Source organism: Neorhizobium sp. S3-V5DH (genome assembly GCF_004343065.1).
GTDB classification, from domain to species: domain Bacteria; phylum Pseudomonadota; class Alphaproteobacteria; order Rhizobiales; family Rhizobiaceae; genus Neorhizobium; species Neorhizobium huautlense.
In genome coordinates this window covers 1-54,394 of the sequence record NZ_SMCL01000028.1, presented here as the reverse complement: position 1 = coordinate 54,394, position 54,394 = coordinate 1, and the positions used below count along the sequence as shown (strand labels likewise).

The window sequence follows — 54,394 nt, the reverse complement described above, 5'->3', positions numbered from 1 at the left end:
AGCCTCAATCTCTCAAACCGCCCGGTGCGGACCCGCATGCCGGGTGGTGTGGCAGGGGTGCGATTGATTAAATCGCCCCCTATGCCGATTCAGGCTGCCGCTGCTGCGGTTACTTCTTCTTCTCTCTTCAGCCGGCCAGCATATTTCTGGGCGATGACGGCGCAGACCATCAGCTGGATCTGGTGGAAGAGCATCAGCGGCAAGACGATTGCGCCGATCGAAGAGGATTGGCTGGCGAAGATGGCGTTGGCCATAGGCACGCCGCTTGCCAGCGACTTCTTCGACCCGCAAAAGGTAATGGTAATCTCGTCCTCTTTCGAGAAACCGAGCGCCCGGCTGCCGAACATGGTGAGGCAGAGGACGATCGCGAGCAGTGCTACGTCGAGGAGGATGACGACGCCGATATCCGCTGCGGAGAAGGTATGCCAGAGACCTTCAACCACCGCTTCCGAGAAGGCGAGATAGACGACCATCAGGATCGAGCCGCGATCGACGGGCGCAAGTATCTTCTTTTTCGAGCGGATCCAGCCGCCGATCCAGGGCTGCAGGACCTGCCCAGCCACGAAAGGCGCGAGGAGCTGCAGCAGGATCTTTTCCAGCGCATCCATGGAGAAGCCGGCCTCGCCGGTGGTCGACAGCAGGATGCCCGCGAGCAGAGGCGTCAGGAACATGCCGAGAATATTGGAGCCGGAGGCCGCGCAGACCGCTGCCGGCACGTTGCCGCCCGCCATGGAGGTAAACGCGATCGAGGATTGGACGGTGGACGGCAGAACGCAGAGAAAGAGGATGCCCATGTAGAGCGGCGAGGGGAGGATGCTCTCCGGAATGAAGCCGATTGCCAATCCCAGCAGCGGGAAGATCGCGAATGTCGTCACGAGGATAGTCAGATGCAGGCGCCAGTGCAGGACACCGGCCACCACGACATCCCGCGACAACCGCGCGCCATGCAGAAAGAAAAGGAGGCCGATGGCGATATCGGTCGCGGTGCCGAACCAGTCCGCCGCCTCTCCCTGGATAGGGAGGACCGAAGCAAGGATGACGGTGCAGACGAGGAGGACCGTAAAGCGGTCCGGCAGAAAACGGGTCATGAGGCAGCATTCCTTGAGTGGACTTTGCAAATCGCTCATCATGAAGCACGATGCAAACACTAACAGTTATCACGAAGTGCGATTTAGATGCTCAACCTCCATCACCTCAACAGCTTCGTCATGCTGCAGCAGACCGGGAGCTTCACCGAGGCGGCGATCCGGCTGGGGATCGGGCAATCGACAGTGACGCAGCATATCCAGCGGCTTGAAAAATCGCTCGGGCGGCAGCTGGTTTTTCGCGACACGCATCAAGTGAGGCTGACGGCGGAGGGCGAGGCACTGCTCGGTTATGCCCGCGGCATGCTCGACCTCAATGGGCAGGTCGCATCGCTTTTCGGCGAAAGCCGGTTGCGGGGGCGGCTGAGGCTCGGGGTGTCGGAGGATGTGGTCGCAAACAGGCTCACCTCCATTCTGGAGGATTTCATCCGCCTCTATCCACTGGTCGACCTGGAACTGACGGTGGCGCTTTCGGCCGTGCTCTATCAGATGCAGGATGCCGGCGACCTCGACCTCGTGCTCGCCAAGCGGCATATCGGCGAAACGCATGGGCGGCTTCTCTATCGCGAGCCGCTCGTCTGGCTGGCGCGCGATCCCGAGCATGTGCTGTCGCGGGGAGACGCGCTGCCGCTGATCGCCTTTCCGCCGCCTTCCATCACCAGACGGGTGGCGCAGGAGGCTCTCGACCGGGAGAAGATGGCGTGGCGGATCGTCTGTACCTGCGGAAGTCTCAGCGGGCTGACGGCGGCGGCCCGGGCAGGCATGGGCGTTCTGGTGCAGCCGCGCAGCATGGCGCCTGCGGGCCTCAAGGAAGTGCCTGCCGACCGCCTGCCGGTCCTGGAGGACGTGGAGTTCGTTCTGGTTCCGCGGCGCGGCGCCGATGCCGCACTCACGGAAGCGCTGTCGGATCTCATTGCGGCGCGGATCGCGCCACAGGGGCAACCGTAGAGGGAGATCGGGATCAGCCCCGGCAGATTGACAGGAACTGGTCGATATCTTCCTCGGTGGTGGCGAAGGAGGTGACGAGGCGGATCAGCATTTCGCCCTCCCTGACTGGTTCCGGCATGTTCTTCGGTTCCGGCCAGTCGTAGAATTTTGCGCCTCTGGCCTGCGCCGCTTCGGCGGAAGCCTTGTTGAGCACGGCAAAGACCTCATTCGATGTGGTTTCCCAGGCAAGCCTGGTGCTGTTCAACGAACGGATGCCGGCGCGCAGCCGATCGGCCGTGGCATTGGCGTGGCTTGCCATGTTGAGCCAGAGATCATCCTGCAGATAGGCTTCGAACTGTGCCGAGATGAAGCGGGTCTTGGAGAAGAGTTGGGCGGCGCGCTTGCGGATGAAGGCGAAATCCTTCGCGAGATCAGGATTGAAGAAGATGATCGCTTCAGCGCACCAGCAGCCGTTCTTGGTGCCGCCGAAGGAGAGGAGGTCGACACCGCGCTTCCACGTCATTTCCGCCGGCGTTGCATCCAACGCAACAAGGGCGTTAGCAAAACGCGCGCCATCCATATGGACCGGCAGGCCGTTCGCCTTGGCGACGGCGGTGATGGCGTCGATCTCGCCCAGAGAATAAACGGTGCCGCTTTCGGTGGCCTGGGTAAGGGTGACGGCAGCGGCACGGCCGTGATGAACGGAGTCCTGCGGGAAGCCAGCAATGCGGGCCGCGAGCTTTTCAGGGTCGATCTTGCCGTTTTCGCCTTCGACCGGAACCATGCGCATGCCGCTGAAGAAATCCGGCGCGCCGCATTCGTCCTCGATCACATGCGCTTCCGAATGGGAAAAGACAACGCCCCCGACGCGGGCGATGCTGGCGAGCGCAAGGGAATTTGCCGCCGTGCCGGTCGAGACGAAATAAACGGAGACGTCCCTCTCGAAGATTTCGTTGAACCGGGCTTCCACGGCCTTGTCCAGATCGCTGGTGCCATAGGCCGCGGCAAAGCGTGTCGATTCCTTCGACAGGCGTTCATTGATGGCGGGATGGGCGCCGGCCCAGTTGTCGGAAGAAAAAAACATGGAGGAACCTTGAATGGTCTTTGAAAGGCGAGTGGAGCTTAAGCGTTTTGGTCCGGTAATCAACGGCCAAAGGCAAGGTCACACAGTGGACCTATGCGGAGGGCAATGAAATGAATCCTTCTTGTTATTCGGCGTAATTAAATTTCGTCGAATACGCGTTATCCCGCAATGTAGTGTCGTTTACGCCGCAGATTTTTCCAGACCGGCTCTTGTTAAGAACTCATATCTATGGCATAGAAACTGAAAATTAGGACAGAATGACTGACCTAATTTGCGGAAATTGACGGGCCTTCTGCCCCTCTTTTCCGCTGACGGGGACGCCGATCCGGGTTATGCTGCGGTTGCTAAGGCTGCAGCGGACGCTGGAGCGGCGCCATCGCATGAGTAGGGATGGCGGAAGCCCTGTCATCCAGACGAGACAATAAAGAGCCACTTTGCCCGCCGGTCGGCGGCCAACAGGAGGAATGACGATGACGAAGATGATCTCCGAGATATCAGGCGCCGAGCCCCAAGTCTCTGCCGAGACGAAAGCTCGCGCTCCGTTCGTCGCCTCCGGGATTCCGGCTGCCCAGGGGCTTTACGATCCGCGCAACGAGCACGATGCCTGCGGCGTCGGCTTCATCGCCCATATGAAGGGCAAGAAGTCGCACCAGATCGTCAAGGACGGTTTGTTCATCCTTGAGAACCTGACGCATCGCGGAGCCGTCGGCGCCGATCCGCTGATGGGTGACGGCGCGGGCATTCTCGTGCAGATTCCCGACCGCTTCTTCCGCGAGGAGATGGCGAAGCAGGGCGTCACCCTGCCGAAGGCCGGCGAATATGCGGTCGGCCATTTCTTCCTGCCGCGCAATGGCGAGCAGATCGAGCATTTCAAGAAGGTGATCGTCGAAACCATTGCGGAAGAAGGTCAGCAGTTCCTCGGCTTCCGCGAGGTGCCGGTCGACAATTCCTCGCTGTCAAAGGCGCCCGATATCGCCGCGACCGAACCCTATCATCTGCAGGTCTTCATCGGCGCCGGTCGGGATGCCGCGACGAACGCCGAATTCGAGCGCCAGCTCTTCCTCGTCCGCAAGGTCATCTCCAACCGCATCTACGACCAGTTCGGCGGCCAGGAGACCGGCTTCTATCCGGTCTCGCTGTCGTCCTCGACCATTGTCTACAAGGGCATGTTCCTGGCCTATCAGGTCGGCGCTTACTACAAGGACCTGTCGGATCCGCGGTTCGAGACGGCGGTGGCGCTCGTGCACCAGCGTTTCTCGACCAATACCTTCCCCTCCTGGAAGCTGGCGCATCCCTACCGCATGGTCGCCCATAACGGCGAAATCAACACGCTGCGGGGCAACGTCAACTGGATGGCGGCGCGTCAGGCATCTGTCTCCTCGCCGCTTTTCGGCGACGACATTTCAAAGCTCTGGCCGATCTCCTACGAGGGCCAGTCTGACACGGCCTGCTTCGACAACGCGCTCGAGTTCCTGACGCGTGGCGGCTATTCGCTGGCGCACGCGATGATGATGCTGATCCCGGAAGCCTGGGCCGGCAATCAGTCCATGTCGAAGGAGCGCAAGGCGTTCTATGAATATCATGCGGCCCTGATGGAGCCGTGGGACGGCCCTGCTGCCGTCTGTTTCACCGATGGCAAGCAGATCGGCGCGACGCTCGACCGCAACGGCCTGCGCCCGGCTCGTTACATGGTGACCGACGACGATCGCATCATTCTCGCCTCCGAAGCCGGCACGCTGCCGGTGCCGGAGGAAAGCATCGTCAAGAAGTGGCGTCTGCAGCCCGGCAAGATGCTGCTGATTGATATGGAGAAGGGCCAGATCATCTCCGACGACGAGCTGAAGCGGGAGCTTGCCACCAAGCACCCGTACAGCAAGTGGCTCGATCGCACCCAGCTCATCCTTGAAGACCTGAAGCCGGTGGAACCGCGGGCGCTGCGCCGCGATGTGTCGCTGCTCGACCGCCAGCAGGCCTTCGGCTACACCTCCGAGGACACCAAGATCCTGATGTCGCCGATGGCGACGACCGGCCAGGAAGCCGTGGGCTCGATGGGCACCGATACGCCGATCTCTGCCATGTCGGCGAAGTCGAAGCTGCTCTATACCTATTTCAAGCAGAACTTCGCGCAGGTCACCAACCCGCCGATCGACCCGATCCGCGAAGAACTCGTCATGAGCCTCGTGTCGTTTATCGGCCCGCGTCCGAACATTCTCGATCACGAGGGCGCGGCGAATGCCAAGCGCCTCGAAGTTCGCCAGCCGATCCTGACCAATGGCGACCTAGAAAAGATCCGCTCGATCGGCCACACGGAAGACCGGTTCGACACCAAGACGCTCGATTTCACCTATGACATCGAGCGCGGCGCCGAAGGCATGCCGGAAATGCTCGACCGGCTCTGCGAGCGCGCGGAAGCGGCGGTCAAGGGCGGCTACAACATCATCGTGCTTTCCGACCGCCAGATCGGCCCGGACCGCATCGCGATCCCGGCGCTTCTGGCGACGGCGGCCGTGCACCATCACCTGATCCGCAAAGGGCTGCGCACGTCTGTCGGCCTCGTGGTCGAAACCGGCGAGCCGCGCGAGATCCATCATTTCTGCTGTCTGGCCGGATACGGCGCGGAGGCGATCAACCCCTACCTCGCCTTCGACACGCTGACCGACATGCATATGCGCGGCGAATTCCCGAAGGAAGTGGATGCGAGCGAAATCGTCTATCGCTACATCAAGGCCGTGGGCAAGGGCATTCTCAAGGTCATGTCCAAGATGGGCATTTCGACCTACCAGTCCTATTGCGGCGCGCAGATTTTCGACGCCGTCGGCCTGTCGTCGGAACTGGTCGAGAAGTATTTCTTCGGCACTGCCACGACGATCGAAGGCATCGGCCTTGCCGAGATCGCGGAAGAAACCGTCGCACGCCATCATGCGGCTTTCGGCAAGGATCCGGTTCTTGCCTCGACGCTGGATATCGGCGGCGAATATGCCTATCGCATGCGCGGCGAGAGCCATGCCTGGACGCCTGATGCGATTGCCTCCCTGCAGCACGCGGTGCGCGGCAACAGCCAGGACCGCTACCGCGAATTTGCGGAGATGGTGAACGAGACCTCGTCCCGGATGAACACCATCCGCGGCCTGTTCAAGATCAAGACCGCTGACACGATCGGCCGCAAGCCGGTGTCGGTGGACGAGGTCGAGCCGGCCGTCGATATCGTCAAGCGCTTCTCGACGGGCGCCATGTCCTTCGGCTCCATCAGCCGCGAGGCGCATACGACGCTCGCCATCGCCATGAACCGGATCGGCGGGAAGTCGAACACCGGCGAGGGCGGCGAGGAAAGCGACCGCTACATGCCGTTGCCGGACGGTAGCCAGAATCCTGAGCGCTCGGCCATCAAGCAGATCGCTTCCGGCCGCTTCGGCGTGACTACCGAGTACCTGGTCAATGCCGATATGCTGCAAATCAAGGTGGCGCAGGGTGCAAAGCCCGGCGAAGGCGGCCAGCTGCCCGGCCACAAGGTTGACGCGACTGTCGCCAAGACCCGTCATTCGACGCCGGGCGTCGGCCTCATTTCGCCGCCGCCGCACCATGACATCTATTCGATCGAAGACCTGGCGCAGCTGATCTTCGACCTGAAGAACGTCAACCCGACTTCGGACATTTCCGTGAAGCTCGTCTCGGAAGTGGGCGTCGGCACGGTTGCGGCAGGTGTCGCCAAGGCGCGCGCCGACCATATCACGGTTGCGGGCTTCGACGGCGGCACGGGCGCTTCTCCGCTCACCTCGCTGAAGCACGCCGGCAGCCCCTGGGAAATCGGTCTTGCCGAAACCCAGCAGACGCTGGTGCTGAACGGACTTCGCTCGCGCATCGCGCTGCAGGTCGACGGCGGTCTGAAGACTGGCCGCGACGTGATCATCGGGGCGCTGCTCGGGGCCGACGAGTTCGGCTTCGCCACCGCACCACTGATCGCAGCCGGCTGCATCATGATGCGCAAGTGCCACCTGAACACCTGTCCGGTGGGCGTCGCGACGCAGGACCCGGTTCTGCGCAAGCGCTTCAAGGGCACGCCGGAGCACGTCATCAACTACTTCTTCTTCGTCGCCGAAGAAGTGCGCGAAATCCTTGCTTCGCTCGGCTTCACCAGGCTCGACGACATCATCGGCATGTCCGAGCTTCTGGAGAAGGACGAGATGATCGCCCACTGGAAGTCGAAGGGCCTCGATTTCTCGAAGATCTTCCACAAGGTGGAGGCTCCGAAGCAGGCGACCTACTGGACCGAGCGGCAGAAGCATCCGATCGACGACATTCTCGATCGCAAGCTGATCGAGAAGTCGCAGGCGGCACTCGACAGCAAGGAGCCAGTGGTCTTCGACGTGTCGATCAAGAACGTCGATCGCTCCGCCGGTGCGATGCTGTCGGGCGCGCTTGCCAAGCGCTGGGGGCACAAGGGGCTCAAGGACGACACGATCCATGTGACCTTGACGGGTACCGCGGGACAGTCGTTTGGCGCATTCCTCGCCCGTGGCATCACCTTCGATCTGGTGGGCGACGGCAACGACTATGTCGGCAAGGGGCTTTCGGGCGGCCGGATCATCGTGCGTCCGCCGGAAAACTCCAAGCTCGTGGCGGAGAACTCGATCATCGTGGGCAACACGGTGCTCTACGGCGCAATCAGCGGCGAATGCTACTTCCGCGGCGTCGCGGGCGAGCGCTTTGCCGTGCGCAACTCCGGAGCGATCGCCGTCGTCGAGGGCGTTGGCGACCACGGCTGCGAATACATGACCGGCGGCATCGTCGTCGTGCTCGGCGAGACGGGGCGCAACTTTGCGGCCGGCATGTCCGGCGGCGTGGCTTATGTGCTCGACGAAACGGGCGATTTCGCCAAGCGCTGCAACATGGCGATGGTCGAACTCGAGCCGGTTCCGGAAGAGGACGACATGCTGGAGAAGCTGCACCATCACGGCGGCGACCTCATGCATAAGGGACGTGTCGACGTTTCCGAGGACATGACGCGCCACGACGAGGAGCGCCTCTACCAGCTCATCTCCAACCACCTGCACTACACGGGCTCGACCCGCGCCAAGGAGATCCTTGATCGCTGGACCGAATACCGGCCGAAATTCCGCAAGGTCATGCCGGTCGAATACCGCCGTGCATTGGTCGAGATGGAGCGGATGCGGATGGGGATCGCGGCGGAGTGATCCGTTTTGCAGTCGTTCACCGGCTGATTTCGCTGATCGTTGCCATCGCCGTTCCGGCGGCGGCATTCATGGAGAGCGGCAACGTCGCATTGGAATTCATCGTGCTGGGGGCGGTTCTAGGCTTCGCTTACTGGTATTGGGGTCCTACGGGCACCCTGCTTTGAAAAGGGTAAAACATGGGCAAGGTAACGGGTTTCCTGGAAATCGACCGGCAGGTGGCGAAGTATCAGCCGGCGTCCGACCGCATCCGCCATTTCCGCGAGTTCACCATTCCGATGTCGGATGCGGAAGTCACCAAGCAGGCCGCGCGCTGCATGGACTGTGGCATTCCCTATTGCCATGGGCCGACCGGCTGTCCGGTTCACAACCAGATCCCGGACTGGAACGACCTCGTCTACAACAACAAGTGGGAAGAGGCGATCCGCAACCTCCATTCCACCAACAATTTCCCGGAATTCACCGGCCGCGTCTGCCCGGCGCCGTGCGAGGAAGCTTGCACGCTGAACCTTGAGGACGCGCCGGTCGCAATCAAGACCGTCGAACAGGCGCTTGCCGACAAGGCTTACGAACTCGGCTACATCGCACCGCAGCCGGCGACGGTCCATACGGGCAAGAAGGTGGCGATCATCGGCTCCGGTCCCGCCGGCATGGCAGCTGCCCAGCAGCTCGGTCGCGCCGGTCACGAAGTGCATGTCTACGAGCGCGAGTCGAAGCCCGGCGGCCTCCTGCGCTACGGCATCCCCGACTTCAAGATGGAGAAGAACTTCATCGACCGTCGTGTCGAGCAGATGAAGGGCGAAGGGGTGACCTTCCATACCGGCGTCAATATCGGCGTCGACCTGGCCGTCGAAAAGCTGATGGCGGAGCACGATGCCGTGCTCTATTGCGGCGGTTCGGAAACGCCGCGCCCGGCCGGCATTCCCGGCGCCGACCTGCATGGTGTCTACGATGCCATGCCCTATCTCGTGCAGCAGAACCGCCGCATCGGCCGTGAAAACATCGAGAGCGTCGCCTGGCCGTCCGATCCGATCCTCGCCGGCGCCAAGCATGTGGTCGTCGTCGGCGGTGGCGACACGGCGTCGGACTGCGTCGGCACGGCCTTCCGCCAGGGCGCCGTCAAGGTGACCCAGCTCGACATCCGCCCGCAGCCGCCGGAAAAGGAAGACAAGCTCGCCGTCTGGCCTTTCTGGGCGACGAAGATGCGCACGTCTTCTTCGCAGGCGGAGGGGGCGGTTCGTGAATTCCAAGTGGCGACGCTTGAATTCATCGGTGAGGACGGGCAGCTCACGGGCGTACGCTGCTGCGAAGTCGACGAACGCCGCAAGCCGATCGCCGGTACCGATTTCATCATCAAGGCGGACCTTGCCTTCATCGCAATCGGCTTCTCCGGCCCGCTCGCCGACGGCGTTCTTGCCGAACTCGACGGCAAGCTGACGCTGAATGTCGACCGCCGCGGCTCGACAAACGTCGTCGCCAACGATCGCGACTACAAGACCTCGGTCGACAAGTTCTGGACAGCAGGGGACGTGCGCCGCGGCCAGTCTCTGGTGGTCTGGGCGATCCGTGAAGGCCGCCAGGCGGCGCGGGCGATCGACGAGGCCCTGATGGGGAGCTCGGTCCTGCCGCGGTAAGCGGGGTCTCTTTGCAAGGCCGACGAATAATGTGAGGCATGCGGCATGCTCCCAATGATCTCCCCTCAAGGGGGAGATCGGAGTGCCGCGCCGTTTTCATCTCATCTCCAGCATCGCGCAGAGCGAGCCTCTTCGCTTGCGGCGAGGTTGGCGCTTATCGCTAACGTGTCGCCGCACCCGCGGCCGGAATCCGATAATCGTCTATCCTGCCCGCCGGCGGCGGGGCAAGTTCGCCTCGTTTGACCAGCTTGTCGCGCGGGGTTTCCACCATGACGGTCGGTAAGGGACCGGCGCCAAGCAGGTCCTTGCCGCCGTCGAGTTCAGGATCCGACAGGCTGATCGGATGTACCGGCACGGCCTGGCCCGGTGCGGCCGGAAGCGTGACGAGCGGCGGCAGATTGGTGCCGTCGAGCTTGACGAGATCGGGACTTGCCATCTCGCCCAGGTATCGGCGAACGAATTTTTCGACATAGAAGGCAAGCTTCTGCTTGCCGGCCTTGGTGAAGGTGATGCCGTCGGAACCGCGCAAGCGCACCTGCTGGCCGTTGACGTCCGAGCCGGTGATGACGAACTTCCCGTCTTCATCGACGAAGCCATCCCAGATATCGACGAATTCCCCGCCTGCCTTTTCCACCTGGTTGCGGTAGATGGCGTTCAGCGTCACCGCATCCGATGTCATCGACGGAGACTGGAAGGAAGGCAGCCCGACCCACAAGAGGGGGACTTTGCGGGCGGCGACAATGCCGGCAAGTCCGGCGACGCGCGCCTCGTATTCCTTGAACCAGGCGTCGGTGCGGAATTTTTCCTTTCCGCTGCCGATCGACATCTGCTGGCGGTCGTTGGCGCCGAGCATGACCACCACGACCGTCGGCTTCAGCTCGTCCAGCATGACGGGAAGCTGCCCCGGCCAGTCGAAATGGTCCTGGCGTACGAGACCCGAAGAACCGTCGCTGCGCTCGCTGATCACGACGCCCGGAGACATTGCAAAAGTGTTCTCGAGCTCGCTGCCCACGCCACCCGCCATGAAGTCGCCGACCACGAGGACCTGTTTGGCGTTTTCAAGCTTGGCTACCGGTTCCGGCGCAGGCGGCGTAATCGCTTGCTGCTGCGGGCGCGGCGGCGCCGCGCGGCCGGCAGTGCCTCGATTGCGCGGCCGCGGCCGCATTTCGATGACCGAGCCATCCCGTTGATAGCGTCGGCGCGGGCGAGGTTCGTAGGGTTCGTAACGCTCATAACGCTCGTAGCGGGGGCCGCCGAACAGCATGTCGAAGATATTCCGGCGAGGGGCCGGTTCCTGAGCCGTGGCCGTCCGTAGCTGGACCGGCAGCGCGATCACCAACGCCAGCAGAAACAGGAAGGCTCGAAGCCATGTCCTGTTTTGCCGGGATTCCTGCAAAGTCTTCACGCCTCTACCGCGCCTCATACGCTCTGGCATTCTCATCCGAAGGATGTGGGGCAAAACGCCGCCCTGTCAACGCAAAGCTTCGAGAAGCTGTCGTGACGGTTCGCCGTTCGGCTGCATGCCGAGACGCTTCTGAATGACGGAAATGGCAGCTTTCGAACCGGAGCCGAAATTGCCGTCGACTTCGCCCTCGTAATAGCCGAGTTCCTTCATGCGCGACTGGAGTTCGAATTTCTGCTTGATGTCGAGCGTGCCGTTCGGCCGCGGCCAGCTCTGCTGCACGCCGCCATGGCCGGCCAGTTCGTCGGCAAGCAGCCCAACTGCGAGCGCGTAGCTGTCGGCGGCGTTGTAGCGCTTCACCACGAAGAAATTCTTCAGCATCAGGAAGGCAGGGCCGTTCGCGCCTGCCATCAGCTTCAACGTCGCGCGATCGGTGCCGCGCGGAAAATTCTTGCCGTTCGGGCGCGCAAAGCCGAGCTTTGCCCATTCGGCGAGTGTCTTGGTCTGGCCCTCCAGACGGGCACCGTTGGCCGGAAGCACCGCCTCGTAACCCCAGGTCTTGCCGTTCTGCCAGCCGTTCTTGGCCAATAGATTGGCGGAGGTGGCCAGCGCATCGGGCACCGAATGCCAGATATCGCGCTTGCCGTTGCCGTCGGCATCGACTGCATAGAGCAGGTAGCTCGTCGGAATGAACTGGGTATGCCCCATGGCGCCGGCCCAGGATCCGGTCAGCTGTTTGGGCGCAACGTCGCCGGACTGCAGGATCTTCAGCGCCGCGATAAGCTGGGTGCGGGCAAATTTGGAGCGGTTGGGATCGCCCCAGGCGAGAGTTGCGAGCGCCTGCGGCACGTGATGCAGCCGATCCGGCTTTTCCAGGACCGCGCCGTAATTGGACTCCATGGACCAGATGGCGAGCAGGATGTGCTTGTCGACGCCGAAATGCCGCTCCAGAGCGTTCAGGGTGGAGCCGTATTTCGCCGCCATCTCGCGGCCGATGCGCACAGTGTACGGGTTTACACGGGAATCCAGATATTCCCAGATCACCGACTTGAATTCCGGCTGGTAGGCCGCCTTCTCGAGCACATCCCGGTCCGGCTCGGTAATGCCGGCAAAGGCCTTTTCATAGGTGGAACGGCTAATGCCGCTCTTGGCGGCGGTCTCGTAGAATTTTACGATCCAAGTCTTGAAAGCGGTGTCAGCCCGCGCATCTATCGGCATGCCTGCGGCAGCAAGACCGAGCAGCGGGATAAAAAATCCGCGCAGGAGGTTGGTGCGAAACGTTTTCATCGGCAGTCGAGTCCATTCTTCTAACCAAGCCTGACGGCGAGAGTGGCAAGCGGCTTAACGATGTAATAACAGAATAGGGTCAACAAATTCTTTACCATAGAAATCCGGCCAGCGGCAGTCTTTGCGAAACGGTAGTAATTCGCCGCTAGAGGCCGAGGGTCGCAGAATTCGCACAATGAAGTGCTTCAGGAGGCATGAGTGGCACAACAACAGAAGATCCGTAAGGCAGTCTTTCCGGTAGCAGGGCTTGGTACGCGCTTCCTGCCTGCGACCAAGGCAGTGCCGAAGGAAATGCTGACGGTGGTCGACAAGCCGGTCATCCAGTATGTCGTGGATGAGGCGGCGGAAGCAGGAATCGAGCATTTCGTCTTCGTGACAGGTCGCGGCAAGGGCGTGATCGAAGACTATTTCGACATCCAGTACGAACTGGAGCAGATGCTGCGCGAGCGCAACAAAAATGCGGAACTGACGCTGCTTGCCGGACTTCTGCCGAAAGCAGGCACCGCGAGCTTCACGCGCCAGCAGGTGCCGCTCGGACTCGGCCACGCAGTCTGGTGTGCCCGCGACATCGTCGGCAACGAACCCTTCGCCGTGCTTTTGCCCGACATGATCATGTCGGCCGAGAAGGGCTGCTTGAAGGGCATGGTCGATCTTTATGCCCAGACCGGCGGCAATGTGCTGGCCGTTCAGGAATGCGATCCGGAACAGGCGCATAAATACGGCATAGTCGGCGTCGGCGACGCCGTGGGCGAAGGCTTCAAGATCACCCAGATGGTCGAAAAGCCCGCCAAGGGGACCGCGCCGTCCAACCTCTACATCAACGGCCGCTACATCTTGCAGCCGGAAATCTTCAAGATCCTGGAAACGCAGGAGCGGGGTGCCGGCAACGAAATCCAGCTCACCGACGGCATGCTGGCGCTTGCCAAATCCCAGGAGTTTGCCGCCTATCCCTTCAAGGGCGACACGTTCGACTGCGGCGCCAAGGACGGCTTCATCCTGGCGAACCTTGCATTTGCGCTGCAGCGCGCCGACATCCGCCCGGCGATCGAGGGGCCGATGAAAGCGCTGCTCGCCTCGCTGAAATAGGAAAGGCTGCCGATCGACTTAACGGCCCTAAGAACCCCTGATGGGCAGATCATCAGGGGTGCTTTTCATCTTTTGTTCTCTACGATCCAGACAATCGCCGGAATACAGGCCAATACGATCGGCAAATATGGCAGGAAGACAAAAGGTTTCCTCAAGAGAGACCAAAGCACTGCGGATTTGCCGTACCAGCGGCCATATTCCTCCATCCACGCCCTTCTTATCTGATAAGGCCTGAGCGCTCCGTCTTCGATCTCTCCCCGGAAATAGCTCTCCAGAAGATCTATTCTATGGATGTAGCTGTATTGGAAGGATTTCCATATCCCTTCAAGGAACCAAAGGCACAGGGCGACCAGAGCTGTCGCCAACACCAGCCCGAGAGAGCCCTCCTTCAGCGCGATCCCCAGACCGCCCGCCAGAAGGGGTGCTGACCATGACTTGATCGTCAGTGCCCGGGTGTCGAACGTCTCGTACTGGTTTTGCAGCATGGTATATTCTGCAGCTAACTGATCTCGGAGTTCCGCCATAGTTCTTTGCTCGCTATAGGTGTATGGCGAATTCATCACACCCATCGGCGAAATGCAACAGAAAATTGCATGTATCCCTGCGCTCTTACATCTTGGGAATGTGCCACTGGTATTGGGTGGCTGCGACCTATCGCTTAACAGTGAGGCCGACGCCGGCGCGGACGATGCGATTGTCGGAGCTGCCGCCCTCGGCGCGTTCGTATTCCACGTCGCCAGTGAGATCGAGATAGCGGTTGATTGCCCAGCTGAGGCCGGCGCCTGCCACCCAGACGGTTTCGTCGCTCTGGCCGCTCGGAAAGTCTCGCAGCGTCGTGCTGCCGGTGAGGCGGGCCACCACATTGTCGCGCAGCTCATGGGCGACTGCAGCAGTCAGCTGATATTCGACCCAGCCGCTCTGGCCGGGTGCAGTCGAATCCTGAACCGTGGTGCGCAGGCCGAGATCGACATCAGTGCCGCGCTGCGGCGACCATATGGCGTTGCCGTTGAAGGTGATGGCATCGACCGACTTGAGGCGGCTGTCCTCGTAGTCGACAAGTTCGTAGCCGGCGCCGATTTCGCCCCGCAGCTTCTCGCCGAGATCGAATTCCACGCCGGTGCGCGCCGCATAGCTCTGCGAGGAGCGGGCATAACCTGAACTGTCTCGCTTCAGGTCGTAGAATGTGTGGCCCGTCGCTACTTCCACGAAGGGAATGAGCGCGGGCGAAAGCTCGTAGCCGAGCCGCAGCCTTCCGTCGATGCCGGTGCGGTTGCGGTCCTTCATGCTGATGGCCGTGCCGTCGGAGAGTTCGGCATCTGTGTAGATGGCACGGGAGAGGTCAACCGCTGCCGTGCCGCGGATCTTGCCGAAGTCGCGCTCGACGGACAGTCCGCCGTTCAGTTCATGGACGCCCGGCTGCGTCGCTGCGCCGCCGACGGCATTCGGATCGTAGTCGTCTTCCCGGCTGAAGCGATAGCCGCCGGTGATATGGGCTACCGTATCGTCCGCCAGATCGAGCCTGAGGTCCGCGTCGACCTGGGCCTCCGGCTGAACGTCGTCCTGGCCGCCATGAACGTTGCGTTCGAATATGCCTTCGCCGGTGACGGTCAGCGAATGGCGCGACCAGTCGGAGGACAGGGTGCCGCGGATCGCGGTGGAGAGATAGTCGCGGCGGGTGCTGGCGCCGTTCGATCGGGTCCGCTCGGTCTCTATGCTGTTGTTCACCGACGGGCGAAGAAGAAAACTCCCCAGCCGTATGCCGGTCGGGTCACCCGGTTCGCGCGGCTGCTCCTGGGCTTCGAGCGGTTCGGCGCCCGGATCAAGAGGCTGCTCGTAGGGTTGGTTCAGGTCCTCCTCGTAACGGGGCTCTTCATCCGGCCGGCCGGTGTTTGCCGGCAGCGAGCCGGTCGCCATGTTCGGATCCGCCTGGTCGGTGGCGGAAGCCGGATCGGAAGCATTGGCGCGCTGCTGTGCCGACGTTCCGGTTGCGGGGTGGGCCGCCGTGGCAGAGGACGCGGTGTTTGTCAGCGACGGCAGGGAGCCGTTGCGCGGCGGAAAAGGGCTGGCCGTCTGGGCGATGGCAGGCGAAGCAAGCGCCGAACAGGCCAGCAGCAGGCCGACCGCCGCGCGGCGCCGGTCACGCGTCCTGCCTGTCTTCGTGGTGATGGTCATGGGCCTGCCTGGGCGATCGAATGCTTACCCAAACGTAAAGCCATGTGGTTAATGTTTGGTTGCGGCAACGTGTCCGCCAGCGTACTTGGCCGCGGGATGCCGAACCTGATGGACTTGGCAGGCGAAAGGCGCTAAGGCTTCGCCATGATCAAGAGAGCTTTGCAACTGGTCGAAAACGACGTCGTAGATTCCGCATTGAGGACAATTTCCTTCGGGAAACAGGGGCTTAATGCGCTTGAGATCGCCCTGCAGAACGGCCTCGGCGACAGTTTCCGGAAAGCGGTGGAACTGATCGGCGAGATCGACGGCCGAGTGGTCGTGACTGGTGTCGGCAAGAGCGGACATATCGGCCGCAAGATTGCAGCCAGCCTCGCCTCCACCGGCACGCCCTCTTTTTTTGTACATCCGGTTGAAGCCAACCACGGCGATCTCGGGATGATCGCGCCCGGCGACGTGGTGCTCGCGCTGTCCTGGGGTGGCGAAACGGCTGAACTTCAGGGCATCGTTTCCTTTACCCGCCGCTTTTCCATCCCGCTGATCGCCTTGACCTCAGGCGCAATCTCGACGCTCGCTCGCGAAGCCGACATCGTTCTGCTGCTGCCGCGGGAACAGGAAGCCTGTCCGCATGGCCTGGCTCCCACCACGTCGACGCTGATGCAGCTTGCCATGGGCGACGCGTTGGCGGTGGCACTCCTGGAAGCGAGGGGCTTTTCCGCCACCGATTTCCGCGTCTACCATCCGGGCGGCAAGCTCGGAGCGATGCTGTCGCATGTCAGCGACCTCATGCATACCGGAGACCGTCTTCCGTTGGTCAAGAAGGGCGTTTCCATGCCCGAAGCGATCCAGGAACTGTCACGCAAGCGCTTCGGCTGCGTCGGCGTCGTCGATGAAAATGGATGCCTTTGTGGCGTCGTGACGGATGGCGATATCGCCAGACACCTGCATCTCAATCTCGGCGAGACGCTCGTCGACGACGTAATGACCGAAAATCCGAAGACGGTCGGCAGAGAGACGCTTGCCACGGCCGCCATGGCGATCCTCAACAAGCACAGTATCGGTGCGCTGCTCGTGGTCGATGACGAGCGCCGGCCGGTTGGTATTGTGCATTTCCACGATCTGTTGCGCGTCGGCGTCGCTTGACGCCGGGTTCGGCTCCCAGCGATTCTCGGGCGAGATGAACTACGCTACTTCGACCGTGAGGTCGCGTCCACTTGCCGCCACCACTTTCACCTGCGTGCCGGCGGGCAGATCAGGACCCATGACCGACCACCATGTATCGTCGAGCCGGATGCGGCCGCGGCCCTCAGTAATTGGCTCATGAAGGGTCGCCGTGCGCCCGACCAGGCTTTCGCCGCGGCGGTTGAGCATGGGTTCGTCACTCGTCTGGCTGCGCTTGGCATAGAATCGGCGGCCGGCAAGGGCGAAGGAGATCGACAGCAGCGCGAAGAGGACGAGCTGGAGCTGCCAGGTCCAGAAGCCGGAATCCCATAACAGCAGCGACAGCGTGCCGATGACGATGGCGGCGGCCCCGATCCAGATCAGGAATACGCCGGGAGCCGCAAGCTCTGCCGCCAGCAGAACGAGGCCGAGAATCCACCAGCTCCAGAGGCCGAGACCCTTTACCAGTTCTTGAAGCATGTCGTCAGGTCTCAGAAGGTGTCGAGGGCTGGGCGAAAGGGTTGGCGGGCGATGTCGTCAATTTAGGCCCTGTCGGCGTACGAGGAGGCGCGGGCGCGCGCGGCGGCGCCTGCGGCGCTGGTCCGTCACCGAAGACTTCCCGGGCGATGGCGCCGATGCCGCCGAGCGAACCGATCAGCGACGAGGCCTCCATCGGCATCAGCACGATCTTCGAGTTGGGGGCCTTGCCGATTTCAGCCAGGGCCTCTGTGTATTTCTGGGCGACGAAATAATTGATGGCCTGGACGTCACCAGCGGCGATCGCCTGAGAGACGGACTGGGTCGCCTTGGCTTCCGCTTCGGCAAGACGTTCGCGTGCCTCCGCTTCCCGGAAGGCCGCCTCGCGCTCGCCTTCCGCCTTTAGCACCGCCGCCTGCTTGGCGCCTTCCGCACGCAGGATCTGGGCGTTGCGCGAGCCTTCCGCCTCGAGGATCTGAGCCCGCTTTTCGCGTTCCGCCTTCATCTGGCGGGCCATGGATTCGACCAGGTCGGCCGGCGGCTGGATATCCTTGATCTCGACGCGGGTGACCTTGATGCCCCAGGGGCCGACCGCCTCGTCCACCACCCTCAGAAGCCGCTCGTTGATCACTTCGCGGTTGGAGAGCAGCTCGTCCAGATCCATCGAACCCATGACCGAGCGGATATTGGTCATCGTGAGATTCTGGATAGCGTTTTTGAGATCGGAGATCTGGTAGGCGGCCTGGGCCGGATTGAGGACCTGGTAAAAGGCGACGGCGTCTGCGGAGACGCTGGCATTGTCACGGGTGATGACTTCCTGCGTCGGAATATCCAGCACCTGCTCCATGACGTTCATGCGGGCGCCGATGCGATCTATGAACGGCGTAATCAGGTTGAGGCCCGGCTCCAGCGTGCGGGTATAACGGCCGAAACGCTCGACGGTATAGCGATAGCCCTGCGGCACGGTCTTGATCCCGGCAAAAAGGATCAGAATGATCAGCAATACGAAGCCGATCACCACAATATCGAACCCACCCAGCTCCATTTGACCCTCTTGTGCTTTCCCAGTCCGCCTGTTCGGACGCTGCCGATCCTATTCAACAGCTCACCTATTCACAAGCGGCGGCGATGGTTCTAGAACGCGCTCTGAAAATTCCGGTCGCAGCCTACCCGGTCAAAACAAGGACACCATAGATGAAGGTTATTGTCGTCTGCTCAGGCGGACTGGATTCCGTTTCTCTCGCCCACAGGATGGCGGCGGAGGAGCAGTTGTTGGGATTGATCTCCTTCGACTACGGCCAGCGCCACCGCAAGGAGCTCGACTTCGCAGCCGCCTGCGCCACGCGGCTCGGGGTCTTTCACGAGATCATCGACATGCGCGGGATCGGTGGCCGGCTTACCGGTTCGGCCTTGACCGATGACTTGGATGTGCCGGACGGGCATTATGCGGAAGAGACGATGCGGATTACCGTCGTGCCGAACCGCAATGCCATCATGCTGGCGGTCGCCTTCGGGGTTGCTGCGGCAAGACAGGCGGAGGCGGTGGCGATTGCGGTGCATGGGGGCGATCATTTCATCTATCCGGATTGCCGGCCGGGCTTCATCGATGCCTTTCAGGCGATGCAGGACCATGCGCTCGACGGTTACGCCTCGGTCAAGCTGCTTGCGCCTTATGTCCATGGCTCGAAGGCGGATATCGTCGCCGACGGCGCGCGACACGACACGCCGTTTGCCGAAACCTGGTCCTGCTATAAGGGCGGCGCGCGCCATTGCGGCCGCTGCGGCACCTGCGTCGAGCGGCGCGAGGCCTTTCACCTGGCCGGCATCACGGATCCCACCGAATACGAGGATCCGGATTTCTGGAGGGCAGCGACGGAAGGGTTCAGGGCGGAGGAAACCAGCTGAATGCCGGAAGTTATGGAAAGGCAGGGCCCTCCCATCTAAAACCGTCATTGGATCATCAGCGCCGATCGGTCTAGGTCTCGATGTCCTGCAGGAGGTGCCTCGATGAAGCTTCAATTGATCCGCAATGCGACGCTCAAGCTTACTTATGCGGATCGCACCATTCTGATCGATCCATATTTCGCGCCCCGGCACAGCCTGCCGTCCTATACCGGCAAGTCTCCCAACCCACTGACGGACTTGCCGCTTTCCACGGAGGAGATTTTGCACGGCGTCGAACTGGTGATCGTCTCGCATCTCCATTCTGACCACTTCGATTCGGTGGCCAAGCATCTTGTCCCGAAACACCTGCCGCTGATCTGTCGGCCGGGGGATGAGGCAGCGATCTCCGGCGAAGGTTTCGTCGATGTGACGCCGCTCAAGAATGAGATCGTCTGGCAAGGCATCACGATCACGCGCTGCGAGGGCAGCCACGGGCTTGGTCCGGTTCTGGAAAAGATGGGGTCGGTGATGGGACTGACGCTTGCCGCGCCCGGTGAGCCGGTAATTTATTGGGCGGGCGATACAGTCCTTTATCCACCGGTGCTGGAGACGGTGGAGCGTGTCGCGCCCGATGTCATCGTCAGCCATTCGTGCGGCGCTCGCTGGGACGGCGACCTTATCGTCATGGATGCGGCGGAAACCGTGGCGCTCTGCCAGTCGGCGCCGGAGGCGACCGTGATCGCCGTGCATATGGAGGCGCTCGATCACGCCACCGTTTCGCGCGCAAATCTGCGCCAGGCGGCTGATACGGCGGGAATCGGCCCGTCGCGCCTGCTGATCCCGGCCGACGGCGATATGATCGAGCTGCCGGTTCGCTGGAAGCGCTGACCCGGGACGGTATCAGGAGGATGGGATGCGGAGCCGGGTTACACCCAGCCCTGCAGTTCGCGGCGCACCACTTTTTCGAGCACCGTCATGCCGCCTTCGCTGTCGTTCAAACAGGGGATATGCACGAATTTTTCGCCCCCGTGATGATGGAAGATCTCGCCCGCTTCGCCGGCGATTTCTTCGAGCGTTTCGAGGCAATCGGATACGAAGCCGGGATTCATGACGGCGATGCGCTTGACGCCTTCTTCCGCCAGCTTCTCGACCGTCTTGTCCGTATAGGGCTGCAGCCATTCCTCCGGCCCAAAGCGGGACTGGAAGGTGATCATGAAATTCTTGTCGGTGAGCCCCAGCGCTTCCTTCAGCAGCCGCGCGGTCTTCTGGCAGTGACAGTAATAAGGATCGCCCGCCTTGAAATAGGATTGCGGGATGCCGTGGAACGAGGCGATCAGCATTTCCGGTTCCCAGTCGAGGGTCGCATAGGTCTGCCGAACGGAGTTCGCCAGCGCTTCGATATAGGCCGGATCGTCGTGATAGGGCGGGACGGTACGCACGGCCGGCTGCCAGCGCAGCTTCATCAGATGTTCGAAGGCCTTATCGTTGACTGTTGCGGTCGTGGAGGCTGCGTATTGCGGATAGAGCGGAAAAAGAACGATCTTTTCGCAGCCCTTTTCTTTCAAGGCATCAATACGCTCGGCAATTGAAGGTTTGCCGTAGCGCATGGCCCAATCCACCACGACATCAGGCAGATCCTTGAGCCGTTCGGCCATCAGCTCACCCTGGTTGCGGGTGTAGGTGCGCAGATAGCTCTCGTTCAGATCCTTGTTCCAGATTTCCTCATAGGCCTTGCCGACCTTCTGAGGCCGCTTGTTGAGCACGATGCCGTAGAGGATCGGGTACCAGTAGAGCCGTGACCATTCGATGACGCGCCGGTCGGAGAGGAATTCGGCGAGATAGCGCCGCATCGACCAGTAGTCCGTGCCGTCAGGCGTGCCGAGATTGACAAGCAGCACGCCGACCTTACCGAAACTCACTTTGGGATGATCAGGAGGCATGTGGGCGTATGATGATGACATGCGGATACTCTTGTTCCAATGGCTAGGCGCCGGTGAATTGCACGTTATCTAGAAACAAATGCCGGCCCGGAAAAGCCCGGACCGGCATTTTGACAAGAGACAAATTGTCCAGTCAGGAGGATGGCCTATTTCGCCGGCAGTTCCAATTCCTTGCCGACCTGGATGAGGTCCGGATTGGAGAGCGAATTGGCCTTGGAAATCTTCGTCCACTCTTCGCCATTGCCATAGGTGCTCTCGGCAATCTTCCAGAGCGAATCGCCCTTGACGACCGTGTATTTGGTCGGGCCTGCCGGCTGGGGAGCAGCCGGTGCCGCCGGAGCGGGTGTCGCCGGGGCTGCTGCTGTCTGAGCGGGAGCCGGGGCGGCGGGGGCCGCAGGTGCAGCTGGAGCGGCAGCAGAAGGAGCCGGTGCCGTCGGGGCTGCAGCGGTCGGCGCCGGCGGAGCGGCCGGAGCCGGCTTCGGCGGCGGCGTGTAGCTCGCCGGCGTCAGGTCGGTGATGCGGCCATCGGTGTAAGGCTTGTACGGGTTGTGGGCGCCGAGATAATCGGCCAGCGCCAGTTCCAGGTTCGGGCCGAAGTCATAGGCATTCTGGGCGCCGGTGGCGAAGACCTTGTAACCGTCACCGCCGCCGCGGACGTAGTTGTTGGTGACGACGCCATAGGTCTTGTTCGGATCGATCGGAACGAACTTGTCGCCTTCCTTGACCTGCACGTCGCTGACCTTGGATCCGGCCGGCTTGGACTTGTCGAAGGAATATTTGAGGCCGGAAACCTGCGGGAAGCGGCCGGCGCCGTCATCGATCTGGCTCACGCCGTTTTCCAGCGCGGCGACAACGTCGGAGCCTTTGAGCTGGAAGGTCGCGATCGTATTCTGGAAGGGAAGAACGGTCAGGACTTCACCCATGGTGATTTCGCCGGCGTCGATCGAGGCGCGTAAGCCCCCGCCATTGGCGATCGAGATGGTGATGCCCTGGTCCTTCACACGGTCGAGCTGGGCATCTGCCACGAGATTGCCCATGAAGCATTCCTTGGCACGGCAATTGCGGCGATCGCCGTCGATGACCGCTTCGGATGCTCCGACGACCTTCTTCTTGAGGTCCTCGATCGGTGCCTTCAACTCGTTGATCCGGTTGGTCATGGCCTGATCGGGCTGGAACTTGGAATCCATCAGGATGGGTTCGCCGCTCGCTTCCTTGACCATGCCATTGTCATCGAAGACGACCTTCAGGTCGCCGAGATACTTCGAATACTGGTAGGCCTGGACAACCGGAACCTTGTAGCCGGCGGGGTTGTCGGACCAGGTCGGATACGGACCCGCGGCGTCCTTGACGGTGTTGGAGAGCAGCGTGTGGGTGTGGCCGCCGACGACAACGTCGACATCCGGGATCTTGGCGATAGCTGCAAGATCGCGCGGATAGCCGACATGGGTCAGCGCGATGATCTTGTTGACGCCTTGGCCTTTCAAGGCCTGCACGGCTTCGGTGATCTTGGCGACGTCTTCGGCGATCTGGATATTCGGGCCCGGATTGGCAATTTCCGGCGTGTCGTTGGTGACGGCGCCGACGATGCCGACCTTCTGGCCGCCGACTTCGAGCACGATCGACGGCTTGATGCGGTCGCCGATCTTGGCAGCTGCAGTCGGCACGACATTGGCGGTGACGACCGGGAACTGGATCTTGTCTAGGAAGGTGGCGAGGACGTCGTCGCTGTCGTCGAATTCGTGGTTGCCGACGGTCATGGCGTCGAACTTCATGGCGTTCAACACTTCGGCTTCCGTCGCACCCTTGTAGGTGGTGTAGAAGAGCGAACCCTGGAAGTTGTCGCCGGCGTTCAGCAGGATGACATTCTTGTTCTCAGATTTCAGGCCATCGCGGGTCTGGTTGATCGCCGTCAACAGGCGGGCTGCGCCACCGAAGCATTCGTTCTTTCCGGCCTCTTCCGCCGAGCAGGTGGAATCGCTCTTGTTGATGGCTTCGATGCGCGAATGAAAGTCGTTGATGTGCAGGATATTGAGCTCGTAGTCGGCGAGCGCCGCGCCGGTTGAAAGGGCGATGACCGAAGCGGTCGTCAACCCAAATCTCAATGTCTTCATCATCTGATTTCTCTCTCCTATTTTTACCGGCCGGCTTCTCGCCGCCTCGCCCCGATTGTTCTAGCGTCCCACCGTGACAATCGTTGTGCAGCGCATGTTTTCATCAAGACCAAGCGGTTTCAAGGGAAATATGACAAGGTTGTGCGAGCGCGTGGTTCTTCCCAAACGCGAAAACCCCGCCGAGGCGGGGTTCCGGAAAACTAAAAATACCGACTCTTAGCTGCGGCGCGTCAACGAGAACTGGGCGCCGCTGTCCTGCGTGCAATTGAGCTGGCTCGGATTGACCAGCGCGCAATTGACGCGCGACTGGGTCTTTCTCACCAGCGACGTCATGTTGATCTCCACCAGCGTTGGCGACAGGCTGGTATAGGTGCCCGAGGCGAGCAACGTGTTGCTGTCACTGGAACGCGTGTTGAACGTGCCGGCCTGGAACGAGGAGACGATGCCGTTCGGATCGACCCAGGTGCCTTCGACGCCCTGAGGCTGAGCCGGCGCCGATACGCGGGTCGGCTGCGGAGAGGAAACGCAGGCGCTCAGGCTGGCAGCGGCGATGAGCACAAGGCTCGCTTTGATTTTCATGATCTGTCTCCCGCGACTCGGTCGTCCCATTCGGCAAAACATGCCGTTCGGAACCTATGTAACGCAAGATGTGGCGTTGAAAAGGCAGAAGTTTCGAGAGGCAAAAACCGCCTGTCGATAACAGGCGGTTTTGCACATGCGAGCGTCAGCGGACGAGGATGTTCCTGAACTGCCACGGATCCCTCTCGTCGAGGTCTTCCGGGAAGAGGCCCGGGCGGCCGTCGAGCGGGGTCCAGTCGGTGTAATGGCCTTCGACCGGGCCGAGATAGGGAAGCTGGACTTCCAGGCAACGCTTGTAGTCGATCTCGTCGGCTTCGACGATGCCGGCGCTCGGGTGTTCGAGCGCCCAGACCATGCCGGCAAGAACGGCCGAGGTGACCTGCAGCCCGGTGGCGTTCTGGTAAGGCGCGATGCGGCGGGTTTCTTCAAGCGACAGGCGCGAACCGTACCAGTAGGCATTCTTCTCGTGGCCGTAGAGCAGCACGCCGAGTTCATCGATGCCGTCCTCCAGCTCGTCCTCGTCGAGAACGTGGTGGACCGGCTGCGGATTGCCGCCATTGCCGAACATCTCGTGCAGCGACAGCACGGCGTCGTTGGCCGGGTGGTAGGCGTAGTGGCAGGTCGGGCGGAAGGTGACTTCGCCGTCCTTGTCGCGAACCGTAAAATAGTCGGCGATCGAGATCGATTCGTTATGGGTGACGAGGAAGCCGTATTGCGGGCCGGGCGTCGGGCACCAGGTGCGCACGCGGGTATTGGCGCCGGGCTGTTCGAGATAGATCGCCGCCTGGCAGCCCTTCTTGTGCCGCTTGGCGTTCTTCGGCATCCACTCTTCATGGGTGCCCCAGCCGAGCTCGGCCGGCTGCATGCCTTCGGAAATGAAGCCTTCGACCGACCAGGTATTCCAGAAAACGTTGAGCGGCTTCGGATGTTTCGTGCGCTGGGTGTCGCGTTCGGCGATATGGACGCCCTTGACGCCGAGCTTCTTCATCAGCTTTGCCCAGCCTTCGCGGTCATGCTGGCTCGGCTCGTCGAACTTCAAGCCGATGTCGTTGGCAAGGTTGACCAGCGCCTGCTTGACGAACCAGGAGACCATGCCCGGATTGGCGCCGCAGGTGGAAACGGCGGTTGCGCCGCCCGGGTTCTTTTCCTTTTCCTTGCGCACGGTTTCACGCAGGGCATAATTGGTGCGGTCGGCATTTTTCATGTTCTTGTCGAAATAGAAGCCAAGCCAAGGCTCGACGACCGTGTCGATGTAAAGAACGTTCAGCTTGCGGCAGAGCTTCATCAGGTCGAGCGAACCGGTGTCGACCGAAAGGTTGACGCAGAAGCCCTGGCCACCGCCCTTCGTCAGAAGCGGCTTCAGGAGATCCTTGTAGTTGTCTTTCGTCACATATTCCTTGATGTGACGGACGCCGTGCTTGGCCAGGATGCCCGTCTCGTCGTCGCGAGGATCGATGACAACCATCCGGCTCTTGTCGAACTTGAAGTGGCGTTCGATCAGCGGCAGCGTGCCGCGGCCGATCGAGCCGAAACCGATCATCACGATCGGACCGCTGATTTCGGCATAAACCGGATAGTTAGGCTCTGACATATCTTTCTCCTTCGGATCGGCAGCCGAACGGCCGCTGGCCCGCTTCTTCGGCAGTGGACGGATGACCTTTGCGCACGCGCAATTCGCGGCGCTCTAGATCATAAAACCGCGTCACAATAAAGAGGCTGCCGGCCTTTCCGGAAAAATCTGGGATTTATCCAACTGTCGCGGGATTGGTTGCCATTTTTCGCAGCATCGCGATTAGGCTGTCGCGTTTCCGGAGCAGACCCTTGTAGTCAGCCTGCTCCGGTGTCAGGGCTTCGAGCTGATCGGCGAACGACGAGGCAAGTTCCTTGCCGTTCGGCTGGCCCGCCAGCGCGGTGACCGGATCGAGATAGATACGGATGGTGAAGAGGATATCGCCCGATACGGGCATCTTCCGCAGCGTCTGGCGTTCGACGCGGACGAAGGCATCTCGCGGTTGCATCGGATCAGTTTCGTGGGCGGGTTGAGAGGCCGGTCGATAGAGGGCATAGCCCCAGTTCACCGACCAGTTCCAGCGCACGACGAAGCGATCCGGCGACAGGTTGTCGAACATGCGGTTGATGAGGCCGGCATTGCGGCTGCCGCCGGCAAAGTCCGGGACCGGCGCATGTATCTCGTCCATCACCTTGCCGAACTTGTCGGCGAGCGACCAGGAGGAGGGGAAGGCCAGGAAGGCGGCAGCGATGCGCCAGCCGTTATCGCCCTTGCGCATGATGACGAGATCGTCCTGTACCAGGAAGCCGGCCGAAAGAAGCGGCGGCGAGCGGTCGTCGGCAAGATCAACGGTGTGGCCGGCCATTTCCATGAGGCTGCCGGTCCGACGATAGATGGCCGGATGGTGGGCCGGGAGATATTCTGCAAGCGCGTCGATGATTTCCTGCTGGGCTTGCTCCGTGCCGGGCTCGGCGCGGAAAACCCGTTCCCCATGCTCCGCGAACAGCTTCTTCTTTTTCGAAAGATGATAGGCGAGATCTCCGTCTGGCTCGATCCAGCGCGCAGGATCGAGTTGCAGAAGCCCGATGGTGAAGGGCGTCGAGGAGCCGTCATAGGGCGTGTAGCTGAGGTTTTTTTCCATCATGCCGTTCGATTGTCGTTTCAGCATCGGTTTAAGCCATATTCACTCAGTTGTAAAAATTGCCCGCGGGGACTTGGAACAAGAAAGCGCAGCCCTACAAATTATACTGCAGTGCAGCATGCGGGGCGTAATTGGATGAGACTATCCAGCAGGGCGGTTTATATCGTCGCGGAAATGTTCAGGGCATGGGGGCCGCGCGAGGCAGCATTGAAGGCCTGGACACGGATATCGCCGCTGCAGGAGGAGGCCCAGAGAAGCCGCAGCGAGTGGCGCACGTGGCTCCTTTTCTGGGTGGTCTTTCTGATCGGTTGCACCATGGCGGTCATAGTGGCTTCCTCAAAGGAGCGCGGCGGCCCAGGGGCGGCTTTCCTTCCGATCCCCGAAATGCCGGAAAGTCTCTAGGAGCCCGCTATTCCGTCGCCGTGCCCTGATGGAAGACCATGCGCCATTTGCCATCCGCATCCAGACGCCAGATGGAGCTGCGGTTGGTAAACTGCCTGTTGCCGTCCGCATTGAGCCGCGTGCCGCGATAGGTGGCAAGCGCTATCGTCTCGCTCAGCATCGAAGCGGCAAAGTTCGAAATCGAACTGTTGGCCGGTCCATCCTCCACCACCAGACGGGTCATGATGTCGTTGAACGTATAGGCAAGGCCGGAACGCCCGAACTCGCGGAAGTCGGGCGCCAGGAGCTCGCGCAGCCTTGCCTCGGAGCTGCGGACCTCGCGCGTCTGCAACGCCGTTTCGAGTGAGAGAAGGTGGTCGGTAAGTGATTGCGGCGGCGCGGGCATCGATGTCTACCCCGCGTTTCGGCGGGCGACCTTGTCGTCGCTGACGCGTTCGGCCTGTTTTTCGCGACCTGCGAGCTCGGCGGCGATGAGGCCGCGAAGCGAATTGCCGACGAAGAGACGGCGACCATCGAGGTCTTCCGCGCGAAGTATCTGATTGCGCGCCTTTCCCTCGCGGATCAGCTCGGCCCGCAATATGCCCGGCAGAAGTCCGCTCATCAGCGGCGGCGTGAGCAACTGTCCGCCTGCATCCTCGACGAAAACGTTGGTGATCGTGCCTTCGCAGATTTCGCCGCGCTCGTTGAGGAGGATTACCTCGTCGGCCTCATCAGGCGAAAATTCGGAGCGGGCCACTTCATAGGGTTCCCGCCGGGAGGTCTTGTGGCGGAACAGGGGATCGTCCGAAGTAAGTCTTGTGGCCGCAACCCGGATACGCCACACCGTCCCGGCCGGAGCGGGGATGAAAGGCGTTGTCGTGATCTCGACCTTGCCGCGGTAGGTCATGACGAGGCGAACGCGCAGGGCGGCGTCGCCACCGGTGGCCGCCTCGAGCTGCCTGAGCGTATCCGGCGGCGGCGGGCGGAATCCGAGGGCATCGGCCGAGCGCTTGAGCCGGCGCAGGTGCTGTTCCAGGCGCAGAAAACCCGAATCCGGTTCCCAGCGCATCGTTTCGATCAGCGAGAAATCCATTGATCGCCTACCGCAAAACGTGCCTTCAGAAGACACTCATCATACTCGGCCTTGGCCTCGGAGTCGAAGACGATGCCGCCCCCGACATTGAAAACTGCCTTGCCGTCATTGAAAAGCGTGATCGTGCGGATTGCCACCGAAAAACGCATGGGGCCGGCGGGATCGCAATAACCGATCGCACCGCAATAGACATCGCGGGGGCGGGCCTCCAGCCGGGACAGGATCTGCATGGCCCACATCTTCGGTGCTCCCGTGATGGACCCGCAGGGAAACAGCGCCGCAAGGATCTGCGGGAAACCCACCTCGGGCAGGAGTTTTGCCCGCACATGGCTCACCATCTGGTGGACGGTCGGATAGGTCTCGATCGCGAAGAGTTTCGGGACGGACAGCGTGCCGACCTCGCTGACGACAGAGATGTCGTTGCGCAGGAGATCGACGATCATGCGGTTCTCCGCCTGGGTCTTTTCGTCCGCAAGCATGGCTTCGACGATGGCTGCGTCCTCTTCGGCGGTTTGGCCGCGCGGCGCCGTCCCTTTCATCGGATGGGTTTCGATGAAGCGCTCGGCATCGACGGAGAAGAAGAGCTCCGGCGATCGCGACAGGACGATCGGACCGCCGAGGTGGACAAGGGCGCCGTAGCGAACGGGCTGGCGGGCGACGAGAGACCAGAAGGCCTGACGCGGATCGCCCTGCCAGGCGGCGGTGATCGGCATCGTCAGGTTCGCCTGGTAGCAGTCGCCGCGACGCAGATGCTGATGGAGGCGGTTGAACCGTTCCTCGTAGGTTGCGAAATCCCACCCGGCGCGCGGTTCGCTAAGGAACGAGCCCTCGGAGGAACCGTCGTCGACGATTGCGCCGGGCGGTCCTGCTAGCGGATGCTCGCTGCCGGAAGGCTTGTCGAAGATGCCCATGGCGATCAGGGGCGTTGCCCGGTTGTCGACGATCAGCGGCCGGAGCTTTTCCTCGAACACATAACCGGCCTCATAGGAGATATAGCCCGCGAGCCAGCGGCCGGCGCGGCGTGCTTCTTCCAGATGCTGCAACGCCGGCAGAACCTCGGCGGCAGTGCGGGCAAAGACGACCTCCTTCGGCCGGTCGAAGACGAGGCTCCGGCCGGCAGGATCGTCGCGAAAGAGCGCGTAGGGCGCCTTCTGCTCCATCGGGATACTCAGGCGCCGTTGTCCAGAGCCTCCAGCTCGTCGATCAGGCTTTCGATCATCGACAGGCCCTTCGACCAGAAGGCCGGGTCGGTGGCGTCGAGGCCGAACGGCTCAAGGAGTTCCGAATGGTGTTTGGTGCCGCCCGCCTTCAGAAGCTCGAAATACTTCTGCTGGAAGCCCGGTGCGGCGTTCTGGTAGACCGCGTAGAGCGAATTCACCAGGCAGTCGCCGAAGGCATAGGCATAGACGTAGAAGGGCGAATGGATGAAGTGGGGGATATAGGTCCACCAGCTTTCATAACCCTCCGAAATCCTGATCGCCGGCCCCAAGCTTTCGGCTTGGACCGACAGCCACAATTCGCCGATCTGTTCGGCCGTCAATTCGCCTTGCTTGCGGGCGGTGTGGACCTTGCGCTCGAACTGGTAGAAGGCGATCTGGCGCACGACCGTGTTGATCATGTCCTCGACCTTCTGGGCAAGCATCGCCTTCCTCTCGCGCTTGTCCCTGGTGTTTTCGAGGAGCGCGCGGAAGGTCAGCATCTCGCCGAAAACCGAGGCGGTTTCCGCGAGCGTCAGCGGAGTCTGGCACATCAAGGCACCCTGATCGCCGGCGAGCACCTGATGCACCCCGTGGCCGAGTTCGTGGGCGAGCGTCATCACGTCGCGCGGCTTGCCCATATAATTGACGAGCACATAAGGATGGGCAGAGGGCACGACCGGATGCGCGAAAGCGCCCGGTGCCTTGCCCGGTCGTACCGGGGCGTCGATCCATTCCTCCTCGAAGAAGCGGCCGGCGATCTCGGCCATTTCCGGCGCAAAACGCCGATAGGCGGAAAGCACTGTTTCCTTTGCATCGGTCCAGGGAATAAGGGCAGTCGGGGCCTCGGGCAGCGGCGCATTGCGGTCCCAGAAATTCAACTGCTCCATGCCGAGCCATTTTGCCTTCATCGCATAATAGCGGTGCGACAGCCGTGGATAGGCATCCTTGACCGCAGCGGCCAGCGCATCGACGACTTCACGCTCGACGCGATTGGCGAGATGCCGGCTGTCGGCAATATCCTGGAAGCCCCGCCAGCGATCGGAGATTTCCTTGTCCTTGGCGAGCGTGTTGGTGATCAGCGTGAAGACGCGGAGGTTTTCGTGGAAGGTCCTGGACAGCGCGACTGCGGCCTTGGCGCGGGTTTCCGGCTGCGGCTCCTGCAGCATGTTGAGCGTCACTTCGAGCGGCAGCTTCTCGCCGTCCACCTCGAAGCGCAGCTCCGCCATGGTTTCGTCGAACAGCCGGTTGAAGGCGGCGGCGCTGGTCATCGATTTTTCGAGGAAGAGCTGTTCCAGCTTGTCGTCGAGCTGGAAAGGCTTGTCCTTCCTGAGGTCGACGATCCAGGGCCGATAATGGCCGGCGGCCGGATCGCGATCCATGCAGACATCCATGACCGCGTCCTCGATGCGGTTCAGCTCGAGCGCAAAGAAAAGCAGATGCGACGACAGATCGGTCAGCTTCGTCTGCACGTCGCCGTAGAACTTGCCGTTGGCCGGATCCGTCGTGTTGGAAAAATAGGTGAGGCCGGCAAAGGAGCCGAGCTTGCCGAGGAGATCGTCCAGCGCCTCGTATTCTTTCAGCGCCTCGCCGAGCCCGCCGGCGCCGGTCTTTGCCGCGGCACCGGAAAGCTTACCCTTCCACTTCTCCTCGAAGGCGAGCGAAAGTGCCTCCGCCTTTTCCATATCTGCCGCGAAGGTCGGCGCGTCCTTGGCAGGATAGAGATCCGAAAGCTTCCAGACCGGCAGCAATCCGAGCGCCGGGTCGGAAGCGGCGCCGCCTGCGGCAATCGCGGCGGGAATCTCACGGCACACGGTTTCTGGTCGTCTCATCGCCTTGTCCTTCTGATATTACGGTCCGGTTTATGCGAAGTTGTTTTCATCGCCCTCAGTTAAAATGCAAGCTTTTCTCAAAAGGGGATGTTCAAGCCTTTCTGACACAACCGGCTACATAAGAGCCCGAAAGGGGGCACGATGAACGTAGCCGGGAGCCGAGCATGATTGCGCAAATCCTCGTTGTCGATGACGATCCGATTCAACGCCGCCTGTTGAAGAATGCTGTGGAGCGATATGGCCACGCCGCCCACCTCGCCGAAAACGGTCTCGTTGCGCTTGAGTTCCTGAAGCGAACCGCGGTCGACATCAACGTCATCGTGCTCGACCTGATGATGCCGGAGATGGACGGCTTGACCTTCCTCTCGGCGATCCGGGAGCTCGGCATCGAGACGCCCGTGATCGTCCAGACCGGACAAGGCAGCATCGATTCGGTCGTCCAGGCGATGCGGGCCGGGGCGTTCGATTTCGTCGTCAAACCAGTTTCGCCGGAGCGGATCGCGGCTTCGGTCGCCAATGCGCTGAAGCTCGACCAGAAGGAATCCAAAGCCCGTGCCGGCAGGCGCCAGCGCCCCGGCACCGTCGGCTTCGGCGATATCGTTTCGGCAAGTCCCGACATGCTGCGGGTCATCGATCTTGCACAACGTGCCGCTCATTCGAACATTCCAGTGGTTCTGGAAGGCGAATCGGGCGTCGGCAAGGAAATGATCGCTCGCGCCATCCAGTCGAACGGGGACAGGGCCGGCAAACCATTCATCACCGTCAACTGCGGCGCCATTCCGCACAATCTTGTGGAAAGCATCCTTTTCGGCCACGAGAAGGGCGCCTTCACCGGCGCCTCGGAAAAGCATACCGGCAAATTCGTCGAGGCGGACGGCGGCACGCTTTTCCTGGACGAGATCGGCGACCTGCCGCTCGATGTGCAGGTGAAGCTGCTGCGCGCTGTGCAACAAGGCGAAATTGAGACAGTCGGCGCCGCCAAAGTGCAGAAGGTGAATGTCCGCCTCATTTCGGCCACCAACAAGGATCTGATCGAGGAAGTGCGTGCAGGCCGCTTCCGCGAGGACCTCTATTACCGCCTCAACGTCTTCCCGATCACGATCCCGGCGCTGCGTCGCCGCAAGGAGGACATTCCGCATCTCGCCCGCGTCTTTGCCGAGCGCTTCTCGACCGAGCAGAAGCTGTCGAAGACGCTGACAGTCGGCCCAAGCGCTCTAGCGCTGCTGACGGCCTACGACTGGCCGGGCAATATCCGTCAGCTCGAGAATGCGGTTTTCCGGGCCGTGGTGCTCGCAGAAGGCGACGAACTGACCGACGCGGATTTCCCGCAGATCGCAGCGCAGGTGCCGGAATTCCATTCGGCGGAACTGGTCGCAACCGCTGCCGCTCCGTCGCCTTCCGTCGCCGCCGACCGCGCCATGCGCGAGGCTCTCGCCGAATCGCCCGTCTTTGCCAACAGCGAAAAAGCGCGCGCCGGAAAGCCGGATCCGAAGGCCATGCTGGCGGCGGCCTATCCGACGGCTGACAATATCATCGTCAGCACCGACGAGACCGGCGAGGTGCGAAAGCTCGCTGACGTGGAGGAAGAGCTCATCCGCTTTGCGCTCAAATTCTATCGCGGCCAGATGAGCCAGGTCGCCCGCAAGCTCGGCATCGGACGATCCACCCTTTACCGGAAACTCAAGGATTACGGCATCGACCCTGACGATCCGTTGAAAGAAGCAGCGTAGGAACAGTGCATTAGAAATGATTAACCTTCGCGCAAGGAAGTCCTGTCAACCTCTGTCAATCTCCTATTAGTCAATTGTTGACTATACGGAATAAGGTTGTACATGTGTGGCACATTTGCCATCGTGTCACCGCAATTGACAGTCATTTGAGGCAACGTGGGACGTTGTCGACAGGACGGGGATCGTTTTGCCGGATCAGTATGCAAAAGAAACGCCTTCGGGTGAGAAGGCGCCGGGCGGCAAAGCCGGGCTTATGGGAACTTTCACCAAGCACGTCGTTGCCGCAGCGTTGCTGCTTTTGACGGCGTTTCCTATTCTTTCCGGCTCAGCCACCCAAGCTGCTGCCGAAGATCGCAGCCTGAAGCTTTATTTCGTGCACACAGGCGAAAAAGCAGTCATTACCTTCAAGCGGAATGGCAGATACGACCAGCGCGGCCTGCAGCAGATCAACCAGCTCCTGCGCGACTGGCGCAAGAATCAGCCGACCAAGATGGACCCGCGGCTTTTCGACCTCGTCTGGGAAGTCTATCGCCGTTCCGGTGCCTCCGATTACATCCACGTTGTCTCGGCCTTTCGTTCGCCTGAAACCAACGGCATGCTGCGTTCGCGGTCCCGAACCACGGGCGTTGCCAAGAACAGCCAGCATATGCTCGGCAAGGCCATGGATTTCTACATACCGGGCGTGAAGCTTTCTACGCTGCGCGCGCTCGCCATGCAGATGCAGGTCGGGGGCGTGGGCTTTTATCCGAAATCCGGTTCGCCCTTCGTGCATCTCGACGTCGGCGGTGTTCGCGCCTGGCCGCGCATGTCGCGCCAGGAACTGGTGCAGATCTTCCCGAAGGGCAATACCGTTCATCTTCCCGCTGACGGCAAGCCGCTGCCGGGTTATGAACAGGCGCTTGCCGACTACAAGAAACGCGTCAGCTCCAGCTCGATCCAGATCGCCAGCACCGCCGGCGGCGGCATCCGCGGCGAGGAGACCGGCCGCAAGCGGCAGCCTAACCTGCTGGCCTTCCTGTTCGGCGGCGGTGGTGCCGACGAGGAGGAGGACAACGAGGAAAGCAGCACGCCGGCCACCGCGCAACGTCCGGCACCGGCCGCAAAACCGGCACCGGAAGAGGAGCCTGCGGCTCCCGTGATGGTCGCTTCGGCTGCGCCGCAGCCGCCTCAGGCCGATATCGCAGCACCCGTTCCGCTTTCGCGTCCGGCCTTCCGCTCGGATGCGGCCCCTGGCGGCTTTGCGACCGCGCTTTATTCGCCGGCACGCAATCCGGCGCAGGAAGCTCTTGCGATCCAGGCCTCCGCTCAGGCCAATATGCAGCAGAACGGCGAGAACTTTGCGGATCTTTCCGCCTATGAGATCCCGGTTCCGACCCTGCTCGGGCCACGTGGCCTGAAGGGCGATGCCGACAACGGCGTGATGACGGCCTCCGTCGGCCCGATGCAGCCGCCGCAGGAGATGGCCGCTATTCCGCTGCCTGCTCATCGCCCTGCCGCGGCGGCAGCTGCTCCGGCTTCGCGGCACGATGCCAACGAACAGGAACTGACGCCCGAACTCGTGGCTGCCCTTTCGCAGAGTGTCGAGCCTGCGCGCCAGGCAATGCCATCGGCGCCTTCGGCCGCCGTTCCGGTCCCGGCGCAGCCCAAGGCCGCGGCTCTACCCGCACCGCCAGCCGTGCCGGTCCAGAAACCGGTCCAGACGGCTGCCGTTTCGCCGAAGGTCATCCAGTCGTCTTCCGCCAGGAAGGGCATGCAGTTCGGCGACGGGTTCGATGCGCCGAAGACGCCAGTCGCTGCCTCCACCGGCGCCTTGCCTGCGCCGACCAAGGGCGGCCGTACAGCCCAGCCTGCCTCCCAGGCATCCAGCAAGGGCCTGACCGGCGATATGGTTGCGAAGTGGGCTCTCAACAATAATCGCGCCGAAGAGGTCGCTTCCATGAAGGCGCCGCGCGTGACGAACCGGACGCTGAATGCCGACTATTCGGCAGCCTATTCCGGCGGCGGCTTCAAGCCGGTTGCCGCAGCGGTGGCGATCGATCCCAACCGCTTCAGCGGCCCCGCGAACTGAACCGCTCGAGAATTCGCAGCAAGAAAAAACCCGCCGAGTGGCGGGTTTTTGGTACTCTCGGATCCGGGAGCTTCAGGCGGCGTCCTGATCGGGAGCTGACTCGATCATGCCCAGCGCCTGCAGGTAGGTATCGAGGATCATGTCCTCTTCCATGCGTTCCTGGTCGTCCTTCTTGCGCAGCGCAATGACCTTCTTCAGGATCTTGGTGTCGAAGCCCATGGACTTGGCTTCGCCATAGACGTCCTTGATATCGTCGGCGATCGTCTTCTTTTCTTCTTCCAGTCTTTCGATGCGCTCGACAAATGCGCGGAGTTGGTCGCGGGCGACGCCATGAGCATCAGACATCGGGATCTCCTGATGAAAATTTGAATGAGTGGTCGTCAACTGCCGAAAAGCTGCCGGAAGGTCAAGACAAATCGCCTGTCGATCAACCGTGCGCGGGCTTGTTCACTTCGAATGCGGCTTTTTGAGCGTCGCTCGCTTCGGCCTGGTGGAGATTTTTCCACTCCTCGTAAGGCATGCCGTAGACGATCTCGCGCGAGGCGTCCTTGGAAAGGTCGACGCCCGCTTCCGTTGCGGCGTCGCGGTACCAGTTGGACAGGCAGTTGCGGCAGAATCCGGCGAGATTCATCAGATCGATGTTCTGCACGTCGGTCCGTTCGCGCAGATGCTGCACCAGACGCCGGAAGGCCGCGGCCTCGAATTCGGTCTGCTGTTCCTTCGAAAGTTCGGTCATCGGAACATCTCCTGGTTCTCTTCAAGTCGGATAGGGACCCGTACGCGACGGGAAGATCCTGTATTCGTGCAATGTGGGGTCGGCATTCAGCGTCTTGAAGACCGGCGCCAATCTTTCGGCCCAGGCATCGACGCCACGCTCATCGCCAATCAGGTCCTGCCGCACCTCGAGGAGGGCATGCGGCGTGCCTGATATCATGCAGTGACGGTACATGGTGTCGCCCTTCAACGCACCGTCATAGGGTTCGTTGTCGCCGACGAGGATATCGCCCGGTTGCCGCAAAAGTTTAAGAAACGGAAGGACGGCGCGGTGATCGCTGTCCCAAAGTACTGCCGCGTGCCAGGGTCTCGGCACGCCCTTCCAAAAGGGCGTGAAGGAATGCAGCGACAGCACGAGCGGAGCCCGGCCGGATGCGCCCGCCTTGGCAATCGTCCGCTCGACCGCGCGGTGATAGGGGCGGTGATATGTATCGAGCCGGAGCGCCCATTCCTCTTCGGTGATCGGATGATTGCCGGGAATGATCGCACCGTCGGAAATCTTCATGACCAGGGTCGGATCGTCCTCGCCGCGGTTCGGGTCGATAAGCAGGCGGGAGAAGCAGCCGAGCACGGCCGGGACATCCAGCATGCCAGCGAGCCGGCGGGTCAGCATCTCGATGCCAATATCGAAAGCGATATGGCGCTCGAATGCGCTCGGCGGAAGTCCCAGGCTTCCGTATCGGGCCGGCAGCCGGTTCATGGCATGATCGGCAAGCAGCACCATGCCGGCGTCATAATCGCCTTCTATGATTTCGAACGGAATGAAGTCCTGCATGTGGCGCGGGGAGTAGCTGTCGTTTCGTCGATATCGGTGATGGCATGCGCAGCCGCCGGGCGCAAGCGGCGCTGGACCAGTTAAAAGGCACTGGTTGGTGGCGTGAAGGTTGGCTAATCGATTAGACTTTCGTTGACTTTCCGATTCCGGCGCGCGAAGAAAGTGCTTCACGAATAACCATGGAGTCCTGACGGAAACCGTGTCGAAAAAATCCCCGAAAACCTATCTCCGCTCCCTCTTTTCCGCCCCGGCACTGTTCGCCATGGCGGCGGCCGGAGCGCCGCTGCTTGCGGCGGGCGCTGCGCATGCAGATTTCCGCGTCTGCAACAGTACGCAGAACCTTGTCGGGGTGGCCATCGGCTACCGCGCGACGGAAGGCTGGACCACCGAAGGCTGGTGGCAGGTGCCCGCCTCCACCTGCGCGACGCTGATCGAGGGCGAGCTGCAGTCCCGCTATTATTATCTTTATGCGGAGGATGCGGCCCGCGGCGGCCGCTGGACCGGCAATGTCAACATGTGCGTCGCGGAAAACGAGTTCAAGATCGTCGGCGTCAACGATTGTTTCGCCCGTGGCTTTCAGCGCATGGGCTTCAAGGAATATGACACGGGCCGTCAGGGGAGCTGGATGGTCCAGCTTTCGGACACGCCTGGCACACAAGAAGGCCAGAATTGATGAGGCGCTACCGCAAAGTTAAGATCCTTGCCACGCTCGGACCGTCCTCCGCCGATGAGGAGATGATCCAGAAGCTGCACGAAGCGGGGGCCGATCTTTTCCGGATCAACATGAGCCATGCGAGCCACGACCTGATGCGGACGCTCATTCAGCGCATCCGGTCGGTCGAGGCGCGTTGCGGGCGACCGATCGGCATTCTCTGCGACCTGCAGGGCCCGAAGTTGCGGGTAGGCAAGTTCGCGGCCGGCAAGGTGACGCTCAAGGTGGGGCAGACCTTCACGCTCGACAATCGCGACGAGCCAGGCGACGAAAATCGCGTTTTCCTGCCGCATCCCGAAATTCTTGAAGCCGTGAAGCCGGGTCATCGCTTGCTGATCGATGATGGCAAGCTGGCTCTGAAGGCGGAGAAGGCCGATGGCAAGAGCATCGTCTGCACCGTGGTTGCCGGCACCAGCATTTCCGACAAGAAAGGCGTCAGCCTGCCCGATACGCTGCTCGGCGTCGGGGCACTGACCGACAAGGACCGCGTCGATCTCGATGCAGCGCTTGCAACCGGCGAGGTCGATTGGGTGGCGCTCTCGTTCGTGCAACGTCCCGACGACCTGGCCGAAGTACGCAAGATCGCCCGGGGCCGTGTTGGCGTGATGTCGAAGATTGAAAAGCCGCAGGCGATCGAACGCATCGACGAGATCATCGAGCTTTCCGATGCGCTGATGGTCGCCCGCGGCGACCTCGGCGTGGAAATGCCGATCGAAGCGGTGCCGGGCATCCAGAAGCAGTTGACCCGCGCCTGTCGCCGTGCGGGCAAGCCGGTCGTCGTCGCGACGCAGATGCTGGAATCGATGATCTCCTCGCCGGTGCCGACCCGCGCGGAAGTCTCGGACGTCTCGATCGCCGTGTTCGAAGGCGCCGATGCAGTCATGCTGTCGGCAGAATCGGCATCGGGCCAATATCCGGTGGAAGCCGTCTCGATGATGGCGTCGATCGCCACGACCGTCGAACAGGACCCGCTTTATCCGAGCATCATCTATTCGCAGCGCGCGACACCGGAGGCGACAGGCGCCGACGCCATTTCGCTTGCTGCCCGCCAGATCGCCGAGACATTGCGCCTTTCGGCGATCGTCACCTACACGTCATCGGGAACAACGGGCCTGCGCGCTTCGCGCGAACGGCCGCAGGTGCCGATCATCGCGCTGTCGCCGATCATCCAGACGGCACGCCGGCTTTCCATCTGCTGGGGCACCCATTGCGTCGTCACCCACGACGCGGAAGATCTCGACGACATGGTCAATCGCGCCTGCCGTATCGTGGTGTCGGAAGGTTTCGGCAAGCCGGGCGACCGGATCATCATTTCGGCCGGTGTTCCGCTCGGCACGCCTGGTGCCACCAACATGTTGCGGATTGCCTATATCGGCTCAGACGGCCAGACGGGTATCTGAGGTTTTCGCCAGCAACCAAAAACGGCCGGAGCGATCCGGCGGTTTTTTGCTGAGCAGTTTCCCTCGGCGGATGGAGCGCTAAATCGTGATGCTGACCGTTGGCAAAGCGGAGACCGTGCTGGTCAGGGCGTTGACGGAGGCGTCGAGGTTCTGGGCACCGGACAAGGCGGCGGTGCCGTTCTGCTCGCGCAGCTTCCGGGCGGCCTCTTCCAGCAATGCCTTGATCTGGCGTGCGACGGAGCTGAATTCCATTGCCGTCTTGATGTCGTCCGGGGAGAGCCGGGGCGTATTTCGCGGTGTTTCGCCCATCTCCTCGAGATAGGCCCGCTCTGCGTGGGAGACGGGTCTCGTGTCCTCAACTGACCTGTCGCCTGACGCAGCCTGCTTGCTCTGATCCAAAACCGGATCGGCTGTATCTCCTGTGGACGGAGTATCGGCAGGCGCGGATGACGTGAGCCCGCCGGCTCCGGGCAAAGCCTCGGCAAATTCGCGGGCAGCACCCGCAACGATCACGCTGAGCTGGGCCGCCTGCTTGGCGATCACGTCCGGGTCGAAACCCCAGCGGCGCATGAATGCGAGCTGCTGCTTGGCGTCCTCGAGCTTTCGCTTGGCGCGCGCCTTTATCTGTTCCTCCGCTTCCTCCGTCGCCTTGGTCAGCGATGTCAGGCTATGAACCAGGGGATTGTATAGCTCTTCTTTTCGACCGGATGAACCGGACGATGCCTCTGTGGCGGCGTCTGTCCGGGGGGATGCCTCACCCGGCTTCGCGGACCGTGCCGGGTAGTCCCTGCCAATGCTGCCGATTTCCATCACGTGTCTCCGATTCCGTTTGGTCGGAGGTTGGGATGGGCACCTTGCTTCGGGCTGGCGTAATTCTACTGGGTGTCAGGTCTTCTCGATCGACAGGTCCATTTCAACCGGTGCTTCCTGGACCCGAGGCGCGATGCGTGCTTCCGCCAGGTGGGCGGCTGCCTGCAGGTCGCGAGGCAATCCCGCAAGCTTCTCGATCGCCGCCACCACGACGTCCGTCACGACGTAATCCGGTTTGTGGCCGAGATGACGGATCCAGACGAGTTCCGACCCCTTGATGTCGCGCGCCAAACCACGCGAATGGATTTCCTCCGCAACGATCGCGTCCGTGTCGCCGGTGATGATCACCGTCGGCGCGACAATCTCGCGGTAACGCTGCGAGATGCGTGTCACATACGCATTCAGATTGGCGACATCGATCGCGTTGTGGCGAAAGTTTCGCGGACGCAGGACAAGAGCCGGCGCCCCGTCATTGAGGTAGGTCTCGGGCCGGGGATTGGGATGAAACACCGATCGGGTTGCGGTTTCCATCAACGCCAATCCCGCGGGGAGGGCCAGGAGATGGCTGAACAATCGCCCGAGAATGGGTCTCGCAGTGAGATTGTAATACCAGTCGATGCTGCCCGGCCAGGGATGAGTGGCCGGCGCCAGCAACAGCAGGCCGGTCGTCTTCTCAGGGTGGAACAGCGCAAAGCTTGCGGCGATCGCTCCGCCGAACGAATGGCCGGCGATGATCGCGCTCTGGATGCCGCGCTTTTCCATCAATCGGGCGATCGCGGCGGCCTGACCATCGGGAAAGTCGTTTTCCGGGCCGCCGCGTTCGGAATAACCATGTCCGGGCCGGTCGATGAACAGCATCTCCGCGCGGCCTTCCAGCGCTTTTCGGAAGGCGATCTCCTGATCGCGCAGATTGCCGCTGGCGCCGTGGATGAAGACGATGGCCGGCAGATCGGCGCCGGATGGTCCGGGTATATGCAGCGAATTCATACGGAAGCCGCCGACGTCGATCAGTTCGCCGGCATTCGGGAATTGGGCCTCGATCACCTTCGCTTTCCAGGCGGTGAAACCGAAAGCGGAAGCGACGATGCCGATGAGAGCGAGGAGCGGGATCAGCATGGGAGGAGGGAGGTCAGGTCCGGTTTCCGGCGATCTTTTCTGAAAGCTTCGTCACTGCTTCCTGCGCCTCTCGATCTGCCGGATAGATGGCGAGATAATCTTCCCATGCCTTGAGCGCCAGTTCGTCCTTGTCGGCTTCCATGAGAATGCCGGCCATTCCGGCGAGCGCCCCGAAATGACGGGGCTCGCGCTTCAGGACTTCGGCAATGTCGGCCATCGCCTTGCGGGCATTGCCCATGGTGTAGTGCAAGGTGGCCCGCCGGTTCCAGCCCTCGGGATAGGCTGGGTCAAGCAGCGTTACCCGGTCGAGGAAATCGAGGGCCGCGGCGTTGCGCTTCTCCTTGATCGCGTCTGCCGACCACTGCATCAGCAGGTTGACCGTGGCGCTGCCCGAATCGCTCATGTCCGAGGCGATCTGGCTAGCGATCCCGCGCGCCTTATCCGGGTCGCGTTCGCGCCTCAGCGCATCAAAGAGAGGATCGAGGGAATTGGCCGGTCTTGCCGCCGAAGCAGGCATAGTCGACGGCGCGGTTGGCGCGGGCGTCTGCGCAATCGCAGGCGAGGCGATGAGGGCCGAGGCCAGAATCAGGGAGTTCAAACGAAAATAGCGCATGCGGATAAGGTAATCCGCATGCGCCGAAGGTCAAACCCGATTTGCCGGTCTGTCGACAATTTGATCGGCCGGCAGATGCCGAAGCCGAAAAAATCGTATCAGCCCTGACGAGCCTTGAAGCGCGGGTTCTGCTTGTTGATGATGTAAATGCGGCCCTTGCGGCGAACCAGACGGTTATCGCGGTGACGAGCCTTCAGCGCCTTGAGCGAGTTCTTGATCTTCATTGTACTGATCCAGCAGTCTGTGGGCCGTTAAGCCGCTTGTCCTTATCAATCAAAAGCGCGCCGCCTTTTTCTTGGAGGGGCGCGCTCTCAAGTTGGCCGTGCAGATAACCCGAGCTATTGCCTATGTCAACCTTGTGACGACGTTTTAAGCTCCGTTACATGGCCCATTTTCCTGCCTGGCCGGGATTCCGTCTTGCCGTAGAGGTGGACGAACACGTCCTTTTTCTTCAGCCAGCCGGGAAGGTCGAGAATATCGTCGCCGATCAGATTGGTCATAACGCAGTCCGAATGGCGGTGCGGATTGCCGAGCGGCAGACCTGCAACGGCGCGGATGTGCTGCTCGAACTGCGAGACGATGCAGGCCGCTTCCGTCCAGTGGCCGGAATTGTGGACGCGGGGCGCGATTTCGTTGGCGATCAGCACACCATCGGCGAGAACGAAGAATTCCATGCCGATGACGCCGACGTAATCAAGCGCGGCGAGCAGCTTTTCTGCAGATTCCCGGGCGACGCTTGCCGTTTCACCGGAAATGCGGGCGGGTAGGGTAGAGGTGTGAAGAATGCCATTGCGGTGGACGTTCTCAGCCGGATCGTAGCATGAGACCGTGCCGTCGCCGGAGCGTGCGGCGATGATCGATATCTCACGATCGAAGGGCACGAAGCTTTCGAGAATCAGCGGTACGCTACCCAGCGCCTCGAAGGCGCCGGCCGGGTCGTCTTCAGGCGAACGGAAGACGCGCTGGCCCTTGCCGTCATAACCGAGCCTGCGGGTTTTCAGGACGCCCTTTCCGCCAAAATCCGCAAGGGCCGCTTCGAGATCCTCCTGGCTGTCGACGGCATGGAAACGGGCGGTTTCGATGCCGCAGCCATTGAGGAAGCGTTTCTCGGTGAGGCGGTCCTGGGCGACTTCGAGCGCCTTTGCCGGCGGATGGACGGGCACGGAACGCTGCAGCGCTTCGGCGGCCGAAACGGGCACGTTTTCGAACTCGTAGGTGACGACGTCGCAGCGAGCGGCGAGCTCGGCCAGGGCAGCAGGATCGTCGTAGGCCGCTGTGATCTGCGTGTTCGCGACCTGGGCGGCGGGACAGTCTTCCTGCGGCTCCAGGATGATGGTGCGGAAGTTCAGCCGGGCTGCGGCCATGGCAAGCATGCGGCCAAGCTGTCCGCCGCCGATGATGCCGATCGTGCGGACGGTCATGGAGCCTCGTCTATCGGGTAGTCAGCGACTGCGGTGGACTGGCGGGCGCGCCATTCGTCCAGCCGGTCGGCAATATCGGCGTCGTTGAGGGCAAGCACGGCGGCAGCCAGCAGCGCGGCATTGATGGCGCCGGCCCTGCCGATCGCAAGCGTTCCGACTGGGATGCCGGCCGGCATCTGGACGATCGAGAGCAGGCTGTCCTGGCCGGAAAGCGCCTTCGACTGCACGGGCACGCCGAAAACCGGCAGCGGCGTCATGGCGGCGGTCATGCCGGGAAGATGTGCGGCGCCGCCGGCGCCGGCAATGATGACCTGAAAACCTTCGGCGCGGGCGCCCTTGGCAAATGCCATCATTCGCTCCGGCGTGCGGTGTGCGGAAATGATGCGGGCCTCGTAGCCGATATCCAGCGCGTCCAGCGTGTCGGCGGCATTTTTCATGGTTTCCCAGTCGGACTGGCTACCCATGATTATGGCGACGGCAGGTCTTTCAGCCATGTCGGAAGCCCCTCAAGCGATGATGTCGGGAATGATCTGATCTTCGAGCTGGCTCATCTTGTCCTTCAATGCCAGCTTCTTCTTCTTCATGCGCTGGATCCTCAGGGCATCGCAGCCGACCTCGATCATGGCGTTGATGGCGGCGTCATAATCCTCGTGCTCCTGACGGAGTTTCGCGAGCGCCAGCCGGATATCCGCCTGTTCCTGATCAGCCATATTACGGTCCCCATTCTCCATGCCCGGCTATTCTTGAGCGGTTGCCGGCAATGTCCGCAAGCCTCTACCATCAAACCACGTTAACTGGAAGTTAGCCGATGCCACGAATTTGCCCACGAGAAACCACGATTTCTCCTTCGACAAACCAGACCGATCGTGTCACACTTCTGTCGCAAACCTGAAGCCTCGGCAGAAGGGAATGTCGGGGCAGGTTGACCAAGGAAGGAACATGCCACATGACCGTCCAGGCTCATATCGCATCGCTTGAAAGGAAGCACGGTGATCTGGAAGAGGAGCTCCAGTCCATTCTGGCGTCGCCCTCTGCAGACGACCGGGAAATTGCCGAGCTCAAGCGCCGCAAGCTGCGTCTCAAAGACGAAATGCAGCGCCTTAAGGCCTCTACGCGTCACTAGTTCTCTAAAGGAGAAGAACGCCGCGCGCCTCAGGTTCATCATCAGTACGAGGCAACATTAAAAGCGGCACCAAAACCCAATCCAGAAATATGAAAATGCAGTTCTGGTCGTGGTAGGAGATCACGACCAGAACTGATCGAGCCAAAGATTGAGCCTGTCGAAGCCCTTGCTGTTGACGGCATAGATGCGCCGCGTGCCTTCTGCGGTGACCGTCACCAAATTACTTTCAAGCAAAGCTTTCAGATGCTGGGAGACCGCCGGCCGACTTATCGGCAGGCCTTGGGCGAGTTCGTTGACGGTTCTCGGCGAACGCCGCAGTTCCTCCAGCAGATAACGCCGGTTGGGATCAGCTATGGCTGCGAAGGGATCAACTGTCGTCATGGCGCAAACTTACGGTAATCCGGCCGTAACGGCAAGATTTATTGTGCGTTGCAGCAAGGTCGAGAAATTTATTCCCTTGTCCGAAACCACGCTTCAGATGGGCAATCCATCCCAGAGCAGCTTCAGCCCAGCTAGAAAGGCGAGGCCGTAGGTCATGGGATAGAAGAACTCTGCCTTCAGATGCTTGACGATCGTCGCACCCAATATCGTCGCTATCAGCGCCACCGGCAGCAGCGTCGCCGAGATTGTCAGGTTCTCCCGGTCAAGGGCGCCGAGGAAGAAATAGGGGATCACCTTCACGGCATTGACGATCGCGAAAAACCGGATGCTGGCGCCGGTGTAGGATCGCGGGTTGAGCCGCATCGGCAGGACATAGATCTGGAATGGCGGGCCGCCCGCATGGGCGACAAAGCTCGCATAACCTGAAAGCGCGCCCCAGAACGTCGCGGCGACCGGGCGGTGCGGCAGAGGATCTGCGGGCCTGCTGGAGTGCGGCCCATAGACCTGCCAGAAGTAACGGACGGTAAAAAGAATGGTGGCTATGGCGATCACCAGGCGCAGCGCATCGTCCGAGACATAGGCCGATGTCGCCCAGCCGAGCGCGATGCCGATGATGCCGCCCGGGAGGATCATCAAAAGCGTCGTCGGGTCGTTATACTTCCGCCACGACCACAGCGCGACGATATCCATGAGAATCAGGATCGGCAGGAAGATCGCCGCCGCCTTGACCGGATCCACGGCCATGGACATGAGAGGCACGCCCATCAGGCCGATCGCGCCTCCGATTCCCCCTTTCGAAAGGCCGACAAGCAAAACGGCAGGCACCGCAAAGGTAAAAAAGGTCAGGCTGAGGGTGTCGGGCATGAAGCTTTCGGAGGGGAGAGGCGGTTGATCCTTCAATCGGTCCGGTCTATCGAATTTGCAGACAGAAAACGAGTGCGGATTTCACTGAGCCGAATCCGCGAACAGGATTTGAGATGACCCAACCGGAAGACCGCTGCCGCCTCGTGCTGATCTTGCCGGAGAGCGATGATACCGCCGGACAGGCGCGACAGCTCGAAGACGCGCTTGCAGGGGGGGATGTCGCATCGGTGATCATACCCCAATACGGTCTCGACGATCAGGCCTTTCAGAAGCGCGCCGAGCTTATGGTGCCGATCGTTCAGGGGGCAGGCGCGGCGGCGCTGATTGCCGGCGACAGCCGCGTGGCGGGCCGGGTCAAGGCGGACGGATTGCATATGAACGGCACATTGACGGAGCTTGACGAAGCGATCGAGAAGTTCGTGCCCAAGATGATCGTCGGCACGGGCGGGGCTGCCGACCGGCACCAGGCGCTCGAAATCGGCGAACGCCGCCCGGACTACATCTTTTTCGGCAAGCTCGACGGCGACATCAAACCGGAGGCGCATCCGAAGAACCTCGCGCTTGGCGAATGGTGGGCCTCCATGGTGGAAATTCCCTGCATCGTCATGGGCGGCAGCGATCCCTCATCTGTGCTTGCTGTTGCCGAGACAGGCGCGGAATTCGTCGCCCTGCATAAGGCGGTGTTTTCTTCCGAAAAAGCAGCAAAAGCTGTCGTCGCCGAGGTCAACGCAATCCTGGACGAAAAAGCGCCACGGTTTGAGGCTTGATGCTCCGCCATGGCATCGAACCGATTTTTCCGCGTGATTCTGAACGGGCTGCTTGCGAGCGTCTTCGCATCGGCGACGATGACCGAGTTGGCCATGGCACAGGATATGAGGCCGGTAACCCGGCCAGTCGATCCCGGCACGCAGCCGATGAAGAAAGATCGGGTGGAGACACAGCCGGTACCCGATGCATCGAGAGATACGGCCGAACCGGAGGGGCAGGCGGTTGGCATCGTTCCCTCCGGCGGCGTCGCACTCTACCAACGCATGGGCGCGGCTCTGCCACCCGCCCCACCTGAAAGACCCTATGCAGGTGCCATCGACGAGGCTTACGGCGCTTATCAGCGCGGTCTTTATGCCACCGCGCTCGACCGGGCGCTGACGCGGGCGGGAGCCGGCGATGCAGCGGCGCAGACGCTTGTCGCCGAAATGATGACCAAGGGCCTGGGCCTTAAACGGGACGCCAAGACGGCGGCATTCTGGTACAAAAAGGCGGCAGAAGGCGGCGATCCGGCTGCCATGTTCCAATATGCGCTGCTCCTGATGAGCGGACGCGACGTCCCGCGCGACAAGAAACAGGCCGACGATTTCATGCGCAAGGCCGCAGAGGCTGGAAATTCCTCGGCGCAGTTCAACTGGGGGCAGATCCTCGTCTCCGACAATCCCGGCGAAAAAGGCCTGCACCTGGCACTGCCCTTTTACGAAAAGGCCGCAGCGCAGGGGGTGGCGGACGCTCAATATGCCGTCGCGCAACTTTATGTGGCGCTCAGGGACGTACCGGAGAAGAAGAAGGCCAAGGCCCGAGAATGGATGGAGCGTGCCGCCAAGGCAGGTTTCGACACAGCACAGCTCGATATGGGAATCTGGCTGGTGAACGGCGTTGGCGGCGAACGCGACTACGAGAAGGGTTTCGAATGGATGCGGATTGCCGCCCATCGCGGCAACGTCGCGGCGCAGAACAAGCTGGCGCATCTCTATATCAATGCGCTGGGCACACGGCCCAATCCCATCGAGGCGGCAAAGTGGTATGTTCTCTCGCGCCGCGCAGGAATGAAGGATCCGGAACTCGAAGATTTCTACCTCGGAATCAATGAGGAAACACAGAAACAGGCGATCGAGGCGGCAAACAGGTTCCGTCGAGGGTAAGGGGCGGTCCGGCGAACGGAAAATCGATCGAGGGATCGCTTTCGGCGTCGAACGCCTCTAAGCGTGAACGGAAGGCCGGGAGCACTCTTCGGAGTGCGTGCAGGGGGCAGATTTGGACCATGTCGAGCTTTTCCAGCGGGTCGGTCTGGCGATCGCGATCGGCGCCGCGGTCGGGGTCGAGCGACACTGGCGCGAGCGCGACGAGCCGGCGGGCAGCCGTACGGCGGGCATCCGCACCTTTATCATGGTGGGCATGGTCGGCGGCATCGCGGGCCTGATCGAGCGCAGCCTCAACCCCGGCTCCGGCTATGCGGGTATCGTGACTGTCGGCTTTCTGATTGCTGTCGCTGCCGTCATGGCCGTGTTCGAATTGCGCGAGGCAATTGCAGAAGAATCTTTCAGCGCCACTTCCGTCATCGTTGCGATCCTTACCTTCGGTCTCGGCGTACTTGCCGTCATCGGCGATATGGTGCTGGTCTCCGCGGCGGGAGCGGCGCTAGTGACGATTCTGGCCAGCCGCAATTTCCTGCACGCGTCGATCCGCCGTCTGAAATGGATCGAACTCCGTTCGGCGGTGATCCTGATTGCGATGACCTTCATGCTCCTGCCGATCATACCCGCCGAGCCGGTGGGGCCGTTCGGAGGCATTTCACCGCGAAATCTCATCATACTTGTCATAACGCTCGCATCGATCTCCTTCGCGGCCTATCTGGCGGTGCGGATGCTTGGGGCGTCGCGTGGTGACCTTTTGGCGGGAGCGATCGGAGGCCTTATTTCCTCGACCGGGACCACCGTCGCATTTGCGCGGCGAAGCCTGGTCGCGGCCGGCACCGGTTCACTCGCTGCGGGCGCAATTGCCGCCGGTGCGGTGTCGCTGCTGCGGACTGCCGCCCTGGTTGTCATGCTGGCGCCGAGCCTGGCTGCGGACCTGATTTTACCTCTGGGCGTCGGGGCCGTTGTCATGCTTGGTCATGCGGCATTTCTCTCCTTCGGGCGGCAGGAGCCCGCTGCGGACAATCTTCCCGGCAATCCGTTCGAACTGCCTGCAGTAGCGAAGATGGCGGCGCTCCTTGCGGGCGTGGCATTTCTGGCCCGCGCGGCGACCCAGTATTTCGGCAGCGAGGGCCTGATCGTTGCATCGGCACTTTCCGCCCTTGCGGATGTGGACGCTGTAACGGTGACGGTTGCAGGTATGCTGCCGACGCTCGAACCGAAGCTGGCAGCCCAGGCGATCGGCATTGGCGTGATCGTGAATATGGCAGCGAAGGCCGCCTACGCGGCGGTTTTCGGCAGCCGCGGCTTTGCCGTCCATCTGGTCGTTGCCTCCCTGTTGTCTATTGCGGCGGGGATGGCTGCCGTTTGGGCGCGAGCTGTAGTCTGAGAGGGCGGCAAGTTGTTCAACGCGTTCGTTTCCGGCGGACGACTTGAATTTCCCGCTGTTTTGTGGTCTTGAAGCCGCCCATCAAGAAAAACTGAAAATATCGTCCCGTCAGATGCAATCCGGGACTGCGTCCAAGGATTTCCCGCATGGCCCGCTCCGCCCTTCTCAACGTCATGGTTCAGGCTGCCCTCAAGGCAGGCAAATCGCTCTCCAGGGATTTCGGCGAAGTGCAGAACCTGCAGGTTTCCGTAAAGGGGCCGAGCGACTTCGTCTCCCAGGCCGACCTCAAGGCGGAAAAGATCGTCCGCGACGAGCTGATGAAGGCGCGCCCGACCTACGGCTTCCTCGGCGAGGAAAGCGAAGAGCTGAAGGGCACGGACGGCGCCCATCGCTGGATCGTCGATCCGCTCGACGGCACCACAAACTTCCTGCACGGCATTCCGCAGTTCGCCGTCTCGATCGCTCTCGAGCGCAACGGCGAAATCGTCGCCGGCGTCGTCTTCAATCCGGCGACCGACGAATTGTTCACCGCCGAAAAGGGTGGCGGCGCGTTCATGAACGATCGTCGCATCCGGGTCGCTGCCCGCCGCGTGCTGTCCGACTGCGTGATCGGTTGCGGCGTGCCGCATCTTGGCCGCGGCAACCACGGAAAGTTCCTCATCGAACTCCGCCACGTCATGGGGGAAGTGGCAGGCGTCCGCCGTATGGGTGCTGCCGCGCTCGACCTTGCCTATGTGGCAGCCGGCCGTCTCGACGGTTTCTGGGAAACCGACCTTTCTGCCTGGGATATGGCTGCCGGCATCGTGCTGATCCGCGAGGCAGGCGGTTTCGCCAGCGACATGAAGGGCACCACGGATATCTTCGGCAGCGGCAACATCGTCGCGGGCAACGAGCTCATCCAGAAGGCACTGCTCGAGGTTGCCAACCGGCCCGTGCCGACTCGCTGAGCGGAACTCAAAGCCGATAGGCCGGCGCTGCGGACGGTTGATAGCCGACTGTTTTCCGTAGCGTCCGCACTTCAATTCGTCGCAATTTTAAACTACAGCATATCGCGTGAAAGAGGGATTCACGCGATATGCCGTAGACTCTTGTTTTACGCATGTCCTTGTCCCGAAACCGCTTTGCACTTCCGGAGGACATGCCGTAGCCTCCGACGTGCAAGAGTATCGGAGGCTGAAGGCGTATCATGGCGAATGCGAGAGTGGACGATCTGGACGAGTCTGAAGCGCGCAGCGGCTATACCTACAAACTTTCCAATCCGGCGTCATTCCTGTGGACGATGCTGATCTTCCTGATCATCGTCGGGTTCGTCGCCTCCATTCTCTATCGCCAGGCCGCGCATGCCTTTCAGACCAATCCGGGTCTCAACGGGTTGATTCTCGGCGTCCTGCTGATCGGCATCATTCTCGTCTTCAACCAGGTGATCGGACTCATCCCGGAAGTACGCTGGTTCAACTCCTTCCGCGCCGCCGGCAGCGCCGACAAGGTCGGCCGCGAACCGAAGCTGCTCGCGCCGATGCGAACGCTGATCGGCGGGCGCCGCAAGATGGCGCTGTCGACCAACGCCTTCCGCTCGATCCTCGATTCGATCGCCACCCGCCTCGACGAATCACGCGACATTTCCCGCTACCTCATCGGCCTGCTGGTTTTCCTCGGTCTACTCGGCACCTTCTGGGGCCTGATCCAGACGATCGGCTCGATCAGCAATGTCATCGGCGCGCTCGACCCGAATTCAGGCGATTCGAACGACGTTCTTGCAGCGATCAAGAGCGGTCTCGCTCAGCCGCTCGCCGGCATGGGCACGGCATTCTCCTCGTCGCTGCTCGGTCTCTCCGGTTCGCTGATCCTCGGCTTCCTCGACCTGCAGGCGGGCCGGGCCCAGAACCGTTTTTACACCGAGCTCGAAAACTGGCTTTCGTCGGTGACGGACCTCGGGTCGGACATGCCTGCCGTGGCGGAGACGATCGCGCATGGCTCCTCGGAAGATATCCGCGCGCTTACCGAACAACTAAAAGCCCTTGCCGCCGCCCAGTCCAAGGCGCCCGACGGCCACCATTCCGATCGTTCGCTCTCGGCGATGGCCAATCTTGCCGAAGGCATCCAGGGGCTTGTGAAGAACATGCGCAATGAGCAGCAGATGCTGCGCGACTGGATCGAAGCGCAGCAGGAAGAGGCCAAGGCGCTACGCCGCACCCTCGACCGACTTTCCGACAAGGTCGGGGGGAAATAACCGATGGCCCTCGCCAAGAACCGCCGCCGGGATCGGTCCGTCGACTTCTGGCCGGGTTTCGTGGATGCGCTCTCCACGCTGCTCCTCGCCATCATGTTCCTGCTGACCGTCTTCGTGCTGGCGCAGTTCCTTTTAAGCCGGGAAATCACCGGCCGCGACGAGGTGCTGAACCGGCTGAACAGCCAGATCGCCGAGCTGACCGAGCTCCTGGCGCTCGAAAAGAGCAACAGCCAGGATTTCGAGGACCAGCTCGCCAGCCTGCAGTCCTCCCTTTCGGCTTCGGAAAGCGAACGGTCGCGGCTGCAGCAATTGCTGAGCGAGGGTGCCGGCAGCAGTGCCGCGGCCAATGCGCGCGTCGGCGAATTGACCAGCCAGCTCAACCAGGAACAGCAGCTGAGCGCCCGCGCGGCAAGCCAGGTCGAGCTGCTGAACCAGCAGATTGCCGCCCTCCGCGCGCAGATCGCCGCCATCGAGCAGGCGCTGCAGGCTTCGGAAGCGAAGGATTCGTCATCGCAGGCACAGATTGCCGATCTCGGCCGGCGCCTGAACGTGGCGCTGGCGCAGCGCGTGCAAGAACTCAACCGCTACCGCTCCGACTTTTTCGGACGGCTTCGCGAAATCCTTTCCGATCGCGAGAACATCCGCATCGTCGGCGACCGTTTCGTTTTCCAGTCGGAAGTTCTCTTTCCCGTGGGTGGCAGCGAACTCGATGATGCCGGTCGCGCCGAGATGGACAAACTGGCCGCGGCGCTTCTCGATCTGGCGAAGGAAATTCCTGCCGAGATCAATTGGGTACTGCGTGTGGATGGCCATACCGACAATTCGCCGCTTTCCGGCATCGGCCGTTATCGCGACAACTGGGAGCTCTCTTCCGCCCGCGCCACCTCGGTGGTGAAATATCTCATTTCCAAAGGCGTGCCGGCGAACCGTCTGGTGGCGGCCGGCTTCGGCGAGTTCCAGCCGATCGCGCAGGGAGACACCCCAGACGTCAAATCGCAGAACCGCCGCATCGAGCTGAAGCTCACCGAGCGATAACGATGGCCGGGGACAAGGATATGACCGCCCTCGTAAAGGCGGTCGCCGACAGCCCGAGGCGAGACAACAGCGTCTATCACAAGGCAATGGCGGAAGCCCGTGAAGCTTTCGCCAAGGCGGAAATCGAATTGGGCGGTCCTGTCGAGGTACGCACGAAGGGCAAGTTGAAGCGCAACGGCGACTATGTCGTGAAATGGACTTTCAGACGCGTGACGTGACGGGTGGGGCGTTGTCGGGCACCCAATTCAGCCTCGGATGAAGATACCCGCTTCCTTGGCCGCTTCGACAAAGGCATGCCTTGCCTCTTCCGGTTTGCGCTTTCCGGCATCGACCGCGGCGCAGAGGGCAAGAGCTCGATCGAGCGCCGTGCCATCTTCCATGGGCCAGTCTTCGATCATCGCCCAGGCCGCGGCTTGCGTGGTGTCGATCACGGTTTCGACGGGCGGCTCTCCGATCGACACGACGACCGGATTCTTCCAGAGAGAGTCCATGGCTATCACCATTATCCTTTGACCACGGGTCAGAGCGCCGTCGCGCTCTGCCTTTCGATGTCGTGAAACTGCAGGCGGGCGAGCTTGGCGTAGAGCCCGCCCTGCGCCACCAGGCTCTGGTGCGTGCCTTCCTCGACGACCCGACCATTTTCCATGACAAGGATGCGGTCGGCTTTTAGCACGGTCGCCAGCCGATGGGCGATGACGAGTGTCGTGCGGTTCTGCATCAGTCCGTCGAGGGCTTTCTGCACCAAGGTCTCGCTTTCCGCATCCAGCGCCGAGGTCGCTTCGTCGAGCAGCAGGACCGGTGCGTCCTTCAAAATAGCGCGGGCGATTGCGATACGCTGGCGCTGGCCGCCGGACAACGTGATGCCGCGCTCGCCGGCAAGCGTATCATAGCCCTGATCGAGCCGCGAGATAAACTCGTCCGCCTGCGCAGCGATGGCCGCGGCGCGGACAGCCTCCCGGCTGGCATCCGGCACGCCAAAGGCGATGTTGTCGTGGATCGACGCGGCGAAGATCGTCACGTCCTGCGGTACGATCGCCAGACGGGACCTCAGATCCGCAAGCCTCGCCTGCCTCAGATCGACGCCGTCGAGCTTCACGGTTCCGCTGGATGGATCATAGAACCGCATCAGCAGAGAGAAGATCGTGCTCTTGCCGGCGCCCGATGGGCCGACGATCGCAACCGTTTCGCCGGGCCTGACGTGGAACGATAGGGAATTGAGCGTGATGGCGCTGACGCGGGCGGGATAGGCGAAGGATACCGCGTCAAATTCCACTTCGCCATGCGGCGGAGAGGGGAGCGCGACAGGGCGGTCCGGGTCGCGGATCGCCGGGACTTCGTGCAGCAATTCGGTCAGCCGTTCGGCAGCTCCGCCGGCGGCAGAAAGCTCGCCCCAGACTTCGGAAAGCTGCCCGAGGGAGCTTGCCGCGATGACCGAATAGAGCACGAACTGGCCGAGCGTTCCAGCAGTCATCGTGCCCGCCAGAACACTCTGGGCGCCGTACCACAGGACGCCGACGACGCTGCCGAAGACAAGCAGGATGCCGAAACCGGTCAGCAGCGCACGCGCCTTGATGGCCGTTCGGGCCGCGTGATAGGCGCTTTCGACGGTTTTGCCGTAGCGGTTTGCGGCCGTCGTTTCGCTCCCGAATGCCTGTACCGTCCGCGTTGCGCCGATCGTTTCGGCCGCAAAGGCGGAGGTTTCGGCAAGCGTATCCTGGGCGGCGCGCGAGCGGCGCCTGACCGAGCGGCCGAAGCCGACCAGCGGGAAGACGATGAGGGGGATCGCCCCGAGCACCAGGGCGGAAAGCCTGGGGCTCGTATAGATCATCATCCCCATTGCGCCGAGACAGAGAATGGTGTTGCGCAGCGCCTGCGAGGCGGCCGAACCGAAGGCGGACTTGATTTGGGTCGTATCGGCCGTCAGGCGCGAGACGATCTCGCCCGACTGGTTGACGTCGTAGAAGGCGGGCGACAGGCGGGTGATGTGCGAGAAGACCTCGCGGCGCAGGTCTGCGACCACCCGTTCGCCAATGGTGATGACGTAATAGTAGCGCATGGCGCTCGCGACCGCGAGAAGGGCGGCCAGCGCCATCAGCATGCCGAAGTAGTTGTTGATGAAGCTGCCATCCGAAAAGGCAAAGCCATGATCGACCATGCGTCGTACGGCGAGCGGCAGCGCCAGCGTCGTGGCAGCGGCCAGGACGAGGAAGAATGTTGCCGCCGCAACCATCGGCCGGTAACGTGAAAGGTAGGGGACAAGCCTTGCAAGCGGCCTGAGTGCCTTGCCTCTCCGGGGGCTTTCGCTGGGCTGGTTTTCGCGGGCTTCGGCCAATTTTTCCCTCTGGTGTCGGGGCGCTTTTCGAAAGGCGCGGGTACTTGTGCTTCGGGCGACCTTCCTGTATAGGCTCCGCATCGAATTGGGAAGCCGTGACCGGACCGGTCTGCGGCTTCATTTATTAAAGAGGGTTCTCGCTCGCAATTGCGACATATGGACCTCGCAGAGCAGGATTATCGACATGAAGGCTGACATTCATCCCGCATACCACATGATCAAGGTCGTCATGACCGATGGCACCGAGTACGAAACCCGCTCGACCTGGGGTTCTGAAGGCGCAACCATGAACCTGGAAATCGACCCGAAGTCGCATCCGGCCTGGACGGGCGGCAACCAGCAGCTCATGGACCGCGGCGGCCGCGTCTCCAAGTTCAACAAGCGCTTCGGCGGCCTCGGCCTCTAAGCTGCTTTTCGAACGATCCGATAAAAGCCTGGCGAAAGCCGGGCTTTTTTTGTTGTGCGCCCAGCATGGGCGCATTCTTGTGGGTGGAAGTCCCACCGTAAGCTGGTCATGGCGAGCGAAGTGAAGCGCAACTGCGGAAGGGCGA

At 61.7% G+C, this 54,394-nt stretch carries 53 protein-coding genes; 21 read left to right on the top strand and 32 right to left on the bottom strand.

All coding sequences use genetic code 11. The features are described 5' to 3' along the window. Positions 1 to 89 precede the first annotated feature (89 nt). Positions 90 to 1,088 (bottom strand): bile acid:sodium symporter family protein, encoded by a 999-nt coding sequence (locus tag EDE09_RS25460; RefSeq protein ID WP_132413209.1) that lies wholly within the window; start codon positions 1,086 to 1,088, stop codon positions 90 to 92. 87 nt (positions 1,089 to 1,175) lie between these two features. Between EDE09_RS25460 and EDE09_RS25455 the strand changes: the two genes are divergently transcribed. Further along, positions 1,176 to 2,033 (top strand): LysR family transcriptional regulator, encoded by an 858-nt coding sequence (locus EDE09_RS25455; RefSeq protein ID WP_105374544.1) that lies wholly within the window; start codon positions 1,176 to 1,178, stop codon positions 2,031 to 2,033. A 13-nt stretch (positions 2,034 to 2,046) separates the two neighbouring features. Here the strand turns inward: EDE09_RS25455 and EDE09_RS25450 are convergent, their stop codons facing one another. Further along, positions 2,047 to 3,096, bottom strand: a complete 1,050-nt coding sequence (locus tag EDE09_RS25450; protein ID WP_105374543.1) for a low specificity L-threonine aldolase — start codon at positions 3,094 to 3,096, stop codon at positions 2,047 to 2,049. Between the two features lie 470 nt (positions 3,097 to 3,566). On the opposite strand from EDE09_RS25450, the gene gltB reads away from it, so the two are divergent. From gltB to EDE09_RS25440, 3 genes are read left to right on the top strand one after another with little or no spacing between them, the layout of a single operon-like run. After that, positions 3,567 to 8,288, top strand: a complete 4,722-nt coding sequence (gltB, locus tag EDE09_RS25445) for a glutamate synthase large subunit (protein WP_105374542.1) — start codon at positions 3,567 to 3,569, stop codon at positions 8,286 to 8,288. Further along, entirely contained in the window at positions 8,285 to 8,452 is a 168-nt protein-coding gene (locus tag EDE09_RS28375) for a hypothetical protein (RefSeq protein WP_157949107.1), read from the top strand. The genes gltB and EDE09_RS28375 overlap by 4 nt, the downstream gene beginning before the upstream one ends. 12 nt (positions 8,453 to 8,464) lie before the next feature. After that, positions 8,465 to 9,919: a glutamate synthase subunit beta gene (locus EDE09_RS25440; protein WP_105374541.1), complete on the top strand. Its 1,455-nt coding sequence runs from the start codon at positions 8,465 to 8,467 to the stop codon at positions 9,917 to 9,919. A 160-nt stretch (positions 9,920 to 10,079) separates the two neighbouring features. Here the strand turns inward: EDE09_RS25440 and EDE09_RS25435 are convergent, their stop codons facing one another. Both EDE09_RS25435 and EDE09_RS25430 read right to left on the bottom strand, forming a co-directional pair. Then, positions 10,080 to 11,324 carry a DUF459 domain-containing protein gene (locus EDE09_RS25435; protein ID WP_245423007.1) on the bottom strand — a complete coding sequence of 415 codons (1,245 nt, stop codon included), beginning with the start codon at positions 11,322 to 11,324 and terminating at the stop codon, positions 10,080 to 10,082. A gap of 66 nt (positions 11,325 to 11,390) precedes the next feature. Further along, positions 11,391 to 12,608 carry a lytic murein transglycosylase gene (locus EDE09_RS25430; RefSeq protein ID WP_105374539.1) on the bottom strand — a complete coding sequence of 406 codons (1,218 nt, stop codon included), beginning with the start codon at positions 12,606 to 12,608 and terminating at the stop codon, positions 11,391 to 11,393. A gap of 198 nt (positions 12,609 to 12,806) precedes the next feature. Between EDE09_RS25430 and galU the strand changes: the two genes are divergently transcribed. Further along, positions 12,807 to 13,694 (top strand): UTP--glucose-1-phosphate uridylyltransferase GalU, encoded by an 888-nt coding sequence (galU, locus tag EDE09_RS25425; protein WP_105374538.1) that lies wholly within the window; start codon positions 12,807 to 12,809, stop codon positions 13,692 to 13,694. Positions 13,695 to 13,759: 65 nt separating this feature from the next. On the opposite strand, the gene EDE09_RS25420 is transcribed toward galU, so the two are convergent. Further along, complete coding sequence (locus EDE09_RS25420) at positions 13,760 to 14,218, bottom strand: hypothetical protein (protein ID WP_105374537.1); 459 nt, start codon at positions 14,216 to 14,218, stop codon at positions 13,760 to 13,762. 127 nt (positions 14,219 to 14,345) lie between these two features. Next, complete coding sequence (locus tag EDE09_RS25415; RefSeq protein WP_105374536.1) at positions 14,346 to 15,866, bottom strand: outer membrane beta-barrel protein; 1,521 nt, start codon at positions 15,864 to 15,866, stop codon at positions 14,346 to 14,348. A 144-nt stretch (positions 15,867 to 16,010) separates the two neighbouring features. Here EDE09_RS25415 and EDE09_RS25410 point away from each other — a divergent pair, with 144 nt between their 5' ends. Next, a complete protein-coding gene (locus EDE09_RS25410; RefSeq protein ID WP_105374535.1) occupies positions 16,011 to 17,006 on the top strand; it encodes a KpsF/GutQ family sugar-phosphate isomerase in 996 nt (331 codons plus the stop codon). A 39-nt stretch (positions 17,007 to 17,045) separates the two neighbouring features. Here EDE09_RS25410 and EDE09_RS25405 read toward each other — a convergent pair whose 3' ends face one another. Both EDE09_RS25405 and EDE09_RS25400 read right to left on the bottom strand, forming a co-directional pair. Continuing rightward, positions 17,046 to 17,504 carry an NfeD family protein gene (locus EDE09_RS25405; protein WP_105374534.1) on the bottom strand — a complete coding sequence of 153 codons (459 nt, stop codon included), beginning with the start codon at positions 17,502 to 17,504 and terminating at the stop codon, positions 17,046 to 17,048. Between the two features lie 4 nt (positions 17,505 to 17,508). After that, complete coding sequence (locus EDE09_RS25400) at positions 17,509 to 18,546, bottom strand: SPFH domain-containing protein (protein WP_105374533.1); 1,038 nt, start codon at positions 18,544 to 18,546, stop codon at positions 17,509 to 17,511. 149 nt (positions 18,547 to 18,695) lie between these two features. Here EDE09_RS25400 and queC point away from each other — a divergent pair, with 149 nt between their 5' ends. Further along, positions 18,696 to 19,406: a 7-cyano-7-deazaguanine synthase QueC gene (gene queC, locus EDE09_RS25395; protein ID WP_105374532.1), complete on the top strand. Its 711-nt coding sequence runs from the start codon at positions 18,696 to 18,698 to the stop codon at positions 19,404 to 19,406. A 102-nt stretch (positions 19,407 to 19,508) separates the two neighbouring features. After that, positions 19,509 to 20,273 (top strand): MBL fold metallo-hydrolase, encoded by a 765-nt coding sequence (locus EDE09_RS25390; protein ID WP_105374531.1) that lies wholly within the window; start codon positions 19,509 to 19,511, stop codon positions 20,271 to 20,273. A 38-nt stretch (positions 20,274 to 20,311) separates the two neighbouring features. Here EDE09_RS25390 and hemH read toward each other — a convergent pair whose 3' ends face one another. The 10 genes from hemH to EDE09_RS25345 all read right to left on the bottom strand — a co-directional run bounded on the left by hemH (position 20,312) and on the right by EDE09_RS25345 (position 31,168). Next, on the bottom strand, positions 20,312 to 21,346 hold the full coding sequence (gene hemH / locus EDE09_RS25385) for a ferrochelatase (protein ID WP_105374530.1): 1,035 nt from the start codon (positions 21,344 to 21,346) through the stop codon (positions 20,312 to 20,314). A gap of 125 nt (positions 21,347 to 21,471) precedes the next feature. Next, complete coding sequence (locus EDE09_RS25380; protein ID WP_105374529.1) at positions 21,472 to 23,439, bottom strand: 5'-nucleotidase C-terminal domain-containing protein; 1,968 nt, start codon at positions 23,437 to 23,439, stop codon at positions 21,472 to 21,474. Between the two features lie 213 nt (positions 23,440 to 23,652). Next, a complete protein-coding gene (gene omp10 / locus EDE09_RS25375; protein ID WP_105374528.1) occupies positions 23,653 to 24,015 on the bottom strand; it encodes an outer membrane lipoprotein Omp10 in 363 nt (120 codons plus the stop codon). Between the two features lie 145 nt (positions 24,016 to 24,160). Next, positions 24,161 to 25,606 (bottom strand): homospermidine synthase, encoded by a 1,446-nt coding sequence (locus EDE09_RS25370; protein WP_105374527.1) that lies wholly within the window; start codon positions 25,604 to 25,606, stop codon positions 24,161 to 24,163. A gap of 154 nt (positions 25,607 to 25,760) precedes the next feature. Next, the gene (locus EDE09_RS25365; protein ID WP_132413207.1) at positions 25,761 to 26,693 is read right to left on the bottom strand and encodes a DUF3445 domain-containing protein; all 933 of its coding nucleotides are present in this window, start codon (positions 26,691 to 26,693) and stop codon (positions 25,761 to 25,763) included. Positions 26,694 to 26,824: 131 nt separating this feature from the next. Further along, on the bottom strand, positions 26,825 to 26,992 hold the full coding sequence (locus EDE09_RS28370; protein WP_157949106.1) for a hypothetical protein: 168 nt from the start codon (positions 26,990 to 26,992) through the stop codon (positions 26,825 to 26,827). Positions 26,993 to 27,075: 83 nt separating this feature from the next. Then, positions 27,076 to 27,453 (bottom strand): DUF4440 domain-containing protein, encoded by a 378-nt coding sequence (locus EDE09_RS25360; RefSeq protein ID WP_105374525.1) that lies wholly within the window; start codon positions 27,451 to 27,453, stop codon positions 27,076 to 27,078. Between the two features lie 6 nt (positions 27,454 to 27,459). Then, the gene (locus EDE09_RS25355; protein ID WP_105374524.1) at positions 27,460 to 28,140 is read right to left on the bottom strand and encodes an aminotransferase class IV family protein; all 681 of its coding nucleotides are present in this window, start codon (positions 28,138 to 28,140) and stop codon (positions 27,460 to 27,462) included. Continuing rightward, entirely contained in the window at positions 28,125 to 29,300 is a 1,176-nt protein-coding gene (locus tag EDE09_RS25350) for an aminodeoxychorismate synthase component I (protein WP_105374523.1), read from the bottom strand. Before EDE09_RS25350 ends, EDE09_RS25355 begins: the two co-directional genes overlap by 16 nt. Positions 29,301 to 29,308: 8 nt before the next feature. Beyond that, entirely contained in the window at positions 29,309 to 31,168 is a 1,860-nt protein-coding gene (locus EDE09_RS25345) for a M3 family oligoendopeptidase (RefSeq protein WP_105374522.1), read from the bottom strand. A 164-nt stretch (positions 31,169 to 31,332) separates the two neighbouring features. Between EDE09_RS25345 and EDE09_RS25340 the strand changes: the two genes are divergently transcribed. Next, the gene (locus EDE09_RS25340) at positions 31,333 to 32,898 is read left to right on the top strand and encodes a sigma-54 dependent transcriptional regulator (protein WP_105374521.1); all 1,566 of its coding nucleotides are present in this window, start codon (positions 31,333 to 31,335) and stop codon (positions 32,896 to 32,898) included. A gap of 253 nt (positions 32,899 to 33,151) precedes the next feature. Continuing rightward, positions 33,152 to 34,966 carry a DUF882 domain-containing protein gene (locus EDE09_RS25335; protein ID WP_105374548.1) on the top strand — a complete coding sequence of 605 codons (1,815 nt, stop codon included), beginning with the start codon at positions 33,152 to 33,154 and terminating at the stop codon, positions 34,964 to 34,966. A gap of 72 nt (positions 34,967 to 35,038) precedes the next feature. Here EDE09_RS25335 and EDE09_RS25330 read toward each other — a convergent pair whose 3' ends face one another. The 3 genes from EDE09_RS25330 to EDE09_RS25320 form a co-directional block, all read right to left on the bottom strand. Further along, complete coding sequence (locus EDE09_RS25330; protein ID WP_105374520.1) at positions 35,039 to 35,311, bottom strand: DUF2312 domain-containing protein; 273 nt, start codon at positions 35,309 to 35,311, stop codon at positions 35,039 to 35,041. An 82-nt stretch (positions 35,312 to 35,393) separates the two neighbouring features. Beyond that, positions 35,394 to 35,702: a DUF1244 domain-containing protein gene (locus EDE09_RS25325; RefSeq protein ID WP_105374519.1), complete on the bottom strand. Its 309-nt coding sequence runs from the start codon at positions 35,700 to 35,702 to the stop codon at positions 35,394 to 35,396. A gap of 21 nt (positions 35,703 to 35,723) precedes the next feature. Further along, positions 35,724 to 36,515: an N-formylglutamate amidohydrolase gene (locus tag EDE09_RS25320; protein WP_105374518.1), complete on the bottom strand. Its 792-nt coding sequence runs from the start codon at positions 36,513 to 36,515 to the stop codon at positions 35,724 to 35,726. A 262-nt stretch (positions 36,516 to 36,777) separates the two neighbouring features. Between EDE09_RS25320 and EDE09_RS25315 the strand changes: the two genes are divergently transcribed. Then, positions 36,778 to 37,188, top strand: a complete 411-nt coding sequence (locus tag EDE09_RS25315) for a DUF1036 domain-containing protein (protein ID WP_105374547.1) — start codon at positions 36,778 to 36,780, stop codon at positions 37,186 to 37,188. Continuing rightward, positions 37,188 to 38,627 carry a pyruvate kinase gene (pyk, locus tag EDE09_RS25310; protein ID WP_105374517.1) on the top strand — a complete coding sequence of 480 codons (1,440 nt, stop codon included), beginning with the start codon at positions 37,188 to 37,190 and terminating at the stop codon, positions 38,625 to 38,627. The genes EDE09_RS25315 and pyk overlap by 1 nt, the downstream gene beginning before the upstream one ends. A gap of 78 nt (positions 38,628 to 38,705) precedes the next feature. On the opposite strand, the gene EDE09_RS25305 is transcribed toward pyk, so the two are convergent. From EDE09_RS25305 to EDE09_RS25275, 7 genes are all read right to left on the bottom strand, one after another. Continuing rightward, entirely contained in the window at positions 38,706 to 39,437 is a 732-nt protein-coding gene (locus EDE09_RS25305) for a hypothetical protein (RefSeq protein ID WP_132413205.1), read from the bottom strand. Between the two features lie 75 nt (positions 39,438 to 39,512). Further along, positions 39,513 to 40,553, bottom strand: a complete 1,041-nt coding sequence (locus tag EDE09_RS25300; RefSeq protein WP_105374515.1) for an alpha/beta hydrolase — start codon at positions 40,551 to 40,553, stop codon at positions 39,513 to 39,515. Between the two features lie 13 nt (positions 40,554 to 40,566). Further along, positions 40,567 to 41,166, bottom strand: a complete 600-nt coding sequence (locus tag EDE09_RS25295) for a hypothetical protein (RefSeq protein ID WP_105374514.1) — start codon at positions 41,164 to 41,166, stop codon at positions 40,567 to 40,569. Between the two features lie 98 nt (positions 41,167 to 41,264). Then, positions 41,265 to 41,390 carry a type B 50S ribosomal protein L36 gene (gene ykgO / locus EDE09_RS25290; protein WP_006726873.1) on the bottom strand — a complete coding sequence of 42 codons (126 nt, stop codon included), beginning with the start codon at positions 41,388 to 41,390 and terminating at the stop codon, positions 41,265 to 41,267. A 126-nt stretch (positions 41,391 to 41,516) separates the two neighbouring features. After that, on the bottom strand, positions 41,517 to 42,587 hold the full coding sequence (locus EDE09_RS25285; RefSeq protein WP_105374513.1) for a 5-(carboxyamino)imidazole ribonucleotide synthase: 1,071 nt from the start codon (positions 42,585 to 42,587) through the stop codon (positions 41,517 to 41,519). Then, complete coding sequence (gene purE / locus EDE09_RS25280; protein WP_105374512.1) at positions 42,584 to 43,081, bottom strand: 5-(carboxyamino)imidazole ribonucleotide mutase; 498 nt, start codon at positions 43,079 to 43,081, stop codon at positions 42,584 to 42,586. The genes EDE09_RS25285 and purE overlap by 4 nt, the downstream gene beginning before the upstream one ends. Positions 43,082 to 43,093: 12 nt before the next feature. Then, complete coding sequence (locus EDE09_RS25275; protein WP_105374511.1) at positions 43,094 to 43,297, bottom strand: DUF465 domain-containing protein; 204 nt, start codon at positions 43,295 to 43,297, stop codon at positions 43,094 to 43,096. Positions 43,298 to 43,533: 236 nt separating this feature from the next. Here EDE09_RS25275 and EDE09_RS25270 point away from each other — a divergent pair, with 236 nt between their 5' ends. Beyond that, positions 43,534 to 43,710 carry a DUF465 domain-containing protein gene (locus EDE09_RS25270; protein ID WP_105374510.1) on the top strand — a complete coding sequence of 59 codons (177 nt, stop codon included), beginning with the start codon at positions 43,534 to 43,536 and terminating at the stop codon, positions 43,708 to 43,710. A gap of 120 nt (positions 43,711 to 43,830) precedes the next feature. On the opposite strand, the gene EDE09_RS25265 is transcribed toward EDE09_RS25270, so the two are convergent. After that, complete coding sequence (locus EDE09_RS25265; protein ID WP_105374509.1) at positions 43,831 to 44,091, bottom strand: metalloregulator ArsR/SmtB family transcription factor; 261 nt, start codon at positions 44,089 to 44,091, stop codon at positions 43,831 to 43,833. A gap of 93 nt (positions 44,092 to 44,184) precedes the next feature. After that, positions 44,185 to 44,955 carry a sulfite exporter TauE/SafE family protein gene (locus tag EDE09_RS25260; protein ID WP_105374508.1) on the bottom strand — a complete coding sequence of 257 codons (771 nt, stop codon included), beginning with the start codon at positions 44,953 to 44,955 and terminating at the stop codon, positions 44,185 to 44,187. A gap of 113 nt (positions 44,956 to 45,068) precedes the next feature. On the opposite strand from EDE09_RS25260, the gene EDE09_RS25255 reads away from it, so the two are divergent. The 7 genes from EDE09_RS25255 to EDE09_RS25225 all read left to right on the top strand — a co-directional run bounded on the left by EDE09_RS25255 (position 45,069) and on the right by EDE09_RS25225 (position 51,729). Further along, positions 45,069 to 45,722, top strand: a complete 654-nt coding sequence (locus tag EDE09_RS25255) for a thiamine phosphate synthase (protein ID WP_105374507.1) — start codon at positions 45,069 to 45,071, stop codon at positions 45,720 to 45,722. Positions 45,723 to 45,731: 9 nt separating this feature from the next. Next, the gene (locus EDE09_RS25250) at positions 45,732 to 46,865 is read left to right on the top strand and encodes a tetratricopeptide repeat protein (RefSeq protein ID WP_245423006.1); all 1,134 of its coding nucleotides are present in this window, start codon (positions 45,732 to 45,734) and stop codon (positions 46,863 to 46,865) included. A 112-nt stretch (positions 46,866 to 46,977) separates the two neighbouring features. Continuing rightward, positions 46,978 to 48,246: a DUF4010 domain-containing protein gene (locus tag EDE09_RS25245; protein WP_105374506.1), complete on the top strand. Its 1,269-nt coding sequence runs from the start codon at positions 46,978 to 46,980 to the stop codon at positions 48,244 to 48,246. 146 nt (positions 48,247 to 48,392) lie between these two features. Next, on the top strand, positions 48,393 to 49,193 hold the full coding sequence (locus EDE09_RS25240; RefSeq protein WP_105374505.1) for an inositol monophosphatase family protein: 801 nt from the start codon (positions 48,393 to 48,395) through the stop codon (positions 49,191 to 49,193). Between the two features lie 239 nt (positions 49,194 to 49,432). Then, positions 49,433 to 50,476 (top strand): MotA/TolQ/ExbB proton channel family protein, encoded by a 1,044-nt coding sequence (locus EDE09_RS25235; protein WP_105374504.1) that lies wholly within the window; start codon positions 49,433 to 49,435, stop codon positions 50,474 to 50,476. 3 nt (positions 50,477 to 50,479) lie between these two features. Next, positions 50,480 to 51,511 (top strand): peptidoglycan -binding protein, encoded by a 1,032-nt coding sequence (locus EDE09_RS25230; RefSeq protein WP_105374503.1) that lies wholly within the window; start codon positions 50,480 to 50,482, stop codon positions 51,509 to 51,511. Between the two features lie 20 nt (positions 51,512 to 51,531). Next, a complete protein-coding gene (locus tag EDE09_RS25225; protein WP_245423005.1) occupies positions 51,532 to 51,729 on the top strand; it encodes a hypothetical protein in 198 nt (65 codons plus the stop codon). Between the two features lie 27 nt (positions 51,730 to 51,756). Here the strand turns inward: EDE09_RS25225 and EDE09_RS25220 are convergent, their stop codons facing one another. Further along, the gene (locus tag EDE09_RS25220) at positions 51,757 to 52,002 is read right to left on the bottom strand and encodes a DUF982 domain-containing protein (protein ID WP_105374501.1); all 246 of its coding nucleotides are present in this window, start codon (positions 52,000 to 52,002) and stop codon (positions 51,757 to 51,759) included. A 29-nt stretch (positions 52,003 to 52,031) separates the two neighbouring features. After that, the gene (locus tag EDE09_RS25215; RefSeq protein ID WP_342588639.1) at positions 52,032 to 53,924 is read right to left on the bottom strand and encodes an ABC transporter transmembrane domain-containing protein; all 1,893 of its coding nucleotides are present in this window, start codon (positions 53,922 to 53,924) and stop codon (positions 52,032 to 52,034) included. 103 nt (positions 53,925 to 54,027) lie between these two features. Between EDE09_RS25215 and rpmE the strand changes: the two genes are divergently transcribed. Further along, positions 54,028 to 54,249, top strand: a complete 222-nt coding sequence (gene rpmE / locus EDE09_RS25210; protein ID WP_105374499.1) for a 50S ribosomal protein L31 — start codon at positions 54,028 to 54,030, stop codon at positions 54,247 to 54,249. The last annotated feature ends 145 nt before the right edge of the window (positions 54,250 to 54,394 follow it).

Excerpts from the sequence above, each read along its gene's own strand:
- EDE09_RS25440 (WP_105374541.1), top strand. The coding sequence starts at position 8,465 with ATGGGCAAGGTAACGGGTTTCCTGGAAATCGACCGGCAGGTGGCGAAG.
- queC (WP_105374532.1), top strand. The coding sequence starts at position 18,696 with ATGAAGGTTATTGTCGTCTGCTCAGGCGGACTGGATTCCGTTTCTCTC.
- EDE09_RS25415 (WP_105374536.1), bottom strand. The coding sequence starts at position 15,866 with ATGACCATCACCACGAAGACAGGCAGGACGCGTGACCGGCGCCGCGCG.
- EDE09_RS25325 (WP_105374519.1), bottom strand. The coding sequence starts at position 35,702 with ATGACCGAACTTTCGAAGGAACAGCAGACCGAATTCGAGGCCGCGGCC.
- EDE09_RS25345 (WP_105374522.1), bottom strand. The coding sequence starts at position 31,168 with ATGAGACGACCAGAAACCGTGTGCCGTGAGATTCCCGCCGCGATTGCC.
- EDE09_RS25315 (WP_105374547.1), top strand. The coding sequence starts at position 36,778 with ATGGCGGCGGCCGGAGCGCCGCTGCTTGCGGCGGGCGCTGCGCATGCA.
- pyk (WP_105374517.1), top strand. The coding sequence starts at position 37,188 with ATGAGGCGCTACCGCAAAGTTAAGATCCTTGCCACGCTCGGACCGTCC.
- EDE09_RS25340 (WP_105374521.1), top strand. The coding sequence starts at position 31,333 with ATGATTGCGCAAATCCTCGTTGTCGATGACGATCCGATTCAACGCCGC.
- EDE09_RS25275 (WP_105374511.1), bottom strand. The coding sequence starts at position 43,297 with ATGGCTGATCAGGAACAGGCGGATATCCGGCTGGCGCTCGCGAAACTC.
- EDE09_RS25215 (WP_342588639.1), bottom strand. The coding sequence starts at position 53,924 with ATGCGGAGCCTATACAGGAAGGTCGCCCGAAGCACAAGTACCCGCGCC.
- EDE09_RS25370 (WP_105374527.1), bottom strand. The coding sequence starts at position 25,606 with ATGTCAGAGCCTAACTATCCGGTTTATGCCGAAATCAGCGGTCCGATC.
- EDE09_RS25410 (WP_105374535.1), top strand. The coding sequence starts at position 16,011 with ATGATCAAGAGAGCTTTGCAACTGGTCGAAAACGACGTCGTAGATTCC.
- EDE09_RS25295 (WP_105374514.1), bottom strand. The coding sequence starts at position 41,166 with ATGCGCTATTTTCGTTTGAACTCCCTGATTCTGGCCTCGGCCCTCATC.
- EDE09_RS25230 (WP_105374503.1), top strand. The coding sequence starts at position 50,480 with ATGGCCCTCGCCAAGAACCGCCGCCGGGATCGGTCCGTCGACTTCTGG.
- EDE09_RS25300 (WP_105374515.1), bottom strand. The coding sequence starts at position 40,553 with ATGCTGATCCCGCTCCTCGCTCTCATCGGCATCGTCGCTTCCGCTTTC.
- EDE09_RS25365 (WP_132413207.1), bottom strand. The coding sequence starts at position 26,693 with ATGCTGAAACGACAATCGAACGGCATGATGGAAAAAAACCTCAGCTAC.
- EDE09_RS25450 (WP_105374543.1), bottom strand. The coding sequence starts at position 3,096 with ATGTTTTTTTCTTCCGACAACTGGGCCGGCGCCCATCCCGCCATCAAT.
- EDE09_RS25335 (WP_105374548.1), top strand. The coding sequence starts at position 33,152 with ATGGGAACTTTCACCAAGCACGTCGTTGCCGCAGCGTTGCTGCTTTTG.
- EDE09_RS25420 (WP_105374537.1), bottom strand. The coding sequence starts at position 14,218 with ATGGCGGAACTCCGAGATCAGTTAGCTGCAGAATATACCATGCTGCAA.
- EDE09_RS25330 (WP_105374520.1), bottom strand. The coding sequence starts at position 35,311 with ATGTCTGATGCTCATGGCGTCGCCCGCGACCAACTCCGCGCATTTGTC.
- EDE09_RS25390 (WP_105374531.1), top strand. The coding sequence starts at position 19,509 with ATGAAGCTTCAATTGATCCGCAATGCGACGCTCAAGCTTACTTATGCG.
- EDE09_RS25255 (WP_105374507.1), top strand. The coding sequence starts at position 45,069 with ATGACCCAACCGGAAGACCGCTGCCGCCTCGTGCTGATCTTGCCGGAG.
- EDE09_RS25350 (WP_105374523.1), bottom strand. The coding sequence starts at position 29,300 with ATGGAGCAGAAGGCGCCCTACGCGCTCTTTCGCGACGATCCTGCCGGC.
- EDE09_RS25430 (WP_105374539.1), bottom strand. The coding sequence starts at position 12,608 with ATGAAAACGTTTCGCACCAACCTCCTGCGCGGATTTTTTATCCCGCTG.
- EDE09_RS25360 (WP_105374525.1), bottom strand. The coding sequence starts at position 27,453 with ATGCCCGCGCCGCCGCAATCACTTACCGACCACCTTCTCTCACTCGAA.
- hemH (WP_105374530.1), bottom strand. The coding sequence starts at position 21,346 with ATGTCATCATCATACGCCCACATGCCTCCTGATCATCCCAAAGTGAGT.
- EDE09_RS25265 (WP_105374509.1), bottom strand. The coding sequence starts at position 44,091 with ATGACGACAGTTGATCCCTTCGCAGCCATAGCTGATCCCAACCGGCGT.
- EDE09_RS25305 (WP_132413205.1), bottom strand. The coding sequence starts at position 39,437 with ATGGAAATCGGCAGCATTGGCAGGGACTACCCGGCACGGTCCGCGAAG.
- EDE09_RS25240 (WP_105374505.1), top strand. The coding sequence starts at position 48,393 with ATGGCCCGCTCCGCCCTTCTCAACGTCATGGTTCAGGCTGCCCTCAAG.
- EDE09_RS25380 (WP_105374529.1), bottom strand. The coding sequence starts at position 23,439 with ATGATGAAGACATTGAGATTTGGGTTGACGACCGCTTCGGTCATCGCC.
- rpmE (WP_105374499.1), top strand. The coding sequence starts at position 54,028 with ATGAAGGCTGACATTCATCCCGCATACCACATGATCAAGGTCGTCATG.
- EDE09_RS25235 (WP_105374504.1), top strand. The coding sequence starts at position 49,433 with ATGGCGAATGCGAGAGTGGACGATCTGGACGAGTCTGAAGCGCGCAGC.
- EDE09_RS25320 (WP_105374518.1), bottom strand. The coding sequence starts at position 36,515 with ATGCAGGACTTCATTCCGTTCGAAATCATAGAAGGCGATTATGACGCC.
- omp10 (WP_105374528.1), bottom strand. The coding sequence starts at position 24,015 with ATGAAAATCAAAGCGAGCCTTGTGCTCATCGCCGCTGCCAGCCTGAGC.
- EDE09_RS25460 (WP_132413209.1), bottom strand. The coding sequence starts at position 1,088 with ATGACCCGTTTTCTGCCGGACCGCTTTACGGTCCTCCTCGTCTGCACC.
- EDE09_RS25270 (WP_105374510.1), top strand. The coding sequence starts at position 43,534 with ATGACCGTCCAGGCTCATATCGCATCGCTTGAAAGGAAGCACGGTGAT.
- EDE09_RS25455 (WP_105374544.1), top strand. The coding sequence starts at position 1,176 with ATGCTCAACCTCCATCACCTCAACAGCTTCGTCATGCTGCAGCAGACC.
- EDE09_RS25260 (WP_105374508.1), bottom strand. The coding sequence starts at position 44,955 with ATGCCCGACACCCTCAGCCTGACCTTTTTTACCTTTGCGGTGCCTGCC.
- EDE09_RS25355 (WP_105374524.1), bottom strand. The coding sequence starts at position 28,140 with ATGGATTTCTCGCTGATCGAAACGATGCGCTGGGAACCGGATTCGGGT.
- ykgO (WP_006726873.1), bottom strand. The coding sequence starts at position 41,390 with ATGAAGATCAAGAACTCGCTCAAGGCGCTGAAGGCTCGTCACCGCGAT.
- gltB (WP_105374542.1), top strand. The coding sequence starts at position 3,567 with ATGACGAAGATGATCTCCGAGATATCAGGCGCCGAGCCCCAAGTCTCT.
- EDE09_RS25400 (WP_105374533.1), bottom strand. The coding sequence starts at position 18,546 with ATGGAGCTGGGTGGGTTCGATATTGTGGTGATCGGCTTCGTATTGCTG.
- EDE09_RS25250 (WP_245423006.1), top strand. The coding sequence starts at position 45,732 with ATGGCATCGAACCGATTTTTCCGCGTGATTCTGAACGGGCTGCTTGCG.
- EDE09_RS28370 (WP_157949106.1), bottom strand. The coding sequence starts at position 26,992 with ATGACCGCCATGGTGCAACCGATCAGAAAGACCACCCAGAAAAGGAGC.
- purE (WP_105374512.1), bottom strand. The coding sequence starts at position 43,081 with ATGGCTGAAAGACCTGCCGTCGCCATAATCATGGGTAGCCAGTCCGAC.
- EDE09_RS25220 (WP_105374501.1), bottom strand. The coding sequence starts at position 52,002 with ATGGACTCTCTCTGGAAGAATCCGGTCGTCGTGTCGATCGGAGAGCCG.
- EDE09_RS25225 (WP_245423005.1), top strand. The coding sequence starts at position 51,532 with ATGACCGCCCTCGTAAAGGCGGTCGCCGACAGCCCGAGGCGAGACAAC.
- EDE09_RS25285 (WP_105374513.1), bottom strand. The coding sequence starts at position 42,587 with ATGACCGTCCGCACGATCGGCATCATCGGCGGCGGACAGCTTGGCCGC.
- EDE09_RS25405 (WP_105374534.1), bottom strand. The coding sequence starts at position 17,504 with ATGCTTCAAGAACTGGTAAAGGGTCTCGGCCTCTGGAGCTGGTGGATT.